Origin of the sequence: Rathayibacter sp. PhB179, from assembly GCF_004345345.1 — a bacterium.
GTDB lineage: Bacteria > Actinomycetota > Actinomycetes > Actinomycetales > Microbacteriaceae > Rathayibacter > Rathayibacter festucae.
The window spans coordinates 55,119-109,927 of record NZ_SLVD01000012.1; the positions used below are offsets into that span (position 1 = coordinate 55,119).

The window sequence follows — 54,809 nt, forward strand, 5'->3', positions numbered from 1 at the left end:
TCCGCGCCGCGACGGACCCGTCGTCCGCCGACCACGCGGAGGCGCTCGACGCCCTCGGGCTCGCCCCCGAGGCGACGTTCGACCCCGCGAGCGTCGACGTCGACGGCATCAACCGCTCGCTCGGCCTGCTCCGCGCGGCGGTCTGACCGGTCCGCGCCGCAGAACATCAGCCGAGAGGCCCCGTCATCGCCGATCGCGGCTGACGGGGCCTCTCGGCTGATGCTGTGTCGTCAGCGCCCGCTCACGGGGTGAGCAGCAGCTTGCCGATGTGCCCGGAGGCCGTCATCCGCTCGTGCGCCCGCTCGGCCTCGGCCAGCGGGATCACCTCGTCGACCACCGGCCGCACCGTCCCGTCCGCGACGAGCGGCCAGACGCTCTCGCGCACCGCGGCGACGATCGCGCGCCGCTCCTCCAGCGGCCGGGCGCGGAGCGTCGTGGCGTGCACCGCCGCACGCTTGCGCATCAGCGTCCCGATGTCGAGGGAGCCCTGCGCGCCGGACTGGTTGCCGATGAAGACGACGCGGCCGCCGAGCGCGAGCGCCTCGACGTCGCGGGCGAGGTAGTCGCCGCCGACCGGATCCAGGATCACGTCGACCCCGCCGTCCGTCTCGGCCGCGATCCGCTCCACGAAGTCCTGCTCGCGGTAGTCGATCAGGATGTCCGCGCCCAGCGCCCGGCAGGCGTCGAGCTTCCGCGGGCTGCCGGCCGTCACGGCCACCCGGGCGCCGATCGCGGAGGCGATCTGGATCGCGGTGGTGCCGATCCCGCTCCCGCCGCCGTGGATCAGCACGGTCTCGCCGGCGCGGAGCCCCGCGACCAGAACGAGGTTCGACCAGACGGTCGCGGTCGTCTCAGGCAGCGCGGCGGCCGAGATCAGGTCGACGCCCTCCGGCACCGGCAGCAGCAGCCCCGCGTCGACGACGACGTGCTCGGCGTAGCCGCCGCCGGAGAGCAGCGCGCAGACCTCGTCGCCCTGGGCGACCGTCGTGACGCCCTCGCCGAGGCCGACGACGGTCCCGGACACCTCCATGCCGAGGATCTCCGAGGCGCCGGCCGGCGGCGGGTACACGCCGGCACGCTGCCCGAGGTCGGCGCGGTTGACGCCCGCCGCGGTCACGCGGAGCAGCACCTCGCCGGGTCCGGGGGAGGGGGTGGCGGTCTCCTCGAGCACGAGGCGGGAGTCGGGGCCGGGGTTCTCGACGCGGATCGCAAGCATCCCGCGATGCTACGCCGCGCGCCTCCACGGGCGGTCCCGTCCGATCTGCAGGTGATCCGGCGCTCCGCCGGCGCCTCCGCGCGGACGAGAGCGCGCTCCCGCCGGGATCGCCTGCGGATCACACCCCGGCGTCAGGCGTGCTCCGCCAGGAACGCCAGCACCGCGTCCTTGAACGCCCGCGCCGGCACCGTGCTCGTGTGATCGCGGCCCGGGACGCTGATGAAGCGCGCGCCCGCCTCCTCCGCCAGCCTCGCCCCACCGGGCGCGATCGGGTCGGATCCGCCCGTCACCATCAGCGTCGGCAGCTTGGGATGGGCGCCGAGCTCCGGATGCGCCCCGCCGCGCACCCCGTCGGCCACGGCCACCAGGGCGGCCAGGTCGTTCCCAGCGACGCCCTCCGCCATGCCGATGAACGCGCGCGTGAAGCGGTCGTCGATCTCGCCGCCGTCCGCCACCCGCGCACGCGCCGCCGCCGCATCGAAGTGCCGCAGCGGCTCGCCCACCGTGAGCCCGCCGAGGCTGAGCGTCGCGAGCAGCTCCGGATGCTCCATCCCGAGCACCCAGCCCATCCGCGCGCCGAGCGAGTAGCCGAGGTAGTGCGGAGCGATCAGGTCGTAGGTCTCGATGACCCGCACGATGTCGGCGACCATCAGGTCGACCCCGTACGCGCCGGCGCGATGCGGCTTCTCGCTGGCGCCGTGCCCGCGCTGGTCGAGCGCGACCACCCGGTACCCGGCGCGGTTCAGCGTCCGCAGCCAGCCCGCAGTCTCCCAGTTCAGCACCGCGTTCGACGCGAACCCGTGCACGGCCAGCACGGTCGGCGCCCCCTCGTCGCCGAGCGCGTACGTCGCGATCCGCGTCCCGTCGTCGGCGACCACGGACACGGGCGGGGGGAAGGCGATCGGCGTCACCCGACAACCCTGCCATCCCGCGGACGCGTGCTCCTCCGCGCTCCGCGGTGTCCGGACCGGCGAGCCGGTGTCGGACCCTCGGACGGCGACGAGCCCGCGTCCTGCGCCATCCTCCCGCGAGCGCTGCCGACAGGCCTCGCCTCGACGGCCATGTGCGTATGGTGTGCAGATGACGGAGCCAGAGCACTCGAGTACCAGGCAGAACCGGGGGTCTCTGTACGGGGAGCACACCCCGTGGGGCTTCCTCGCGATCCTGTTCGTCGGAATGACCATCGGCGGCGCCGTCGCCCGGGCCGCCGGTGTGGCCGATCCGATGAACATCGCATCGATCTCCGTCTCCGTCGTGACCACCCTCCTGATCAGCCGGCTGGTGCTCTTCCTCCGGCACCGCCGGCGCTGAGCAGGACGACCGACGGAGGCTGCGGTCGACGTCGCGGAACGGGACCTCGGCTCGCGCTCAGCGCGCCGGTCGGGAGGAGCGGACGAACGGCACCGCGATGACGAGGCGGACGCTCCGGCCGCGTCCCGAGCGGATACCGAGCACGACGCAGAGCACGGAGGGGGCTCAGCTGCTGGCCCCGGCGACGACGCCGTTGCGATCGCTCCACCGGTTCGGGCGAGCGGACTCCGAGAGAGGCGTGATCGCGCGCCAACCTCGCGAAATCGGTCCTGAGGCCGGAGCCGTTGTCACCATTTCAGTATGGTTCTCAGATGGGTGAGGCAGAGCAGCTGAAAGACGAGCCGAAGCGAGCCCCGATATGGGGAACACGCACACCGTGGGGATTCTGCGTGATCGCCTTCGTCGGATCGTGGTGCGGCGGCGCCATCTCCCAAGCAATCGGAGCGATCGACCCGTGGACAGTGGTGATCAATACCGCTTCCATCGCGATCTCGTATTTCATCTGCCGTGCAGTGCTCACCCTCTGGCGCAGTCAGCGCCGATGACGAAATCCAGGAAGGTACTCGATGAAGAGCATTCGAATGACACTGACCGTGACGGCTGTCTGCGTGGCGACCCTCGGCGGAGCCCCCTTCGCCGCGGCAACCGCCGCGGTGGAAGCACCGGCGCAGGTGCAGTCCAGGGGACATGTCGAGCTGACGGTGAAGCGCACGACCGCCTCGACCATCACCTTCGACGTCGGCGGCGGAGCCAGACCGGTGACGTCGAAGGACGGCCGGGTCCGCATCACCGATGGAAGCGTCACCTCGGTGGCCCTGCCCACCAGGATCGGCGCCAACGGGCGGACCGTGAGCGGCAGCTGGACCGTCGACGACGCGGACACGATGACCTTCCACTTCAGGCCGTCAGAGGTTCAGCGAGCCCTTGCTGGAGGCGCGGTGGCTGGGACTCTCTCGAGCGACTGGACCTCGAAGGAGTGGGGTCACTGCGTGGCGAAATCGGGCGTCAATGCCGCCGTGCTCGGGGGCTTGGGTGGTGCGATCACCGGGGCGGGAGCGGTCGTCACGGCGACAGGAGGCTTGATCTTCGGAATCCTGGGCGGCGCGCTCACTTGCTGAAGCCCCTGCGGAGGGCGATGTTCGACGCGGTCAGCGCACCGGCCGGGAGGAGCGGACGAACGGCACCGCGATGACGAGGCGGACGCTGCGGCCCCGTCCCGAGCGGACGCCGAGCACGACGCAGAGCACGAGGTTCAGCACGAAGAGACCGAGGATCGCCGCGATGGTGAGGGTGGGCCAGCCACCGCCCCAGGTGTCGCGCACCGAGACGAGCGCGAGGTGCAGGGGCACGAGCATCAGCTGGAGCGCGAGGTAGGTCAGCTGCCAGTTCACGGCGACGACGCCGTTGCGATCGCTCAGGGTGCCGCCGCGACGCCGGGCACCCCAGGCCAGCACCGTCGCCGTGACCGAGATGAGCGGCGAGAGGATCACGAAGCCCGCGATCGCCGACAGTCCGGCGAGCCAGACCGCCCTGGCTCCGCGGCCGTCGCGGCGGCGGCGCAGCGTCTCGTCGTCGTCCATCCGCGGCCGCTCCCTCGCGATCGTCCCGGCGCGCCGCCGGTCGACCCAGTCTTGCACCGGCCCCCGGGAGTGAACGGGGGGTTCCCCCTCCCGCCCGGGGGTTAGCCGGATGGGGGAGGATCCGCGCCGTCCGTAGCGTGGAGGCATCGCCGGGCGCCCCCGGCACCGCACCCCGCAGAAGGAGCACCGACCATGTCGAACGCCGAGACCACCCCGTCCGCCACCACCCCGACCGCCGCCACCACGTCCACCCGCACCACCTCCGCCGACGAGCAGCCCACCGAGGTCTACGGCTCGACCGCCGTCCTCACCGACCCGGCCCCGGAGTCGCGGCAGCAGCAGTCCGAGCAGCAGGACCCGCCGTTCGAGCGGCCCGCCGCGCAGCACCCGGCCCCCTACGGCGTCCCGCCCGTCGCCGTCGCCCCGGCGCCGTCCACTCCGTTCTCGCTGACCAGCCTCATCCTCGGCGTCACCTCGGTCTTCTTCGGCCTCACCGTCATCGCGCCGGTCGCCGGCCTGATCTTCGGCATCCTGGGCCTCCGTCGCGAGCCGACCGGCCGCACGCTCGCGATCTGGGGCATCGTCCTCAACGCGGTGATGATCAGCCTCGTCGTGCTCTTCATCGTCGCCCTGCTCTTCCTCGGCCTGCTGGTGCCGTTCGTCGCGATCGCGACCGGCACCGACGTCAACTGACCAGCCGCTCGCGACTCAGGTCAGGAACGCCCGCAGCAGCGCCGCGGAGGCGTGCACGTGCTCGGTCATCAGCCGGGCCGCCTCCGCCGCCCGACCGGTGAGGATCGCCGTCACGAGCGCCCGGTGCTGCTCGTCCGCGTGGGCGATGTTCCGCGGCAGCAGCGGGATGTCGTCCAGCAGGGCGTTCACCCGCGTCCGGCTCTCGGCCACGAGCGGCAGCAGCGACGGGACGCCGGCCAGCTCGGCGATGGTCAGGTGCAGCCGCGAGTCGAGCCGCCGGTAGTCCTCGGGGCTCGCGTCCTCGACGTCGGCGAGAGCCCGGAACAGCTGCTCCCGATCGGCGGCCGTCAGGTCTGCGCCCGCCGCGAGCCGCGCGGCCCCCACCTCGAGGATCTCGCGCAGCGCCACCACGTCGTCGATCTCGGCCCGGTCGAAGCCGCGCCGGCCGATCGGCGCCGCCGGCAGCTCCTCCGCCACGAAGGCCCCGCCGTACCGGCCGCGCCGCACCACCAGGTATCCCGCGTCCGCGAGCGAGGCGATCGCCTCGCGCAGGGTGTCTCGCCCCACGCCGAGCTGCGCGGCGAGCTCGCGCTCGGAGGGCAGCCGCTCGCCGGGCCCCACGAGCCCGAGACTCACCGTCTGCATCAGCCGCTGCACCGTCTCCTCGAAGGCGTTGCTCCGGAGCAGCCGCCGCAGGATCGCCTCCCTGGCGCTCGCCGCGGGAGCCGGCGGGCGGCTCTCGGCGTCGTCGTCCGTCCCGCTCGTCCCGGTGTCCTCGCTCACGTCGTGCTCACGTCGTACTCACTCCGGGGTCACGTAGGCGGAGGAGATGCCGCCGTCCACGAGGAACGTCGACCCGGTGATGAAGGACGCGTCGTCGCTGGCGAGGAACGCGACCGCGGCGGCGAGCTCCTCCGGCTCCGCGAAGCGCCCCACAGGGATGTGCACGAGCCGGCGCTGAGCCCGCACCGGATCGGCCGCGAACAGCTCCTGCAGCAGCGGGGTGTTCACCGGACCCGGGCAGAGCGCGTTGACCCGGATGCCCTGGCGCGCGAACTGCACGCCCAGCTCGCGGCTCATCGCGAGCACGCCGCCCTTCGACGCGGTGTAGCTGATCTGCGACGTCGCCGAGCCGAGCACCGCCACGAACGAGGCCGTGTTGATGATGGATCCGCGGCCCTGCTTCGTCATGTGCCGGAGTGCCGCGCGGCAGCAGAGGTAGACCGACTTCAGGTTGACGTCCTGCACGCGCTCCCACGCCGGCAGCTCGGTCGTCTCGATGGAGTCGTCGTCGGGCGGCGAGATGCCCGCGTTGTTGAAGGCGATGTCGACCGAGCCGTAGGCGTCGACCGCGGCCTGGAAGAGCGCGTCGACCTCCGCCTCGCTGGTGACGTCGACCCGCACGAACATCCCGCCGAGCGCCTCCGCCACCTCGGTGCCGCGCGCGACGTCGACGTCGGCGATCACCACACGCGCTCCCTCGCGGGCGAAGCGCGTCGCGGTGGCGAGGCCGATCCCGCTGGCGCCGCCGGTGACGACGGCGACCTTGCCGGCGAGCCGCTGCGTGAGGTCGATCGGGGTGGTGTCCAGGGGAGGGAGAGCCATGGTGCGGCCTTTCACGGGAGGGTGCGGGGGGTGGAACGGGGCGCGTCAGTCGGCCGCGAAGAAGATGTTCTTGGTCTCGGTGAAGCCGAGTGCCGCGTCGGGTCCGAGCTCGCGGCCGAGCCCGGACTGCTTGAAGCCGCCGAACGGGGTCGAGTAGCGGACCGAGGAGTGCGAGTTGACCGACAGGTTGCCGCTCTCGACCGCCCGCGACATCCGCAGCGCGCGGCCGAGGTCGCGGGTCCAGATCGAGCCGGAGAGGCCGTAGTCGGTGTCGTTGGCGAGCCGGATCGCGTCGGCCTCGTCCTCGAAGGGGAGGACGGAGACGACCGGACCGAAGACCTCCTCGCGCCAGACCGGGTCGCCGCTCGAGGGCAGCAGCACGGTCGGCGGGAACCAGAAGCCGGGGCCGGCGGGCGCCGAGCCGCGGAACGCGACGGGCGCTCCGTCCGGGACGAAGGCGGCGACGCGCTCGTGGTGGGCGGCCGAGACCAGCGGACCCATCTCGGTCGCCTCGTCGCGCGGGTCGCCGACGACGACGCCCTGCACGGCCGGCTCGAGCAGCTCGAGGAAGCGGTCGAGGACGCGCCGCTCGACGAGGATCCGGCTGCGGGCGCAGCAGTCCTGGCCGGCGTTCTCGAAGACTCCGTAGGGGGCGGTGCTCGCGGCGCGCTCCAGGTCGGAGTCGGCGAAGACGATGTTCGCGCTCTTGCCGCCGAGCTCGAGGGTGACCCGCTTCACCTGGTCGGCGCAGCCCGCCATCACCCGCTTCCCGACGCGCGTCGAGCCGGTGAAGACGACCTTGCGGACCAGCGGATGGGTGACGAAGCGCTCGCCGACGACGTCGCCGCGGCCGGGCACCACCTGGAAGAGGCCCTCCGGCAGTCCGGACGCGAGGGCCAGCTCGGCGAGGCGGAGGCTCGTCAGCGGCGTCCACTCGGCCGGCTTCAGCACGACGGCGTTGCCCGCGGCGAGCGCCGGTGCGAAGCCCCAGGAGGCGATCGTCATCGGGAAGTTCCACGGCGTGATGATGCCGACGACGCCGAGCGGCTCGTGCACCGTGACGTCCAGCCCGCCGGCGACCGGGATCTGCGCGCCGAGCAGCCGCTCCGGAGCGGCGGAGGAGTACTCGAGGACGTCGCGGACGTGCCCCGCCTCCCAGCGCGACTGCGTGATCGGGTGACCGGAGTTCCGGGTCTCGAGCTGCGCCAGCTCCTCGATCGCGCCGTCGACGGCGGCGGCGAACCGGCGGAGGGCGCGGGCCCGGTCGAGCGGGGCCAGCGCCGCCCAGCCGCGCTGCGCTGCGGCCGCGCGCTCGATCGCGGCGTCGACGGTCGCGAGGTCGGCGAGGGCGACCTCGTCGAAGGCGGCGCCCGTCGAGGGGTCGACGAGGGTCTGCACGGTCGTCTGCGGAGTGGGCGTCGGCGGGGTCGTCGTCTGCGGGGTCATCGGAGTGCGTCCTTCGGGGTGCTGAGGGAGGAGCCTTCTGCCGCGCCGGTGCCCGCGCGGTGCGCGAGCGCGGCGGCCACCAGGCCGGTGAAGAGGCGGGTGTCGGCAGTGTCCTCCTCCGGGTGCCACTGCACGCCGAGCGCGAAACGGCGGCCCGGCAGCTCGAGCGCCTCGATGGTGCCGTCGGCGGTCCGCGCGGCGACCTCGAGGCCGTCGGCGACCCGGTCGACCGCCTGGTGGTGGTAGACCTGCGCGACCACGGCGTCCTCGCCGAGCAGCCCGCGCAGGCGCGACTCCGGCTCGACCGCGACGTCGACGTGCGAGAACACGCCGCCACCCGCCTGGTAGCGGCGGTCGCCGACCACATCGGGCAGGTGCTGGTGCAGGGTGCCGCCGAGTGAGACGTTGAGCAGCTGCGCGCCGCGGCAGATGCCGAGGAACGGCAGGTCGGCCTCGAGCGCGGCGGTCATCAGGTGGTCCTCCCACGCGTCGCGCTCGGGGCGGGGCGCGTCGGTCTCCGGGTGCGCCTCCTGACCGTAGCGGGCGGGGTCGATGTCCTTGCCGCCGCAGACGATCAGCCCGTCGAGGCGCTCGACGACGGCGCGCGCGGTCTCCGCCGAGGCGGGCTGCGGCGGCAGGAGCAGGGCGACGCCGCCGGCCCGGGTCACCGAGTCGATGTAGTTCGCGGGCAGGAAGGACGCCTCGACGTCCCAGACGCCGGAGACGGCGCGCTCGCGGTAGGTGGTGAGCCCGATGATCGGGCGCGGGGCGACGGGAGCGTGCTCGGAGCCTTCTCGGAGGTCAGAGTCGCTCAAAGCCGCGCACCCTCTCCCAGTCGGTGACGGCGGCGTCGTAGGCGGCGAGCTCCACCCGGGCGTTGTTCACGTAGTGGTCGACGACCTCGTCGCCGAAGGCGGCCCTCGCCAGCGCGGAGGACTCGAACAGGTCGGCGGCCTCGCGCAGCGTCGTCGGGACGCGCGGCGCTCCGGAGCCGTAGGCGTTCCCGGTGCAGACGTCCTCGAGCTCCAGCTCGTTCTCGATGCCGTGCAGCCCGGCGGCGACCAGCGCGGCGACGGCCAGGTACTGGTTGACGTCGCCGCCCGGCACGCGGTTCTCGACGCGCATCCCGGCGCCGTGGCCGACGACGCGCAGGGCGCAGGTGCGGTTGTCGAGGCCCCAGGCGACCGCGGTCGGCGCGAACGACCCGTCGACGTAGCGCTTGTAGGAGTTGATGTTCGGCGCGAAGAAGAGGGTGAACTCGCGCATCGCGGCGAGCTGGCCGGCCAGGTAGTGCCGGAACAGCGGCGACATCCCGTGCTCGCTCTCCGCGTCGGCGAAGACGGGCGTGCCGTCCGTGCCGCGGAGCGAGAGGTGGATGTGGCAGGAGTTGCCCTCGCGCTCGTTGAACTTGGCCATGAAGGTCAGGCTCTTGCCGTGCTTGTCGGCGATCTCCTTCGCCCCCGACTTGTAGATCGAGTGGTTGTCGCAGGTGACGAGGGCGGCGTCGTAGCGGAAGCCGATCTCCTGCTGGCCCAGGTTGCACTCGCCCTTGATGCCCTCGCAGTACAGGCCGGCGCCCTCCATCGACACCCGGATGTCCCGCATCAGCGGCTCCATCCGGGTCGAGGCGAGCAGCGCGTAGTCGATGTTGTAGTCGCTGGCGGGAGTGAGGCCGCGGTAGCCCTTCGCGAAGGCCTCGCGGTAGGAGTCGTCGAACACGATGAACTCGAGCTCGGTGGCCACGAACGCCTCGAGGCCGCGCTCGGCCAGGCGGTCCAGCTGCGCGCGGAGGATCTGCCGCGGCGCCTCGCCGACCGGAGCGTCGTCGAGCCAGGTGAGATCGGCCGTGACCAGCGCGGTCCCCGGCAGCCACGGCGCGAGACGCAGCGTCGACAGGTCCGGGATCATCTTCATGTCGCCGTAGCCGCGCTCCCAGCTCGAGATCGCGTAGCCCGCGACGGTGTTCATCTCGACGTCCACGGCGAGCAGGTAGTTGCAGCACTCGGCGCCGTGCGCGGCGACGTCGTCCTGGAACAGCCGCGCCGAGATGCGCTTGCCGACGAGCCGGCCCTGCATGTCGGTGAAGGCGACGATCACCGTGTCGATCTCGCCGGCCTCGATGAGGGTGTCGAGTCGCTCGAGGGTGAGCATGCCCCGCACCGGGGCGGGGTCGGCGGCACTGCGTCGATCGGCGGCACTGCTCTCGGCGCTGACAGGTGCCATGGGATGCCTCCGGGGTCACTCCGCCGGGTGGCCGGACGAGGCCGCATGGTCGGATCGGGGTCCATTGAAGCACAGCCGCTGTTCCCGAGGGAGTGATGCCGGCACCGACGGCGCGGGATGCGCGTCGATCCACCGGACCTTCGGATCGCGCCGTTCACACCGTCGTAACGCCATCGGTCTTCCCAGCGTCCATTGAGGTCCCTATGCTCGGACCACCCGAGCCGAGGAGACCCGATGGCAGAGCAGACGAAGCAGACTCCGACGAGCAAGGGTGCGCGGCGCCCGGCGGCGTCGGGACCCGACTCCGCGAACGTCACCAGCACCGCGGGGGTGACCTACCGCGAGGCCGAGGCCGGCTACTTCGAGAAGCGCACCCTGCGCCGCTCCGCGGGCGTTTGGGGCCTGTGGGGACTGGCGGTCGCCGCCGTCATCTCCGGTGACTTCTCGGGCTGGAACTTCGGCATCGACTTCGCCGGCTTCGGCGGCATGCTGATCGCCTTCGCCGTCCTCGTGGTGATGTACTACGGCCTCATCTTCTCGATCGGCGAGATGTCCGCCGCGATGCCGCACACCGGCGGCGCCTACTCCTTCGCCCGCTCGGCCATGGGGCCGTGGGGCGGCCTGGTCACGGGACTGGCCGAGACCATCGAGTACGTGGCCACCACCGCCGTGGTCGTCTTCTTCTCGGCGCAGTACGCGAACGGGGTGACGAGCGAGCTGCTCGGCTTCGACCTCTCCGGCGCGATGTGGATCTGGTGGCTGGTCCTCTACATCGTCTTCGTCGCGCTGAACTCGGCGGGCGCGGCGATCTCGTTCCGCTTCGCGATCGTCGTCTCGATCGTGTCCATCGCGATCCTCCTGGCCTTCTCCGTGATGGCCCTGCTCTCGCCGGCGCTGGACTGGTCGAGCCTGTGGAACATCGCGCCGGACGCCGGTCAGACCGAGTTCCTCCCGCACGGCGTCCTGCCGATCCTCTTCGCGCTGCCGTTCGCCATGTGGTTCTTCCTCGGCATCGAGGAGCTGCCGCTCGCGGCGGAGGAGGCGCACGACCCGGTCCGCGACATCCCCCGTGCCGGCTTCTGGGCCCGCGGCACCCTGATCGTGACCGGCCTGCTCGTCCTCTTCCTCAACACGGCGCTGATCGGCTCCGAGGACATGGGCGTCTCGACCGAGCCGCTGCTCGACGGCTTCCGCGCGATGGTCGGCGACGGCGCGGCCGCTGTGCTCGCGCTCTTCGCCCTGATCGGGCTGCTCGCGTCGCTGCAGGGCATCATGTTCGCCTACGGGCGCAACATGTACTCGCTCTCCCGGGCCGGCTACTACCCGCGGGTGTTCTCCCTGACGGGTAAGCGCCAGACTCCGTGGATCGCGCTGACCGTGGGGGCCGTGATCGGCTTCGTCGCGCTCGTCGTCGTCGACGTGCTCAGCCGGCTCGACCCGGACAACGCCGGCGCTGTCGCGGGCGCGATCGTGCTGAACATCGCGGTCTGGGGCGCGGTCGTCGCGTACTTCATGCAGATGGTGTCCTTCGTGCTGCTGCGCCGCCGGTTCCCGAACGCGAGCCGCCCGTACCGCAGCCCGTGGGGCCTTCCGGGGGCAGTGATCGCGGCGCTGATCAACGTGCTGATCTTCCTCGGCTTCCTCTTCAACGACGCGTTCCAGCCGGCGATCATTGCGATCGCCGTGGTCTACGTGATCATCCTGATCGGCTTCGCGGTCTGGGGTCGGAAGCGCCTCGTCCTCTCGCCCGAGGAGCGCTACGCGCTGAGCGGCGGACTGCAGGCGGCGCCGAGCATCCCGGAGCCGGACCGCGTCGACTGAGCGCGGGGTGGGCGGGGCGCCGCTGTCTCAGCCCCTGCCACCCCGGCTGTCGTAGGCGCGGTCGAACGCGACGGGGGAGTAGCCGTCGCGCCGGACCGCGAGTGCGAGCGGAACCGCGACGGCGGCGAGGAGAGCGAGGACGAGGAGCAGGGCGAGCATGGGGCATCCGATCTCGAGGTGATGCTCCGAGAGTGGCCCGGTCCACGCGTCCCTGGTGGCGAGAAGAAGGGCCACTCTGCGCGCCACGGACCTTCAGTGGCCGCTTCATCCGAGGTGGCCTGACCGACGGTGGATCCGTCCACCTGACCGGCGTCCGGCGATCCGTCGAGCAGGAGGCGAGCCGGAGCCTGCGCAGAACGCCGCCGATCCGCCCGGAGCGGAGCCCCGGCGTAGGCTGGCGGCGCAGTTCGCGGACCCCCTGCACCCTTCGGGGCCGCACGACGACAGCGACGGAGCTGACGTGACATCCGCCTCGACCACCCTCCCCGAGAGCACCGACCCTGCGAGCAACGACCCCGTGAGCAACGGCCCGCGGGGCACCGCCCTGCAGGCCCCGCCGGAAGGACCCCCCGTGGACGCCGACACCCGCACCGAGACCGACTCGCTCGGCTCGCTCGACATCCCGGCCGACGCCTACTGGGGCATCCACACCGCCCGGGCGCTCGACAACTTCCCGATCTCCAAGCGCCCGATCTCGATCTACCCCGATCTGGTCCGCGCCCTGGCGACCGTCAAGCTCGCCGCCGCCCGGGCGAACACCGAGATCGGCAGCCTCGCCCCGGCGAAGGCCGAGCTGATCGAGCAGGCCTGCCGCCGGATCATCGACGGCGAGTTCCACGACCAGTTCGTGGTCGGCGTGATCCAGGGCGGCGCGGGCACCTCGACCAACATGAACGCGAACGAGGTCGTCGCCAACGTCGCTCTCGAGATCGCCGGGCGCCCCAAGGGCGACTACGCCTTCCTGCACCCGCTCGACGACGTGAACCGCAGCCAGTCGACGAACGACGTCTACCCGACGTCGATCAAGATCGCGATGACCTGGTCGCTGCGCCGCCTGCTCGACGAGCTCGCCCTGCTCCAGGCCGCGTTCTCGCGGAAGGCCGTCGAGTTCGGCAGCGTCCTCAAGGTCGGCCGCACCCAGCTGCAGGACGCCGTCCCGATGACCCTCGGCCAGGAGTTCCACGGCTTCGCGACCACGCTGGGCGAGGACCACGCGCGCCTCTCCGAGACGATCTGGCTGCTCGCCGAGGTCAACATCGGCGCCACCGCGATCGGCACCGGCATCACCGCCGACCCGCGCTACGGCGCCGCCGCCGTCCGCCACCTCAACGAGCTCACCGACCTCGACCTCGAGATGGCGCAGGACCTCGTGGAGGCCACCAGCGACACCGGCGTCTTCATGTCGTTCTCGAGCGCGCTGAAGCGCTCGGCCATCAAGCTGTCGAAGATCTGCAACGACCTGCGCCTGCTCTCCTCCGGCCCGCAGGCCGGCTTCGGCGAGATCAACCTGCCGTCGCGCCAGGCGGGCTCGAGCATCATGCCCGGCAAGGTGAACCCGGTGATCCCCGAGGTGGTCAACCAGGTCGCCTACTCGGTGGCGGGCGCCGACGTCACCGTGACGATGGCGGCCGAGGCGGGTCAGCTGCAGCTGAACGCGTTCGAGCCCGTCATCGCGCACTCGCTCCTGCAGAGCATCACCTGGATGACCCAGGCCTGCCTCACCCTGCGGATCAACTGCATCGACGGCATCACCGCGAACGTCGACCGGCTCGAGGCGATGGTCGCCTCCTCCGTCGGCGTCGTGACCGCGCTGACCCCGAGCATCGGCTACACCGCGTCGGCCGCGATCGCGAAGGCGGCGCTCGCCACCGGCCGCAACGTCGCCGACCTCGTCGTCGAGGCCGGCCTGATGTCCCGCGAGGAGGTCCTGCGCCTCATCTCGCCCGCCCGCCTCTCCGGCATCGAGGCGATGACCGCGTCCCTCCCGATCATCGAGCCCCCCACGGAGTAGCCCGCCGTACTTCCTCCGCGAGATGCCACTTGTGCACGCTTTCCTCGGCGTGTCGCGCTTATAAGTGGCATCTCGCGGGGAGCGCCTGCGCGCAGCTGCCGAGGAGCATCACCCGGGCGGGTCGCACTCAGTGCTGGTGCGACGTGGCCCGCTTTCCGCGAGATGCCACTTGTGACCGCGTTTCGCGGCGTGTCGCGCTCATAAGTGGCATCTCGCGGCGAGGTGCAGGGCGGCGTAGCTGCGCCAGGGGGCCCAGGGGCGGGCGGCCGCGGTGAGGGCTCGGGGAGTCGAGGGGAGGCCGAGTGCGGCGGCGCCGCCGCGGACGGCGCGGTCGCGGGCCGGCAGGACGTCCGGGTCGCCGGTGATCCGCGCCGCGACGGAGGCGGCCGTCGCCGGCTCGATGCCGTCGACGGCGAGCAGGCGCTCCACCAGGTCCTCGCGGCGGAGGCCCGCGTCCAGGCGCAGAGTGCCGTCGGCCAGGAGGGCCGCGCTCCGCCGGACGGTCTCGACGCGGCGTTCGGAGCCGCGCAGCACGTCCGCTCCGTTCTCCGCGATCGCCGCGGGAGACGGGAACGCGTGGGTGACACCGCCGGCGGCGAGGCCGGCGGGCAGCGGCTCGCCGAGTGCCGAGACCAGCCGGGTCAGCGCCGTGCGCGCGACCGCGGCCGGCGCACCGACCCCGATCAGCGCGCGCAGCAGGGTCTCGGCCGGGTCGACGGAGCCCGCCAGGCGGATCCCGGGGGTCACCGCGACCAGCGGCGCCAGCACCGGATCGGCGCCGAGCGCCTCGTCGATCGCGGCGGAGTCGGCGTCGAGGTCGAGCAGCCGGCGCACCCGCGCGACCAGGGGGCCGACATCGGCCACCGAGACCAGGGTCGCGGTGCAGCGGAGGGCATCGCCGTCCGGCTCGAGCCGCACGATCGCCGGGCCGCCGGGCAGCGCGAGCGAGCGCGAGTACCGGCCCTGACCCGCCTCCTCGAGCCCCGGCACTGCGTCGGTGCCGAGGACGGCGAGCACGCCCGGATCGAACGGCGCCCGCACGGCGAGCCGCAGCTCGAGCGTCGTCGCGCCCGCGTGGACGGCCGCCTCCGACCGGCCTCCCCGGGCCGAGGCCCGCAGCGCGCTCGGGCTCCGCTCGTACACCTCCTGGATCGTCGCGTTGAACTGCCGGATGCTCGCGAACCCCGCGGCGAACGCCACCTCCGACACCGGCAGCTCCGTGCCGGTGAGCAGCAGCCGGGCGGTCTGCGCCCGCTGCGCCCGGGCGAGGGCGAGCGGCGGCGCGCCCAGCTCGACGCGCAGGATCCGTCCGAGCTGGCGGGCGCCGTAGCCCAGGCGCCCGGCCAGCCCCTCGACCCCCTCGCGATCGACCACACCGTCGCCGATCAGCCGCATCGCGCGCGCCGCGGTGTCGTCGCGCAGGTTCCACTCCGGCGAGCCGGGCACCGCGTCCGGGAGGCAGCGCTTGCAGGCGCGCAGCCCTGCCTCGTGCGCGGCCGCCGCGGTCGGGTAGAACCGGACGTTCGCGGGCCGGGGCGTCGTGGCGGGACAGCTCGGCCGGCAGTAGATGCCGGTCGAGTGCACCCCGGTGATGAACCGGCCGTCGAAGCGGGAGTCGCGCGAGGCGACCGCGCGGTAGCGCTCCTCGAACAGCGGATCCTCGACCATGCTCCGAGACTGGCACGCCCCGCGGCCGGAGGATCGCGGAAATCGGACACGGCCCCGCGAGCTGCGCCGCCTCCCACCCGCACACGGAGCCGCTTCGCGACTCGGTGGTGAGGGGAGGATGCGGCGGCGCCCCTCCGCACGGTGGTGGATCTCGATACGCCCGCGGCGCGGGCTAGTCGATCAGCAGGGCGGTCCCGCGGGGCGCCCCACCCGCACCCGCTGTCAAGCGCCGGGCCGCGCGTCCGCCGGTGCCCTACTCTCGGAGCCCATGAGCGCCTATCCGCCGCCGGCCCCCGCCCGCCCCTCGATCGTCCCGACGGTGCTGGGCGCGATCGGCGTCGCGCTGCTGGGGGTCCTGCTGCTGCTGGTCCTCGCCTACGTCGTCTCCGGGCTCGGCGCGACCGCGGCCGGGATCTGCGCGGTCGTCGCCCTGGTGCCGCTGCTGATCGTGCTGGCCGGCGTCCGCTGGGTCGACCGCTGGGAGCCCGAAGCGCCGCTCGGCCTCTGGTTCGCCTTCCTCTGGGGAGCGGCCGGCTCGGTGGCCATCTCGCTGCTGGTCGACCTCGGTGTGCAGATCGCGGTCTACGCCTCCGGTGCGCAGCCGAGCGAGTCGGACTTCGTCGGCGCCGTGATCCAGGCGCCGATCGTCGAGGAGTCGGCGAAGGGCCTCGGCGTCCTGCTGATCCTGCTGATCTGGCGCCGCAGCTTCGACGGACCGGTCGACGGCATCGTCTACGCGGCGGTCGTCGCCTCCGGCTTCGCCTTCGTCGAGAACATCCTGTACTTCGGCAGCGCGCTGGTGGAGGGCGGTCTCGGCTCGCTCGCCGTCACGTTCTTCCTCCGCGGCGTGCTCTCGCCCTTCGCGCACGTGCTCTTCACCTCCTGCACCGGCGCGGCGCTCGGGTTCGCGATGAGCCGCCCGCCGGCCGCGCGCCTGCCGATCGCGCTCCTGGGACTCGCGCTCGCGGCGTTCCTGCACGCGCTCTGGAACGGCTCGTCCTTCCTCGTCGCCGACTGGTTCGGCTTCTACGGCGTCGTGCAGGTGCCGCTGTTCGTGGTCGCGGTCGTCGTCGTCACGCTGCTGCGCAGGCAGGAGCGGCGGGTCACGCTCGAGCGTCTGGGCGACTATGCGGCCGCGGGCTGGCTCTCGCCGACCGAGGTGCGGATGATCGGCACCGCCGAGGGTCGTCGCACCGCCGCGCGCTGGGCCCGGGTGGCCGGGGGCGACCGGCCCCGGGCGATGCGCGGCTTCATCCGCTCCGCGACGAGGCTCGCGCACGTGCGCCAGCAGCAGCTCGCCGGCCGCGGCGGTCGAGCGGCCGCCGTCGACGAGCGCGTGCTGCTCGACGAGCTCGTCGCCCGCCGCGCGGCGCTCACCGGCGGCTGAGCGGTCCGGACCGGGGGATCAGCGGGCCGCGGGGTCCGCGAGAGGACAGGAGCAGGACATGGCGCCCACCATCCAGGTCGCGACCGGCGACGGCAGGACGCTCGTCGTCCACGACAGCGGCGACGAGGGGCGGCCGCTGCTCTGGCAGCACGGCTCCCCGCAGACCGGCGCCCTGCTCGTCCCGGTGCTCGAGGCCGCCCGCGCGCGCGGACTCCGTCTCCTCTCCTACGCCCGCCCCGGCTACGGCGGTTCGACCGCGCGGCCGGGCCGCGACGTCGCCTCCGCGGCGGAGGACGTCCGCGCCGTGCTCGACGCGCTGGGCCTCGACCGGATCCTCACCGCGGGCGCCTCGGGCGGCGGCCCGCACGCCCTGGCCTGCGCCGCACTGCTCGGCGACAGGGTCGACGGCGTCGCCGTCCTCGCCTCACCCGCCCCGGACGACGGCGACCCCGTCTGGTTCGACGGCATGGCCGCTCCGGGCGGCCTCGCGTCGGCGCGCGACGGCCGCGAGGCGCGCGCCCGCTTCGCCGAGACCGACGAGTTCGACCCCGAGTCGTTCGTGGCGGCCGACTACGCGGCCCTCGAGGAGGAGTGGGCGGCCCTCGGCGAGGACGTCGCGCGCTCGGAGCAGTGGGGTGACGGCGGCCTGATCGACGACGACGTCGCCTTCGCCGCGCCGTGGGGAGTCGACCTCGCGGCGATCCGCTGCCCGGTCGTCCTCGTCCAGGGCGGCCTCGACCGCGTGATCCCGGCGCACCACGCCCGACGGCTCCGGGCGCTGCTCCCGACCGCCCGGCTGATCGAGCACCCCGGCGACGGCCACGTCTCGGTGCTGCGCCGGCTGCCAGAGGCGCTCGGCCGCCTGATCGCCGTCCGCTGACGCCGCCCTCAGCTGACGCCGCTCTCCGCAGTCGAGCGCGCCGATCAGCGCGGCTGCACCGCCGCGACCTCCGCGACAGGCGCCGCCTCGACGCCGCGCCCCTCCGCGAGGCGACGCCGCAGATCGACGACGGCGACGACCCCCGAGGCGAGAGCGAGGACCGCCACGGCCGGCGCGACCAGGTCGATCGCCGCCTCCAGCCCGAGCGCCGTCGCCACGGCCCCGGCCGCGACGGCCGTGATCGCCTGGACCAGGTAGCTCAGGAGGTACACGGCCGAGATCATCGAGCCGCGGTGCTCGGCCGGAGCCGCCTGCCCGACCAGCGCGAGCCCGCCGGAGAAGCTGAGCGAGTAGCCGACGCCGCCGACGATCATGAAGGCGACGAACAGCACGAGCGAGCCGCTGGCCGCCGTCCACTCCATCAGCGCGAGCCCGGCGATCGCGACCACGGCGCCGACGATGATCGCGAGGTGCGCGTGCACGCGCTGGATCGCCAGGGCGGTGAGCCCGATCACGATCGACGACAGCGCGAGCACCGAGCCGATCACGAGCAGGTCGGTCGTGCCGGTCAGCTCCCGGGCCATCTGGGCGCCGAGGGAGAGCACGAGGGCGCCGACCGCGTAGGCGACCGAGACGGCGAGGGTCGCGCCGGCGTACGCCCGTCGGAGGCCGACCGGCACGGAGGGGAGATGCGGCCGCCAGCGGGCGCCCGCGACCGGGCGGTCGTCGCGGCCGAGCGCCAGCAGGACGAGGGTGACCGCCCCGACCAGCGCCAGGACCCAGTAGCTCAGCTGCAGCGGCAGCGGCGCGTACTGCGCGAGCGCGCCCGAGAGCAGCAGCGAGAGGGTGAGCCCCGCGGCGGTCGACACGGTCGTGAGCGAGGAGGGCAGGCGCGGGTTCGCGGACACGTTGTCGTCCACGAGGGAGGCGCTCGCCGCGCTGAGCGCCAGCGCGGTCCCGACGCCCTGCATCGCCCGGCCGACGTAGAGGAGCGCGACGCCGTCCGCGAGCGAGAACACGACCGCCGAGACCGCGATCAGCGCGATGCCCAGCAGCATCGTCCGCCGCCGCCCGATCACGTCGGACAGTCCGCCGACCAGGAGCAGCGCGAGCAGCAGCGCGACGGGGTAGGCGCCGACGACGGAGGTGATGACGACGGGGGAGAGGCCCCACTCCTGGGCGTAGCTCGGGTAGAGCACGGAGGGGGCGCCGCTGGACCAGAGGCAGAGCGCCAGCACGAGCGTCGAGACCCAGAAGGCACCTCGCCGCCCGAAGCGCACGGGAGGGCGGACGAGGGTGCTGGGAGTCGGCATGGAGGTCACGCTAGTGCCCTGGCTTGGAATGTCCAAGCGAGGTCGAGCCGGGTTAGTCTCGGTGAGTGCCCACCGCCCGCAGCCCCGTCGACGTCGACGACGACCGGGCCGAGCGCTGCTCGGTCGCCCGGTCGCTCGAGCTGCTCGGCGAGCGCTGGAGCCTCTTGATCGTCCGCGAGGCGCTGCGCGGGGCGAGCACCTACTCCGAGTTCCGCGAGCGGCTCGGGGTGCCGAGCGACGTGCTCTCGGCGCGGCTGCGGACCCTGACCGAGGCGGGCGTCTTCGAGAAGGTGCCCTACCGGCCGGAGGGCTCGCGGGAGCGCTCGCGCTACGAGCTGACCGAGCAGGGCCGTGCGCTCAAGCTCGTCCTCGTCGCGCTCGCCCAGTGGGGCGACGAGAACCGCCCGGCCCCGCACGGCGCGGCCTCGCTCGCCTCCGATGCGGACTCCGGCGAGCGGCTCGAGCTCGCCTTCGTCGACCCGGAGGGGCGTCGGTCGGCGATCGACCGCGTCCGCATCGTGCCGGGCCCGGCCGCGCGCACGACCTGGGAGAGTCTCTGAGCCGAGGCCGGCGGACCCGAGGCCGGCGCCTCCCGCGGGAGACGGCCGACCCTGAGCCCGAGCGGCCTCAGTCGGCGCGCAGCACCCGGCGCTCGCCGGCGGTCACCGCGACGCCGAGGCGGTTCTGCGCGGGCGGCAGCGGGCAGTTGTAGTGCGGCGAGAACCCGCACGGCGGGATGTAGGCGCGATTGAAGTCGAGCAGCACCGGGCCGGGCGTCCCGGCGTCGGCCGCTCCGCCCAGACGCTGCACCACGAGGAACCGGCCGACCGGGTAGCTCTTCAGCTCCGGGTCGTCACTGCGGTTGGTCGGGTCGCCGAACGGGACGAGCAGTGTGCCGCCGTCGTCGAACGCGGCGACCGTGTACTCGTGCGCCCGCCCGTCGTCGACGAGCGAGAAGGTGATGTCGCCGGGCACGACGAGATCGCGCGTCGCCCCGTTGTCGCGGAGGTGCTCGAACGGGATGGTGCGCGCGTCGTCGACCGGCTCGAACCAGGCCTCGAGCACCCAGGCGGCGTCGAAGGGGAAGGTCTCGATCGCGTCGAACGAGCGGATGCCCTCGGAGGCCGCGTCCCAGACGCGGTAGCCGTACTCCTCCTCGCCGGTGTCCAGGCTCGCGCGGCGCATGCGCGTGAGGGTCGCGGTCGGCCCGTAGCCGGCCAGCGCGGCCTCGTCGTCGACGCGCTCGCCCGGCTCGAGCCAGCGGGTCTCGACCAGGGCGAGGTCGCCGCGCGGGCCGGTGACCCGCTCGGCACGGCGCGCGAGCCACGACTCCCAGCCGGCGCGGGCCGACTCGGTGGTGTCGATCGAGGCGCGGGAGGGGGCGGTGACAGTGCTGCTCGTCGAAGGCATGCACCGTGCAACGCGGGGGCGGCCGCTTCTCTTCCTGAGCGGGTCCGACGAGATCGGCGCCGGAGAACGCCCGTTAAAGACCTCGACGCCCTGCGGCAGCGGCAGGGCCGGCTGCTCTGACGGGGCGTCGAGCTCTTCTTGGAGGACAGCATGCGCCACTCGGCGGCGGCCCGCAAGAGGGCGGCGCCGTTCGCCCACGGCGAGGCGCGAGAAGCCCCGTCGCGCCGGTCGGCGCCCGAGCGGTCGTTAGACTGGACCGCCTGTTTTCGACGGTCCCCGGAGCGCAACCGCCTCCCGCCCGAGACCGCGGAACCGGCACGGAAGGGCGCACGATGACGGACAGCGACACGATCCTCGAGTCCGAGCTCTCGCGTGAGCGCGCGTACGTGGCGGGGCTCTACGCCCGCCTCGACGAGCTGATCGCGCAGTCCAGGGAGGCGCTCGACTCCGTCCGGATCGAGAGCGTCGGCGGCAACCACCAGAGCCGGTCCGAGCGCGACGCGTTCGCGCGCCTCTACGAGGACCGCATCCGCTCGCTCTCGGGCGCCGACGACCGGCTCGCCTTCGGCCGGCTCACCCTCGCCGACGCCGAGACGGAGCACCGCTACATCGGCCGCATCGGCCTCCGCGACGACGAGCAGGACACCCTGCTGCTCGACTGGCGCGCTCCCCAGTCGGCCGCCTTCTACCAGGCCACCGCCGCCCGGCCGATGGGCACCCGCGCCCGCCGGCACCTGACCCTCCGCGGCCGTGAGGTGATCCGCTTCGAGGACGAGGTCTTCGACGAGGAGCTGCTCCGCGAGGGCACGGCGCTCCAGGGCGAGGGCGCGCTGATGGCGGCCCTCGGCGCCCAGCGCACGGGGCGGATGCACGACATCGTCGCGACCATCCAGAGCGAGCAGGACCGCATCATCCGCTCCGAGCTGCGGGGCGTGCTCGTCGTGCAGGGCGGCCCGGGCACCGGCAAGACCGCGGTGGCGCTGCACCGCGCCGCCTACCTCCTCTACTCGCACCGCGACCGCATCGCCTCCTCCGGGGTGCTCGTCGTCGGGCCGTCGCGCTCCTTCCTGCGCTACATCGAGGCGGTGCTGCCCTCGCTCGGCGAGACCGGCGTCGTGCTCTCCACCCTCGGCCAGCTCTACCCGGGCCTCGACCTGATCGAGGAGGACCGCCCGGCGGTCGCCCGGGTCAAGGGCTCCGCGCGGATGGCCGAGCTGCTCAAGCGCGCCGTCCGCTCGCGCCAGGCCGTGCCGGCCGAGACGCTGGTCCTCGACGTCAACGGCGAGAAGCTGCGGCTCGAGCCGCACGAGGTGGAGCGGGCGATCACCCGCGCCCGCGACTCCCGCAAGCCGCACAACGAGGCCCGCGTCACCTTCGTCAAGGCGATGATCACCCAGCTGACGCGGCAGCTCGCCGACCAGCTCCGCAGCCACGGCAACACGGTCGACGAGGCCGACGAGGCGGTCCTCCGCGAGGACGTCCGCACCGCGTACGACGTCCGCGTCGCTCTCAACACCGCGTGGATCCCGCTCACCCCGGAGAAGCTGCTGCAGGACCTCTACGCCCGGCCGAACTGGTTCGCCTCGCTCACCCCGCGCTGGACCCCGGACCAGCGCGCCCTGCTCCGCCGCGATCGCGACGCCGCCTTCACCGTCTCCGACGTGCCGCTGCTCGACGAGGCGGCAGAGCTCGTCGGCGCCTACGACGACCACGCCGACGCGCAGAAGAAGGCCGAGAAGGAGCAGCGCCGCCGCGACGTCGAGAACGCCGAGGCCGCGATCCGCAACATGGGCGTCGACGGGCTCGTCAACGCCAAGGACCTCGCGGCGGGCTTCGCCGAGCGCACCAGCGTCGGCACCACCGCCGAGCGCGCGGCGGCCGACCGCTCCTGGACCTACGGGCACGTCGTGGTCGACGAGGCGCAGGAGCTCTCGCCGATGCAGTGGCGGGTGCTGCTGCGCCGCTGCCCGATGCGCTCCTTCACCATCGTCGGCGACGTCGCCCAGGCGTCCGGCGCCTCGGCCGCCTCCAGCTGGGACGCCGCGCTCCGCGACACCTTCGGCCGCCAGGGCCGCGACGGCGAGGCCGCGCCGTGGCGCCTCGAGGAGCTGACGGTCAACTACCGCACGCCCGCGCAGATCGTCGCCTACGCCGAGCGCACCGCGCGCGAGAACGGACTCGAGATCACCCCGGGCGAGGCGGTGCGCTCCACGGAGTGGCCGGTCCGCACCGTGCGCGACCGCGGCGACGCCGCCCTCGCCGACCGGGTGCTCGCCGTCGTCCTGGAGGACCGCGCGATCGGGGACGGCACGCTCGCCGTGATCGCGCCCGACGACGAGCTCGACGCGATCACCGCGCGGCTGGAGCAGGAGCTCGGCCGCGAGGTCGGCCGCGGCTCCCGGGGACTCGACCGCCCGGTCGCCGTGCTCTCGACGGCCGACGCGAAGGGGCTCGAGTTCGACTCCGTCGTGATCGCCCGGCCGCGGCTGATCGCGGCGGAGGAGCGCGGCGCCGCCTCGCTGTACGTCGCGATGACCCGGCCGACCCAGCGCCTCACCCTGGTCGAGTGAGCCGGTCGGAGTGGCGGCCGGCGGGATCGAGCGTCCAGGGCGTCCCTCCTAGGATGGAGAGCATGAGCAGCGAGAACCTGACCAAGCCCGAGCTCGACGCCCCCGACGGCCCGGCCCCCGACACCCTCGTCGTCGAGGACCTCGTCATCGGCGACGGCGCCGAGGCCCAGCCCGGCTCCACCGTCGACGTGCACTACCTCGGCGTCGAGTACGACACCGGCGAGGAGTTCGACTCCTCCTGGAGCCGCAACCAGTCGATCAACTTCCCCCTCAACAACCTCATCCGCGCCTGGCAGCAGGGCATCCCCGGCATGAAGGTCGGCGGCCGCCGCAAGCTGATCTGCCCGCCCGCCCTCGCCTACGGCCCCGCCGGCGGAGGCCACCCCCTCTCCGGCAAGACCCTGATCTTCGTGATCGACCTCCTCGGCACCAAGTAAGCCGTACGTCGCCGCATACGGGTCGAGCAGCCCCGAAGGGGCGTCTCGATTCATGCTGGTCGAGTAGCTCGAAGGGGCGTCTCGATTCATGCTGGTCGAGTAGCCCCGAAGGGGCGTCTCGATTCATGCTGGTCGAGTAGCTCGAAGGGGCGTCTCGATTCATGCTGGTCGAGTAGCCCCGAAGGGGCGTATCGAGACCCACCCTCAAGCACTGAAGGCGCAGCCCCCGGATCACCGGGGTCTGCGCCTTCGTCGTTCCCCGCAGCCGCCCCTCAGCGCGGCTGCGCCCTCTTCACCCGGTCGACCAGCTCGCGCCAGGCCCCGTCGAGCTCCGTCTCACCGAGCCGCACCGTGTGCGTCTGCACCCGGATCTCGTAGACGAAGCGATCTGGCCGCCCGGCAGGAGTCGCCGCGGCGCGCGGCCGGTCGTCCCAGTCGAGCGAGCCGATCAGAGCGTGCCAGGCGCCCTCGTCCGGCTGCTGATCGACATCGATCCGCCAGACCCGGCGGAGCCCGGCGAAGCCGCCACTGCGCGACACGATCACATCCATGGCCGCGATCGTACGCGCCCGCCCCCACAGCATGCTGGTCGAGCAGCCCGCGCGGCGGGCGACCCTGCCACCCGCGTGGTCCGCGCAGCGGGCGCCCCTGCCACCCGCGTGGTCCGCGCAGTGTTCGCCTCATGCTGATCGAGTAGCCCGCGCAGCGGCCGTATCGAGCGGAGGGGGCGCCTTCGGCGCCAGCGCAGGGCGGGGAAGAGACTGACGTTCATGCGGGGGTGGGTCTCGATACGCCCCTGCGGGGCTACTCGACCAGCATGTCTGCGGGCGTCTCTTCCAAGTAGATCCACCACCGCCGAGAGGCGAGTCCACGGACCGGACTGCTGACGGTGGTGGGTCTCGATACGCCCCTGCGGGGCTCCTCGACCAGCAGGGGGAGGCCGCTACTCCGGCAGCGCGACCCCCACCGTCGTCCAGCCGGTGCGGACCGCCGCCTCGACCTCGGAGCCGGCGCCGAAGCGCTCGGCCGCCGCGGTCACGGTGAGCGCCGCGAAGCCCTCGAAGTCCGCCGTCGCCGTCAGCACGCCGCCGGTCAGCACGTCGTACCAGACCTGCCCCGCGCGCTCCCACGAGGGACCGCCGAGCTCGAGCGCCGCGACCGCGAAGGCGCGGTTGGGGATGCCGGAGTTGATGTGCACGCCGCCGTTGTCGTCCTCGGTGTCGACGTAGTCGGCCATCGAGCCGGGCTGCGGGTCCTTCCCGAGCACGTCGTCGTCGTAGGCGGTGCCCGGCGCGATCATCGAGCGCAGCGCGGTGCCCTGCACCTCGTCGGTGAAGAGGCCCTCGCCGATCAGCCAGCTCGCGTCCTCCGCGCTCTGGCCGGCGCCGAACTGCTCGAGCATCGCGCCGAACACGTCCGAGATCGACTCGTTGAGCGCCCCCGACTGCCCGCGGTAGACCAGGTTGGCGGTGTACTCGGTGATCCCGTGCGCCAACTCGTGCCCGATCACGCTCTGCGAGACCGTGAACCGGCGGAAGACCTGCCCGTCGCCGTCGCCGAAGACCATGCGCGAGCCGTCCCAGAAGGCGTTGTCGTAGTCCTCGCCGAAGTGCACCGTCGCGTCCAGCGGCAGCCAGGCGTCGTCGATCGAGTCGCGGCCGAAGGCCTGCTGCAGGAACTCGGACATCGCGCCGAGCCCGTCGTAGGCCTCGTCCGCCGCGGCGTCGCCGGTGGCGGGAGCGCCCTCAGTGCGCACGACGGTGCCGGGCAGGGTCTCGGTCGACTGCGCGTCCGAGATGGTCCGCTGGAGGGCGGCGACCCGCTCCGCGCGGGGGACCGGCGACGCGGTGGCGGTCGAGCGACCGGGGGAGGGCTCGCCCGGCCGGACGCGACGGAAGGGCACGTCCTGCTCGAGCGAGCGGCTGGCCGCCCGCGCGGCCCGGGCGAACGCCGGGTCGTCGAGTCGGGCGATGCGGACGAGGAGATACGGCGGCACGACTGTTCTGCTCATGGCCCGATCCTCGCACCCACCCCCGACACGGTCGTGGGCTCGCCGCTCGCGGCCCGATGCGGTAGCGGGGCGCCGCGCGCTAGCCTGGCGAGCGACGAGCGGCATCCACGGACCGGGGCGCACCCGAGGACTTGAGGCGGACATGGGCATCATCACGCGGGGCTTCTTCGGCAAGCGCGAGCAGAACCCGGACATCCCGCCGGGCCAGTACCTGGAGAAGGGCTTCCCCGTCCTCTCGATCGGGCCGACCCCGAACATCCACGAGTGGGCCTTCTCGATCGACGCCGGCCCCGCCGGGGCGCGCCGCTGGACGGCGGACGAGTTCGCCGCGCTGCCCCGCGAGGACATCCACACCGACCTCCACTGCGTCACGCGCTGGTCCAAGCTCGCGACGAACTGGCGCGGCGTCTCGGTCGACCTCCTGCTCGACGGCATCGAGAGCGACGCCGGCTTCGTGATGGCGCAGAGCTACGGCGGCTACACGACCAACCTGCCGCTCTCCGAGATCCGCGACGGCAAGGCCTGGATCGCGACCGAGTTCGAGGGCGCGCCGCTCGCGGCCGAGCACGGCGGCCCCGCGCGGCTGCTCGTGCCGCACCTCTACCTCTGGAAGAGCGCGAAGTGGGTCCGCAGCCTCCGCCTCATGCCCGGCGACGAACCCGGCTTCTGGGAGCAGAACGGCTACCACATGCACGGCGATCCCTGGAAGGAGGAGCGCTACTGGTGATCTGGACGGAGGCGGTGACCGAGTCGGTCCTGCCGCTCACTCCGACCTCGCGACTGATCGCGCTCCGCGTCCCCGGCTGGCCCGGGCACCTCGCCGGGCAGCACCTCGACGTGCGGCTCACCGCGCCCGACGGCTACCAGGCGAGCCGCTCCTACTCCATCGGCGCCCCCTCCGACGGCGAGCGCGTCGAGCTGGCCGTCGAGCGCCTCGACGACGGCGAGGTCTCGCCGTACCTTGTCGAGGGACTGGAGGCGGGTGACCGCCTCGAGGTGCGCGGTCCGATCGGCGGCTGGTTCGTCTGGCGTCCCGAGCAGACCGGGCCGGTGCAGCTGATCGCCGGCGGCAGCGGGCTGGTCCCGCTGATGGCGATGGCCCGCGAGCACGGCCGCGTCGGGAGCGCCGCACCGATGCGCCTGCTCTACTCCGTGCGCTCCAGCGTCTTCGCCTACTACCGCGACGACCTGCGCGCACTCGGCGAGCTGCCCGCCGACCGCGGCGGCGTCGAGACCGAGCTCGTGTACACCCGCGTCGCCCCGCCCGGCGCCGCTCGTCCCGCGGGCCGGCTCACCCCCGAGCTGCTGGCCACCACGGCGATCCCCGCCTCCGAGGAGCCGACGGTCTACGTCTGCGGCCCCACCGCCTTCGTCGAGGCCGTCGCCACTGCCCTGGTCGCCCAGGGCCACGACCCCGCCCGAGTCCGCACCGAGCGCTTCGGCGGCCCGTAGCCCCTGCACCTCCCGCGAGATGCCACTTGTGCACGCGACACGCCGTGAAATGCGTGCACAACTGGCATCTCGCGGAAAGCGTCCGCGGCGCTGTCCCCCTTCCGCGAGATGCCACTTATGAGCACGACACGCCGTGGAAAGCGTGCACAAGTGGCATCTCGCGGAGGGGAAGGAGCCGCGGCTACTCGAAGGAGACGGTGCGGTTCTCGCCGATGTCGGGCTGGCCGCCGGTGACGGCCGCCTTGGCGACCTTGAAGAGCACGACGGGGGCGGGGGAGTCGGTCACCCAGAGCTCGACGGTCTCGGCCGAGACGCGCAGCAGCGCGACGGTCGGGTCGTCCTTGCCGTCGGGGAACCAGGCCGAGATCGAGGGCGACCACAGCTCGTCCACCTTGGCGGGGTCGTGCACGACGGTCGCCGAGCCGGCCACCGAGAGGTAGCCCTTCTTCGACTCGAACGCGACGTTCACGCTCGGGTTGGCGCGGATGTCGTCGACCTTCGCCGACGGGTCCTGGGTGAAGAACCAGAGGTCGCCGTCGAAGTCGACGTCCTGCGCGGCGAGCGGCCGGCTGACGAGCTGCCCGGTCTCGTTGACGGTGGTGAGGAGTCCGATCTTCGCGCTCTTCACGATCTCGGTGATCTGAGCGCGGTCGTCGTCCGTGGCGGGGGTGATGGTGGTGTCGGTCATGCTGCCGACGCTACGCGGAAGCACGGCCGCCGCAAGGGGTGGCGAGCGCGCCGACGGCCTGGCTAGCGTCGAGGGATGGACACCACCACGTACACGGCCATGCTCGACAGCGGCGCGGAGCAGGAGAGCATCCGCCTCGAACTCATCGACGGCTCCCCTCAGCGCTCCCTCACCCGCGTCGCCGACATCGACGGCGAGGAGGTCGAGGTCGTCTGGGAGCTGGACGGCGAGATCGACGGCTTCCACGTCTACCGCCCCGTCCGCGTCGAGGGACGCGACGACGACAGCGGCGAGGTCTCCGACGACCTCACCGACGGCAACGCCGCCGGCGCCTACGCGGGCGAGTAGCCCCTCGACCGCGTCGCACGCCCGTCCAGCGGGGTGCGACGCGGTCGTCCCTCCCCGTGCCTCAGGCCACCGGGTGCAGCGCGTCGTAGCGCCGGAAGCCCGGGCTGAGCCGCAGCACCGCCGCCAGGATCAGGACGATCGCCAGTCCGCCGGCCAGCGGCGGCAGCCAGAGCAGTGCGAGCGAGGCGAGCAGCCCCGTGTAGAGGTCGCCGACCCGCGGTCCGCCCGTCACCACCACGATGAAGACGCCCTGCAGCCGCCCGCGCATGTTGTCGGGCACCGCGGTCTGCAGCATCGTCTGCCGGAAGATCGAGCTGACGTTGTCGGCCGCACCGGCTCCCGCGAGCGCGACCGACGCCGCCGCGATCAGGCCGAGGTTCGGCTCGGAGGCGTCGTGCGCCGTCAGCTCCGCGACCAGCAGCACCGCGCCGAAGCCGAGGATCAGCGCTCCGTAGGCCTGGATCGACCGGCTGATCGCGAGCCCCTGATGCCGCACCCCGATCAGCCGCCCCGAGAAGACGCTGCTCAGCAGCGCCCCGACCGCGTACGCCGCAGTGAGGAAGCCGACCGTCACCGCACCGCCGCCCAGCAGCAGTGCCGCCGCCGCCGGGAAGACGACCCGCGGCTGCCCGAACGTCATCGCCACGATGTCGACGAGGAAGGACAGCCGGATGTTCGGCGCCCCGCGGAGGAACCGCAGCCCGTAGCGCAGCGACTCCAGCCCCGGCCGCTGCCGCTCGCCCTCGGGCACCAGCGCGGGCAGCCCGGCGATGCCGAGGAACGCCGCGAGGAAGAGCACCACGTCGATCGTGTAGGTCACCGCGAAGCCGGAGGAGGCGACCAGCACGCCCGCGAGAGCCGGCCCGACCGTCACCTCCACGCCGCCCGCGATCCCGCCGAGCGCCGCCGCCGCCGGCACCAGCTCGAGCCGCAGCAGCCGCGGCGCCACCGTCATCCGGGTCGCGCCGATGATGGTCGTCGCCACGGCGTTGACCGCCGTCAGGGCGTAGAGCGTGAGCGGGGTCTCCGCGCCGAACCAGGCGAGCGCCGCGATCGCCGCGGTCGAACCCCAGGCGACGATCGCGGAGAGCAGCAGCACCAGCCGCCGGTCGAAGGCGTCGGCGAGCATGCCGCCGTACAAGCCGGCGATCACGGTCGGCACCAGCGCCACCACGCCGACCATCGCGACGGCGAGCGTCGATCCGGTCAGCTCGTAGATGTGCAGGCCGACGGCGACGATCGTCATCTGCCCGCCGATGCCGGAGATCACGTTGCCCGCCCAGAGGCGGGCGAAGGCGGGGGACTCGCGGAGGGGGGAGAGGTCGACGACATGGCTGCGCCGGGGCGCGGAGGGGGGCTGGCTCACCCGCTCCATTCTCGTGCCTGCCCGCAGGGTCCGCGCGGAGGCGACGGCGGCGGTGCTGCGCGGTGGTGCAGCGCGGCGATCGGGCGCACGGGGCCGTCAGGACGGAGCCCGTAGGGTGGGGAGCATGAGCACGTCATCCGACGGCGCGCCCCGACGCCCGCGCACCACCGCGTCGCGCGTCGCCGGCGCCGCCCCCGCGCGCCGCGCCGCCCCCGCTCCGCGCACCCGGACCCGCACCGCGAGCTCGAGCGCCGCGGCCTCGGGCGGCCGCTTCGCCGCGCTCCGCCGACGCTACGGGGCCGGGACGGCGTCGATCCTCCTCGCGATCGTCGTCGTCCCGATCGCGTTCTTCGTCTGGTACGCGATCATCTCGCTCGGCGCCTACCCGGGCGACCAGGCCGTCAGCGACCTGCTCGTCGGCGTTCTCTACACCGCGATCATCCACGCGCTCCTGCTCGCCGGCGTGCTGCTCGGCGTCTCCTCGATCCGCGCGCGACGCCGCGAGGGCCGTCCGGCGATCGCCGGCTGGATCGGCGTCGTGCTGAACGTGCTCGTCGTCCTCTTCTGGGAGCTGCTCGTCTCGCCGTGGCTCGTCGAGCTCTGGAACCGGGCCGTCGGCGCCTGACCCACCGGTCCCCACCGGCCCCCGCCGGCCGGCGACCGATCCGCTCGACCACCGGCCCCCGCGCTCTGGTAGGCTCCTCAGGTTGCCGTCCAACGGCCGCGGATCAAGAGAGCCCACGCATCAGGCGCAGGGCACCGCGCAACGAGAGAGAGGGGATCCCATTCATGGCACTCGAAGCAGACGTCAAGAAGGCGATCATCGAAGAGTACGCGACCCACCCCGGTGACACCGGATCCCCCGAGGTGCAGGTGGCCGTCCTGACCAAGCGGATCAAGGACCTCACCGAGCACCTCAAGGAGCACAAGCACGACCACCACTCGCGTCGTGGTCTGCTGCTGCTCGTGGGTCAGCGCCGTCGACTCCTCGGCTACCTGTCGGACGTGGACATCAGCCGCTACCGCTCGCTGATCGAGCGTCTCGGCCTGCGTCGATAGTCCCCTCCGCTCCTCCCCTCACCGGGTCGGGCGCGGGGTCTCGATGACACCGCGATCTTCTTCTGAACGGGCCGCTCTCCTCCGGGAGGGCGGCCCGTTCCGCGTTCCCGGCCACCGAGTTCCCCGGCATCGCGCGCCCCGGCGGCGTGCTCAGTCCAGGCGCTCCGGCCGGTCGACGCCGCCCCAGGAGAAGCCGGCCGACGCCGCGAACCAGTCGGCCGCCGACCGCGCGAGTGCGGCGTCCGCCTCGGGTCGTCCGGGCAGCGCCAGGGCCTCGGCGAGACCGGGCAGAGTCCACCGGTCGTCGAGGGCCTTCGCCTGCGCCCGCTGCCAGGCGTCCGAGCAGGCGGGCTCGCCGGCCGCCCGGGTGATCGACGCGGCGCCGGGGGCGGCGCCGTCCCGCACGAGCGCGAGCGCGCAGGTCAGCGCCGCCGTCCGGACCACGCTCCGCGGCGCTCGCGCCGGCTCGGTGGCCCGCACCTGATCCTGGGCCCCGACGATCGCCGTCAGCGCGAGGAACAGCCGGGTCGCCTCCTCGTCCGGTCGCGGCGCCAGCCGGCCCGGACCGGCCGAGATCGCGGCGGACGCTCCAGGAGGGAGCACCAGGCCGCGGCCGATCCGAGCGGAGTACGCGCTCAGCAGACCGGTGACTCCGGCGTCGCGGCGCGGGTCGCTCTGACCGACCACCCCGCGCACCCCGGGATCGCTCAGCACCCAGACGACGGGGGTGTCGTTGTGGATGGTCAGACTCCGGTGGTCGGCGTCGACGCAGGCCAGCAAGTGCCCGGCCAGTGCCTCGCCCTCGCGGTCGAGCACGGAGGAGGCGGCGAGCAGCTCGCGCGGCTCGTCGCACGGCCCGGTCGTCCCGCCGGCCGCGGAGGGCAGCCCGGCGAGGGGAGCGAGGGCGGCGAGGGCGAGCGCGAGCACCGCGATCGCGGCGGCGGAGGCGGCGGTCGCGCCGAGGAGCCGGCCGGGGGAGTCGCGGCGACGCACGGCGGCGACGGAGCGATCCGGCCGCACTCCACCCCGCCGCACCCGATCGAGCGCGGACGCCACCGTGCCTCGACGCACCATGCGGGACTCCCTCTGCTCGGAGGCTAGACCCGGAACCGGGCCCTGACCAGGCCCTGAGCGCGACCGGTGGGGAAGGGACGGGAATTCCTTCGAGAATTCTCCGGTCCGGTGCATCCGCGGAGGCCCCTCGGCCGGAAGTAGTGGTGAAGGCCCTTCTCGAGAACCCACCGACCCGCCCGCGGGTCCCGTCGTGAAAGAGGAACACCGTGACCACCTCCCGCCTCACCCACCGCCTGCTCGCCGGAGCCTGCCTCGGCACTCTCGCCGTCGCCGGTCTCGCCGCCGCCCCCGCGAGCGCGGCCGACGCCGACTCGGCCGACCTCTACGTGCTGCACGCGGTCCCCGACACCCCGGTCGACGTGTACGTCAACGGAGCACTGACGCTCGACGACTTCACGCCCGGCTCGCTGGCCGGCCCGCTCGACCTGCCCACCGGGACGTACACCGTCGCGATCACCGCCGCGGACGCCGCCGACGCGAGCGCTCCCGTCATCGGCCCGGTCGACCTCGCGCTCGAGGCCGGCAAGAGCTACACCGTCGCCGCGCACCTCACGCCCGACAACACCCCCACCGCGACGCTGTTCCCGAACGACATCTCCGCCACCGCGGCCGGAGAGGGACGCCTCACGGTCCGCCACATCGCCGCGGCGCCCGCCGTGGACATCCTCGCCGGCGGCTCGCCCGTGCTGACGAACGTGACCAACCCGAACGAGGGCGTCCTGAACCTCGCTCCGGCCACGATCTCGACAGTGGTCGCCGCGACCGGGACCACCGCTCCGGTCATCGGCCCGGCCGACGTCCAGGTCCAGGAGGGCGTCAACACGATCGTCTACGCCTGGGGCAGCCTGGAGAAGGGCGACCTCGCCCTCGCGACGCAGACCATCGGCGGTCTGCACTCCTCGCCGTCCGGTGTCCCCGCCGGTGAGGCCGGCCTCGCCGCCGACAACCGCACCGACGCGGCCGCGGGCTGGTGGGGCGCTGCCGCCCTCGCCTCGCTCGCGCTGATCGGCGCCGCGCTGATCGGTCGCCGCAAGGCCGCCGCCGGTCGCTGACCGACGCGGACGACCGCCGGTCCCCGACCGGCACCGAAGACCGCCGGTCCCCGACCGGCACCGAAGACCGCCGGCCCGGTGTGCCCCCGCACCCGGGCCGGCCGCCGACCACGACGAGAGGAGGACGTGATGAGCAGGATCCCCACCCGGCCGCGCGCTCTCCTCGTGGTCGGCGCGATCGCGGTCGGCCTCGGCCTCGGCGGCTGCTCGGCACAGGCGGTCGGGGTCGTGCCCGCCCCTGACGCGAGTGCGCCGCTCCCGACGTCGACGCCGGCCGCGATCCCCTCCAGCACTCCCGGCCCGTCCGCCGCCGCGGTGCCGGACGTCCCGGTCGCGGACGCCCGCCTCGGTGCGACTCCCGCGCCGGTGGTGCTCGCGCCGACGCGCCTGGTCGTCGACGGCCTGCCGATCGACATGCCGGTGCAGCCGGTCGGCGTCGCCGACGACGGCACGATGGAGCTGGTCCCCGACACCGACGTGGCCGGCTGGTACCGCTACGGCCGGGGGCTCGACGCCGCCGAGGGGACGACCGTGATCGCCGCCCACGTCGACTCCCTCACCTACGGGCTCGGCCCGTTCGCCGAGCTGAAGAAGGCGCAGCCCGGCCAGCACATCGGCCTGACGGGCGAGGACGGCGTCCAGCGCGTCTACACGGTGGACACCGTCGAGACCACGGAGAAGACCACGGTCGACCTCTCGAGCGTCTTCGTCCAGGACGGCGCCGCCCGCCTGGTCCTGATCACCTGCGGCGGCGACTTCGACTACGACACCCGCCACTACCTCAGCAACGTGGTCGTCACCGCGACCCCCTCGCCGTGACCGCCCGACGACGACCCCGACCGGCCGCTTCCGTGCTCCCGCTGTGAGCGAGCCGTAGCATGAGCCTCACCGCAGCGCCGCAGGCCGCCGAGCCACTCGCGACCGGGCCCCGCTGCCGCCCCCAGTCCAGGAGGACCCCCCTGAGCGACGCCCAGACCCGCGAGCCCGACGACGAGGCCGCCGATGAGCGCGCCCTCGTGCAGCGCCTCGGCCTCCGGTTCGCCGCGGGGGAGGAGTCGGCGCTCGCCGAGGCCTACTCCCGCTGGTCCCCGCTCGTCTTCACCCTCGCCCTGCGCTCGCTCGACGATCGCGGCGACGCCGAGGACGTGGTCCAGCGCGTCTTCGTCTCGGCCTGGACGGGACGCGGCAGCTTCGACCCCGGCCGAGCGGCGCTCGGCGCCTGGCTGGTCGGGATCTCGCGCAAGCGCATCGCGGACGCCCACGAGAACCGCTCGCGCGAGCGCCGGCTCACCGCCGCGCTGGTCGCGGTCGCCCCGGTGGACGAGGGCGAGCCGGCGGTCGACCTCGAGGAGCGGGTCCTGGTGGCCGACGAGCTCGCCCGCCTCGACCCTGTCCCGCGGCGGGTGATGAGCCTCGCCTTCTACGACGACCTGACCCACACCGAGATCGCCGAGCGGACAGGCCTGCCGCTCGGCACCGTCAAGAGCCACATCCGCCGCAGTCTCGACAGACTCCGCTCCCGATTGGAGGTGAGCAGCACATGACCCACCTCGATCCCGACGAGCTCGCCCTCCTCGCCCTCGGCGAGGACTCCTCCGCCGACGTCGCCGCCCACCTCGAGGCGTGCCCCGAGTGCGCTCAGCAGCTGGTCGAGCTCGGCCACGCCGCCGGTCTCGGCCGGCAGAGCCGCTCGCTGACCCTCGAGGCGCCGCCGGCGGAGGTCTGGGACCGGATCCGCGGCGAGCTCGCGCTGGGGACCGCGGATGCGCCGATCGCCCCGGTCACCGCGCTCCCGGTGGGCCGCCACACGCCCGCGCACCGCCGACCGCGCGCTCGCCGACTGCTCCCCGCGGCGCTCGCCGCCCTCGCGGCCCTGGCGATCGGCGTCGTCGGCGGCTTCTGGCTGCAGGCCTCGCAGGGCACCGACGCGGTCGTGGTCGCCCGCGCCGATCTCGCCGCCTTCCCCGACTGGCAGGGCGCGAGCGGCAGCGCCGAGCTCGAGGACGCCGACGGCGAGCGCCGGCTGGTCGTGCACCTCGACGCGGCCGGCGCGACCGACTCCTACCGCGAGGTCTGGCTGATCGCCGCCGACGCCACCGGACTGGTGGGGCTCGGGGTGCTGGACGGCACGGACGGCCGCTTCACGGTCCCCGCCGACATCGACCTCTCCGAGTACTCGCTCGTCGACATCTCCGAGGAGCCCGACGACGGCGACCCGCAGCACTCGGGCGACTCGATCGTCCGCGGGCCCCTTCGCGAGGGCTGAGCGCCCGCCGGGCCGGACCGGCCGAGGCGTCAGACCGCCCCGGTCCGCTCCGCCAGCAGCGCGGTGAGGGCCTGCACGGCCGCGGAGGGACGCTGCGCACTGCAGACCGAGACCTCCCAGACCAGCCCGGGCCAGTCGAGCTCGATCGCGGTCACCCCCTCCAGCGGCGCGATGCCCGATCGGGGCACCACCGCGGGTCCCAGACCGGCCTGCACGAAGAGCGGGATCGCGGGCAGGTCGGCGACCTCGGTCGCGACCCGTCGCGTCGCTCCCGCCGCGCGGAAGGCCCGGTCCACGCTGACGCGGTTGCCGAACCCGGACGGGGTGTCGATGAACGCCGCGCCCTCCAGGTCCGCGGGGGAGGGCCGCACCAGCCCCGCGAGCGGGTCCGCGCTGTCGACCAGCAGCACGTAGCGGTCGCGGACGACGGTCGTCACGGCGAGATCGTCCAGCTCGGCGACCGGCAGCGCGAGCAGCGCCACATCGAGGCGGCCACGGCGCAGGTCCTCCGCCAGCCCGGTCGATCCGCTCGGCGAGGTGCGCAGGAGCAGGTCGACCAGCGGATGCCGCCGCCGGAACGCGCCGAGGACACCCGGCAGGTCGAGGACGTCGAGCGCCGAGAAGGTGCCGACCCGGACCCGGCCGCGGAGCCCCGCCGCGTCCTCCGCCGCGAGCGAGCGCATCCGGTCGACGCTGTCGATCGCCGCGCGGGCCGAGGGCAGCAGCGCCTCGCCGACGGCCGTCAGCGCCACGCGCCGCGTCGAGCGGGTGAACAGCGGCGCCCCCAGGTCCTGCTCGAGCGCGCGGACGGTCGCCGACAGCGTCGACTGCACCACGTAGAGGCGGGCGGCCGCGCGGGTGAAGCTGAGCTCCTCCGCGACGGCGACGAAGGCGGCGAGCTGACGATCGTCCATCCGAGAATCATGCAGGATCGTCGATCAATGCGTCCATGATCCTCCGTTGGACGTGGACGATCGGGAGGAGCAGTCTGGGCGCATGCCGACCACCGGAACCCCCGCCGAGCGCACGACCGCCCGCACCGCCTCCTCCGCCTCACGCCGCCCCGAGCTCGGGCACCACCTCGGCTTCTGGGTGATCGCGGTCGCCTTCCTCTCCGTGATGGCCTTCTCGACCGTGCCGACCCCGCTCTACGCGATCTACCAGCAGCGCGACGGCTTCCCCGCCTTCGTCGTGACGGTGATCTTCGCGGCCTACGCCGTCGGAGTGGTGGCCAGCCTCTTCCTCGCCGGTCACGTCAGCGACTGGCTCGGCCGGCGCCGCATCCTGCTCGCCGCGATCCTCGTCGAGGTGCTCGCGAGCATCGTCTTCCTGCTCTGGCCGGACGTGCCGGGCCTGATCGTCGCCCGTCTGCTGACCGGCATCGGCGTCGGCGCGCTCACCGCGACCGCGACCGCCCACCTCTCCGAGCTCCGCGCGATCGCCCGGCCGGAGGAGGGACCCGGTGCCTCGCGCGCCGTCTCGACCCTCGTCAACGTCGGCGGCCTGGCCCTCGGCCCGCTGATCGGCGGCGTTCTCGCGGTGACCGTCGACCGCCCGCTCGTCGTGCCCTACGAGGTCTTCCTCGTGCTGCTCGTCGTGCTCGGCATCGCGGTCGCCCTCGTCCCCGAGACCGTCGAGCGCCGGGAGGAGCTGCCCGCCTACCGGCCGCAGCGGCTCGCCGTGCCCGCGGCCTCGCGCGGCACCTTCCTCTCGGCCGCCGTCGGCGCGTTCGCCGGCTTCGCCGTCTTCGGCCTCTTCACCTCGCTCGCGCCGACCTTCCTGGCCGGCCGCTTCGGCGAGACCTCGCACCTGCTGGCGGGCGTCGTCTCGTTCGGCGTCTTCGCGGCCGGCGCCGTCGCCCAGCTGACCGCCGCGCGGCTGCCCGTCCGCCGCGCGCTGCTCCTCTCCGCCACGGCCCTCACCGTCGGGCTCGTGCTCGTCGCCTGGGGCGCGGTCGCCGTGGTGCTGCCCGCCTTCATCGGCGGCGGCGTGATCGCCGGGGCCGGCGTCGGCCTGATCTTCCGCCTGGCGCTCGGGGTCGCCGGCTCGCTCGCCTCGGACGAGACCCGCGGCGAGGTCCTCGCCGGGATGTTCCTCGCCTCCTACGTCGGTCTCGCGGTCCCGGTCCTCCTGATCGGCGCGGCGCTCGCCGTCCTCCCCGCGGTCCCGGTGCTGGTCGGCTTCGTGGCGATCGTGCTCGCGCTCGTACTGGTGGCGATCGCGCGGATGCTGCGCTCGGCCGTCTGAGGACGCCCGCCGCGGGAGGCGGGCGCGGCCCGCGACAGAGGCGGTCCCGGCGCTCCATGATGGAGGCATGAAGCTCTTCTCCTTCGGCCGCTCCGACTCCGACCCCCTGCCCGCCGGCGACCGCGGCTCGGGCAAGCTCGACGACTACGACTACGAGCTGCGGCCCAAGTCCAAGCGCGGCGACACCCTCCTGGGCATCGCCGACTCGCTGCCGCACCAGGACGAGCTGGCCCGCGTGCACGCCCTCGGCGAGGAGGAGATCACGGCGGTCATCCCGCGCCGCACGATCGAGGAGGAGCGCACCGATGCGCCGATGCCGGTCCGGCTCTTCGCGAACCACCGGCCGACCGACCTCGTCGGCTACGTGCCCCGCGGGCTCGAGAACGTCGTCGAGGCCGCGCTGGCCCGGCTCACGGAGGCCGGCAAGCAGCCGCGCATCCCCGCCCGCATCGTGAAGGGCAAGGGCGGTCTCCGGGTCCAGCTGCTGATGCACGAGACCCGTGGCTGACGCGGAGGGCCCGGCCGGCGCCGACCGCTCGGCGGCCGGCTTCTGGGACGAGCCGGCCGCCGCGGGTCCGCCGGCCGGCTGGTACCCGGACCCGGCGCAGGTGAACACGCAGCGCTACTGGGACGGCCGCGCGTGGACCGGCGACCTCGCTCCGCTCGCACCGCCCGCGGCCCCGCTCGGCAACGCCGCTGCGACCGCGTCTCTCGTGCTCGGGATCCTGGGCGTGCTCCTGACCCCGATCCCGCTGTTCATCGGCCTGCTGCTCGGCGGCCCGCTCGACGTGCTCGCGGTCGTCTTCGGCGTCGTCGGCCTCGTCAAGGGCGGCGCGCGGCGGGGCGCGGGCGTGACCCGCGCGGTGGTCGGACTCGTCCTCGGCGCGCTGATGCTCGCGGCGATCACCGTCGGGGCCGGCACGATCTGGTAGCCGTGCGGCGGTGACCCCGGGGCGGAGCCGCGCGGCACTCGCGCGGTTCCTGGTCGATCGGGGCCCGCACTGATAGCATGAACCGGTTCCGAATCCGGAAGCGACCGCCGGTCGCCGTCGGGTTCGAACCACGGAGCAGGCCGGCAGGAAGCTGGTCCTCGGTGGTGGAGTCCCGGTTCGCGACATCACGCGCTGCTGCAGCGCAGTGGACGATGTCGGGCAGACCCGGAGCCCTTCTACTGGTGGCCAGCACGAACGCCCTCCACACGACGGCACGGCACGAAGCCCTGCCGTGGGATCGCGTGCGATTCCTGACCGTCATGCCGCTCCGACGAACGCCGGCGCCCAGAGGGGTGCCGCTGCAGACGTTAAGGAGACAGACCTCTTGGAAGGTCCTGAAATCACATTCGCCGAAGCCGTTCTCGACAACGGCTCGTACGGCACCCGCACCGTCCGCTTCGAGACCGGCCGCCTCGCGCAGCAGGCTCAGGGCGCGGTCGCCGCGTACCTCGACGAGGACACCATGCTCCTCTCCGCCACCTCGGCGTCGAAGAACCCGAAGGACAACTTCGACTTCTTCCCGCTGACCGTCGACGTCGAGGAGCGCTCCTACGCCGCCGGCAAGATCCCCGGCTCGTTCTTCCGCCGCGAGGGCCGCCCCTCCACCGAGGCGATCCTGGTCTGCCGTCTGATCGACCGGCCGCTGCGCCCCTCGTTCGTCGAGGGCCTGCGCAACGAGGTCCAGATCGTCATCACGGTCCTCAGCATCGCCCCGGACGAGTTCTACGACGCCCTCGCGATCAACGCCGCGAGCGCCTCGACCCAGATCTCCGGCCTGCCCTTCTCGGGCCCGGTCGCCGGTGTGCGCCTCGCGCTCATGTCCGACGGCTCCGGCAACGACCAGTGGGTCGCCTTCCCCAAGGCCTCGCAGCTCGAGAACGCCGTCTTCGACCTCACCGTCGCGGGCCGCGTCGTCACCAACGAGGACGGCTCCTCGGACGTCGCCATCATGATGGTCGAGGCCGAGGCCACCGACGTCTCGTGGAACCTCATCAAGGCGGGCGCCACCAAGCCCGACGAGGCCGTCGTCGCCCAGGGCCTCGAGGCCGCCAAGCCCTTCCTCCGTGCGCTCGTCGAGGCGCAGTCGAAGCTGGCCGCCGAGACCGCGAAGCCGGTCAAGGACTACCCGGTCTTCCTGCCCTACGCGCAGGAGACCTACGACAACGTCGCCGAGCTCAGCTACGACGAGCTCGTCCGCGTCTACCAGATCGCCGACAAGGTCGAGCGTCAGGACGCCGACGACGCCCTCAAGGCGAAGGTCAAGGAGCAGATCGCCGAGCGCATCGCCTCCGGCCGCCTCTCCGCCGAGGCCTTCGCGCAGGTCGGCGCCGCGTACAAGTCCGTCACGAAGGTGGTCGTCCGCGGCCGCATCCTCCGCGACGGCGTCCGCATCGACGGCCGCGGCCTGGCCGACATCCGACCGCTCGACGCCGAGGTGCAGGTCATCCCGCGCGTCCACGGCTCGGCGATCTTCCAGCGCGGCGAGACCCAGATCCTGGGCGTCACCACGCTGAACATGCTCAAGATGGAGCAGCAGATCGACTCGCTGTCGCCCGTCACGAAGAAGCGCTACCTGCACCACTACAACTTCCCGCCCTACTCGACCGGTGAGACCGGCCGCGTCGGGTCGCCGAAGCGTCGCGAGATCGGGCACGGCTTCCTCGCCGAGCGCGCCCTCGTGCCGGTGCTGCCGAGCCGCGAGGAGTTCCCCTACGCGATCCGCCAGGTGTCCGAGGCGCTCAGCTCCAACGGCTCCACCTCGATGGGCTCCGTCTGCGCGTCGACCCTGTCGCTCCTCAACGCCGGTGTGCCGCTGCGCGCCCCGGTCGCGGGCATCGCGATGGGCCTCGTCTCCGACGTGGTCGACGGTCACACCCGCTACGCGGCGCTGACCGACATCCTGGGCGCCGAGGACGCGCTCGGCGACATGGACTTCAAGGTCGCCGGCACCTCCGAGTACGTCACGGCCATCCAGCTCGACACGAAGCTCGACGGCATCCCGTCCTCGGTCCTCGACGCCGCGCTCAAGCAGGCCAAGGACGCCCGCACCACGATCCTCGCGGTGCTCACGGCGGCCATCGACCAGCCCGACGAGATGGCCCCGACCGCGCCCCGCGTGATCTCGGTCCAGATCCCCGTCGACAAGATCGGCGAGCTGATCGGCCCCAAGGGCAAGACGATCAACGCGATCCAGGACGAGACCGGCGCCGACATCTCCATCGAGGAGGACGGCACCGTCTACATCGGCGCCGTCGACGGACCGTCGGCCGAGGCCGCTCGCGCCCAGGTCAACGCCATCGCGAACCCGACCAACCCCGAGGTCGGCGAGCAGTTCCTCGGAACCGTCGTCAAGATCGCGACCTTCGGTGCGTTCGTCTCGCTCCTGCCCGGCAAGGACGGCCTGCTGCACATCAGCGAGGTCCGCAAGCTCGCCGGTGGCAAGCGCGTCGAGAACGTCGAGGACGTCCTCGGAGTCGGCCAGAAGCTGCTCGTCTCGATCACCAAGATCGACGACCGCGGCAAGCTGTCCCTCGCGCCCGTCGTGGCCGAGGACGCCGAGGCGCCCGTCGAGGTCCCCGCCGAGAGCTGATCCCTCCCGCACGACCGACGCCCGTCCCACTCGCGTGGGGCGGGCGTCCGTCGTTCCCGGGGTGGTGGCCGTCCCACTCCGGTGGGGCGGGCGTCCGTCGTTCCCAGGAGTGGTGGCCGTCCCACTCGTGCGGGGCGGGCGTCCGTCGTTCCCGGGGTGCGGCCGCACCCCGGTGGGCCGGCGGCCCGTCGTCCGTGGGGTACGGTGGCGGGACCGTGCCGTCGCACCGCCCCGACCGGAGGACCCCGTGACCGACTCGACGCCCCCGGCCCTCGCGCCGGAGACGCCCCTTCCGCCCCGCCTCCTCGGAGCCACCGGTCTGCCCGTGCACCCGGTCGCCCTCGACGGCTCCGTCTTCGGCTGGGCCGCGAGCATCGACGAGACCACCGAGGTCCTCGACGCGTTCGCCGAGCTCGGCGGGACGCTGATCTCGACCGCCGACCACTACGCCACCGGGCGCAGCGAGTACATGATCGGCCGCTGGCTCGAGCAGTCCACCCGGCGCGACGAGCTGCTCGTCGCCACCAAGGTCGGCCGCCACCCCGACGCCCCGGGCCTCGCGGCCGAGGACGTGCGGGTCGCGATCGAGGGCTGCCTGGAGCGGCTCGGCACCCGGATCGACCTGCTCTCCTTCGACAGCGAGGACCCGGAGGTCCCGATCGCCGAGAGCCTCGCCGCCGTCGCCCCGTTCATCGAGAACGGCTCGGTCGGCGCCCTGGGCGCGGCGCACTTCAGCGGCGCCGCCCTGGCCGAGGCGGAGGCGGCCGCCCGCGACCTCGGCCTGCCCGCCTTCACCGCGGTGATCGCCGAGTACAACCTGATGGAGCGCAAGCACTACGAGGCGGACGTCGCCCCCGAGGTGCTCCGCCAGGGTCTCGGCACCCTCGCCCGCCTGCCGCTCGCGAGCGGCTACCTGACGGGTCGGCTGCGCCACCGCTCCGACGAGCCGGAGTCGGTCATGTTCGAGGCCGCGCTCGACTACGTCGGCCGGCACGGCAACAAGGTGCTCGCGGCGCTCGACGAGGTCGCGGAGGCGCACGGCAGCAACCCCGGCACCGCCGCGCTCGCCTGGGTCCTCGCGCACCAGGAGGTCTCGGCCGTCATCGTGCGCGCCCGCGGCGCCGAGGAGGTGGCGTCGATCTTCGGAGCCGCCACGCTGCCGATCACCCGGAGCGAGATCGCCCAGCTCGACCGCGCCTCCGCCTGAGCGGCGCCCCCACGGGTCGGCCGGCAGCACAGGCCGGCCCGGCAGCGCCCCGTCGGAGCAGGGGCGCTGCCGGGCCGGCGGTCAGCGACGCAGGATGCGCGCCTCCCACGGCCCGAGCGTCGAGCCCGACGCGCCCGCGACGTTGCCCAGCACCGTCTCGGCTCCGGCCCACTCCTCGAGCAGCGCGACCTCGAGCGGCTCGCCGGAGACGTTGCCGACCACGAGCAGCTCGCTCGCCCCGGTGCGGGTGAACGCGAAGAGCGTCGGATGCTCGGCCTCGAGCAGGGCGAAGCGGCCCAGCTGCACCGTCTCGTCCTCGTGCCGCAGCGCGATCAGCGCGCGGTAGTACTCGAAGACGGAGCGCTCCGCCGCACGGTCGGCCGCGACGTTCACCTCGACGTGGTTCGGGTTGACCGGGATCCACGGCTCGCCCGTCGTGAAGCCGGCCTGCGGTCCGCCGTCCCACTGCACCGGCGTCCGCGCGTTGTCGCGGCTCTGCGCGCGCAGGCCCGCGAGCACCTGCTCCGGGTCCTCGCCGCGCTCCTCCACCGCCTCGGCGTAGTAGTTCAGCGACTCGACGTCGCGGAAGTCCTCGATGCCGGCGAACGGCACGTTGGTCATGCCGATCTCGTCGCCCTGGTAGATGTACGGCGTGCCGCGCTGCAGGTGCAGGAGCGTCGCCCAGAGCGTGGCCGACTCGTAGCGCCAGGCGGCGTCGTCGCCGAAGCGGGACACCAGCCGGGGCTGGTCGTGGTTGCCGAGGTAGAGGCTGTTCCAGCCGCGCTCGGCGAGCCCGTCCTGCCAGCGGGCGAGATTCGCCTTGAGGGCGACGAGATCGAGCGGGACCGGGTGGAACTTGTCGACGCCGTGGTCGATCCCGACGTGCTCGAACTGGAAGACCATGTCGAGCTCGCGCCGCTCCGGGTCGGTGACGAGCACCGCCTCCTCGAGGGTGACGCCCGGCATCTCGCCGACCGTCATCAGCGCGGCGTCGCGCCCGGCGAACACCGCCTCGTTCATCTCGCGGAGGTACTCGTGCAGCCGGGGGCCCACCCCGCCGACGATCCCGGAGCCGCCGCCAAGCCCGTCGATCTCCTCGACGTTCTTGGAGACCAGGTTGATGACGTCCATCCGGAAGCCGTCGACCCCGCGGTCGAGCCACCAGTTCATCATCGCGTGCACCGCGTGCCGGACCTCCGGGTTCTCCCAGTTGAGGTCGGGCTGCTGCACCGCGAAGAGGTGCAGGAAGTACTCGTCGGTCGCCGGATCGAGGGTCCAGGCCGGGCCGGAGAAGTAGGAGCGCCAGCCGTTGGGCTCGGCGACGTCGAGGCCCGCCTCCGCGGTCGCCTCGAGCTCGGCGTCCGGCGCGAGCACCGCCTCCCGAGCCGCGTTCTCGCGCCCCTGCCGCCACCAGTACCAGTCGCGCTTCGCGTCCTCCTGCGAGGAGCGCGACTGCACGAACCAGGCGTGCTCGTCGCTGGTGTGGTTCACCACGAGGTCCATCACCAGCTTGATGCCGCGCTCGTGCGCCTCGGCGAGGAGCAGGTCGAACTCCTCGAGCGAGCCGAACAGCGGGTCGATGTCCTGGTAGTCCGAGATGTCGTAGCCGTTGTCGTGCTGGGGCGACGGGTAGACCGGCGACAGCCAGACGACGTTCACGCCGAGGTCGGCGAGGTGGTCGAGATGCGCGCGGATGCCGCCGAGGTCGCCGAACCCGTCGCCGTTCGAGTCGGCGAACGAGCGGGGGTAGATCTGGTAGACGACCGCGCTCGTCCACCAGGGCGTCGCGGGGGTCGGGGTGAGGGGCTCCATGGCCCGAATCTAGCCGCCACCACCGACGCCGGCGGGGTCGCCGCACCGTCGCCGGGCACCCTCGCGAGACCGCCGGAGAACACCGTGTAACGATCGGATTAAGCGTTCCCGAGCGCCCCGCGAGGCGCCCGCCGCGCTCGGATACCCTCGGTCTCGGCGGACCCGACCGCCGCGGGGGAGTGGGCGAGTGGCGAGGGTGAAGGCCGGCTCCGGCGCTCGGACGATGCGCGGCACCGCGGCGCATCCGCCCCTCGCGGACAGCGGGCCCGTCGTGGCCCCCGCCGCCCTCCGGCGCTCTCTCGGCGACACGGCCGAGGTCCTCTTCCCGCTCGTCCTCGACGCCGCAGCGCTCGCGCGGCGCGAGGTCGGCGGCCCCGACCTGCTCGAGCGCTTCGCGGCCTGGGGCGGCGACGGCGTCGTCGTCGCGGACACGGTCGGAACCGCGACGGGGGAGGAGCGGGTCGGCGCCTGGCTCGCCGGGCACCGCGACCGCGATCGGTTCCGGCTGCTCGGCCGCTTCGGCGGCTCCCCGTCCGCCGTCGCCTCCCCGCGCGCCCTGGTGACCCGCGTCGAGGAGTCGCTCCGGCGGCTCGGAGCCGAGCGACTCGACGTCCTGGCGGTCCGCCCCGACGGTGCCGGACGGCTCGACCAGCTGCTCAGCGCCGTCGAGGTGCTGCTCGCCCGCGGGCTCGTCGGCACCGCCGTCGCCTCGGGGTTCGCCGCCGAGGAGCTCTTCGAGGCGCGCGTGCTCGCCGGCCACGGCCACCCGCGGTTCGCCGGCGTCGAGCTGCCCTACAGCCTGCTCGACAGCACCCGGGCGGACGGCGACCTCGGTCTGGTCGCGGCCGGCCAGGGTCTCTCGCTGCTCTGCACGGCGCCGCTCGCGCACGGCTTCCTCGACGGCGTCGAGCGCGGCCGCCGGCAGCTCGGCCGGCTCCCCGACGGCGTCCTCGCCGCCGCCCACGTCGGGCGGCGCGGGCGGCGCGTGCTGGTCGCCCTCGACGCCATCGGCGCCGAGCTCTCGGCCACCCCGGCCGCCGTCGCACTGGCCTGGCTGCTCTCCCGGCCGGGAGTGACCGCGGCTGCGGTCGCTCCGCGCTCTCCGGCCGACGTCGACGCCGTGGTGCGCGCCGTCTCGCTCGAGCTCGACGCCGGGCACCTGGCGGCCCTGGAGCGCGCCCGCCGCTGACGGGTCGCGCAGGGATCACCCGGTGCAGGTGGCCTAAGCTGTGCCGGATGAACCACGGCGTCGCACTCCCTCTCGAACAGCCGGAGACGACCATCGGGGCCGCCGGCGGCTCGCTCGTCCGCCGGACCGTCCTCTCGAGCGGTGTCCGCATCCTCAGCGAGGCGATGCCCGGGGCCCGCAGCGCGACGATCGGCTTCTGGGTCGCAGCCGGCTCCCGCGACGAGGCGCCCGCCCTGCCCGCGGTCGACGGCCGTCCCGCCGTGCCGTCCAACTTCGGCTCCACGCACTTCCTCGAGCACCTGCTCTTCAAGGGCACGGGCACCCGGTCGGCGCTCGACATCGCGGTCGCCTTCGACTCGGTCGGCGGCGAGCACAACGCGCTGACCGCCAAGGAGTACACGTGCTACTACGCCAAGGTGCAGGACCGCGATCTGCCGATGGCGGTCGAGGTCATCGGCGACATGGTCACGTCGAGCCTGCTCGACCCGGCCGAGTTCGAGACCGAGCGGGGCGTCATCCTCGAGGAGCTCGCGATGGCCGACGACGACCCGGCCGACGTCGCCAGCGAGCGGCTCTTCGAGGCCGTCTTCGGCGAGCACCCGCTCGGGCGCCCGATCGGCGGCACCCCCGCCATCATCGGCGAGGCCACCCGCGACGCCGTCTGGGCGCACTACCGCGCCGCCTACCGCCCGCGCGACCTCGTCGTCACGGTCGCGGGAGCGGTCGACCACGAGGTGCTCGTCGCGCAGCTCGAGCGCGTCCTCGCCGCCGACGGCTGGGACCTCAGCACGCCGGCCGCGCCGGTCGAGCGCCGCGTCGGCGGCTCGGCCGTCTTCACCCGCGGCACCGCCCTCTCGATCACCCACCGCCCGACCGAGCAGGCGAACCTGCTGATCGGCTTCCCCGGCCTGGCCGCCGCGGACGACCGGCGGATGACGATGGGCGTGCTGAACTCGATCCTCGGCGGCGGCATGTCCTCGCGCCTCTTCCAGGAGGTGCGCGAGAAGCGCGGCCTGGCCTACTCCGTCTACTCGTTCGCCCCGTCCTACTCCGACGCGGGGCTCTTCGGCCTCTACGCGGCCTGCACGCCGTCGAAGGCGGGTACCGTCGCCGAGCTGCTGCTGGCCGAGTTCACCCGCCTGGCCGAGCACGGCGTCACCGCCGAGGAGCTCGCCCGCGCCCGCGGCCAGCTGTCCGGCGCGGCAGCGCTCGCCCTGGAGGACTCGGACACCCGGATGTCGCGGCTCGGCCGCTCCGAGCTGACCTTCGGCGAGTTCGTCGACCTCGACGAGAGCCTGCGCCGACTCGCCCTCGTCGGCGCGGAGGACGTCCAGGCACTCGCGGCAGACTTGGCCCGGGGGCCGTCGTCGATCTCGGCCGTCGGAGCGGTCGACGAGTCGACCTTCGCCGGCATCGCCGAGATCGAGACCACTCCCGCGGCCTGACCCGCTCCGAGAACACCCGCTGACCGCGCACCGTCGCGCCGCACCAGGGAGGACCTCCGTGTCCCACTACATCTACCTCGTCCGCCACGGCGAGCAGCAGGACGCCGAGCACGGCATGCCCGACGGGCCGCTGTCGGCCCGCGGCGAGCGCCAGGCCCGGCTCATCGCCGAGCGGCTCGGCGGCGTCCCCTTCACCGGGGCGTGGCACTCGCCGCTGCGCCGGGCGGAGGAGACCGCCGCACGCTTCCAGGCGGTCCTGCCCGGGCTGTCGATCGAGCCGTCCTCGCTGCTGTTCGACTGCATCCCCTCCGGCCCGACCCCGGACATGCCGCGCGCCTTCGAGCCGTTCTTCGGCAGCGTCACCCCGGCCGAGATCGACGCCGGGCACGCGCAGATGCAGGACGCCGTGGCCGAGTTCCTCGCCCCGTCCCGCGAGGACCGCCACGACCTGCTCATCACGCACAACTTCGTCATCGGCTGGTTCGTCCGGCACGTGTTCGACGCCCCGGACTGGCGCTGGCTCGGCGTGAACCAGGCGAACTGCGGCCTGACGATCATCCGCGTCCGCTCCCGCAAGCCCCCGGTCCTCGTCGTCCACAACGACCTCGCCCACCTCCCCGTCGAGCTGCGCACCGGCCTCCCCGAGGCGCAGTCCTACTGACCCCCGCGACGGCGGCGAGGAAGCTGCGCTGCTCGCCCCCAAGGACGTCGGTCTCGATACGCCCCTCCGGGGCTACTCGACCAGCAGGGAAAGTGGCCCCTCCGGGACTGCTCGACCAGCAGGGGTCGCGCTGCATGCTGATCGAGTAGCTCGCGCAGCGGGCGTATCGAGATCCCGCTCCGCCCGCAGTCCCACCACGCCCGCGGTCGTTAGGCTGGCCGGGTGACCACCTCCGTCGCCGTCGTCGGTGCAACCGGCAAACTCGGCTCCCTCACCTGCTCGCTCCTCGAGGCCTCGGAGGAGTTCGACCTCGTCGCCCGGCTCGGCTCGCGCAGCGACCCGCGCGAGATGCTCGCGGCGGACGTCGTCGTGGACATGACGCTCCCGGCGGTCAGCCAGCAGATCGTCGACCTCGCCGTCGCGAACGGCAGGAAGGTGCTCGTCGGCACCTCCGGCTGGACCGGCGACCGCATCGCGGCGCTCCGCCGCAGCGTCGACGCGCAGCCCGGCGCCGGCGTGGTGATCATCCCCAACTTCTCGCTCGGCTCGGTCCTCGCCACCGCGCTGTCCACGGTCGCGGCGCGCTTCTTCGACGCGGTCGAGATCGTCGAGACCCACGGCGCCCGCAAGGTCGACTCGCCCTCCGGCACCGCCGTGCGCACCGCCGAGCTGCTGCTCCGCGCGCGCGCCGAGCTGGGCCCCGTCCAGGCGCCGCACACCGACCAGCGTGCCCGCGGCCAGCAGGTGGCGAGCATCCCGGTGCACAGCCTGCGCCTGCCCGGAGTCGAGGCGCGTCAGGAGGTGGTCTTCGGCGGCACCGGCGAGACGGTCACGATCCGCCACGACACCACGTCCTCCGCGTCCTACGAGGCCGGCATCCTCCGCGCCCTCGACGCCGTGCGCAGCACCACCGGCGTGGTCGTCGGCCTCGACGCGCTGATCGACCTCCGCGCCGCCTTCGACGCCGCACCCCTGGCCGAGCAGGTCCGCGACGAGCCGGCGATCAGCGACGACGTCCCCTCCGGCCAGGCCGCGGCCGCCACGAGCACCCCGTGAGGACCCGCATCGGCGTCGGCCTGATGGCCGTCCTCCTCGCGCTCTACCTCTTCGTCTGCCTGCAGTACTCGTACGTCGCCTTCGCCGCCGGGACGGTGCCGGGCATCGTGATGGGCGTCGGCCTGCTCGTCCTCGGCGGGGTCGGCGTCTGGGGGCTCGTGCGCGAGATCTCCTTCGGCGTCCGCGCCGAGAAGCTGGCCCGGCGCCTCGAGTCCGAGGACGCCCTGCCCTCCGAGGTCCTCGAATCCAGCGCGACCGGCCGACTCGACCGGACCGAGGCCGACGCGCTCTTCCCGCGCTACGCGGCCGACGTCGACGAGGACCCCGGCAGCTGGCGCGCCTGGTACCGGCTCGGCCTCGCCTACGACGCGAGCGGCGACCGCAAGCGCGCCCGCGGGGCGATCCGCCGCTCGATCGCCCTGGAGCGCGAGCGGCCCGCCTGATCGGCGGCGCTCAGTCCGCCAGCACCGCCTGCAGCGCCTCGGCCACCGTGCGGTGCCGGAAGACGAAGCCGTCGTCGAGCAGCCGCTGCGGCACCAGCCGCTGGCTCGAGAGCAGCAGCTCGTGCCCCGCGTCGCGCAGTGCGAGCTCGATGATCTTCTCCGGGACGGGCAGCTTGAACGGCCGGTGCAGCAGCTCGGCCAGGGTGCTCATGACCTCGTTCGCCGTCGCGGCCTCGGGCCCCGCGAGGTTGACCGGGCCGGACAGCGACGAGGTCAGCAGGTGCCGGATCGCGGCGGCCTCGTCGTAGTGGCTGATCCACGGCCAGTACTGCTGTCCGCCGCCCAGCGGGCCGCTCAGTCCCAGCTTCGTCAGCGGCAGCAGCGGCTTGAGTGCGCCGCCGTTCCCGAGCACGAGCCCGGTGCGCACCGTCACGACGCGCGCGGTCTCGGGAGCGAGCAGCGCCGCCTGCTCCCAGCGCTCGACGACGTCGGCGAGGAAGCCCTCGCCGCGGGGGGACTCCTCGGTCAGCTCCTCGCCCGGCCGGTCGCCGTAGTAGCCGACGGCAGAGGCGTTCAGCAGGATCGACGGGGGAGTGGACGCCATCCGCATCGCGTCGGTGATGGTCTGCGTGGCCTGCACCCGCGAATCGAGGATCTCGCGCTTGTACGAGGAGGTCCACGGGAGGCGGCTGATCGAGGCGCCCGAGAGGTTGACCACGGCGTCGACCCGGTCGAGCACGCTGAAGTCGAGCATGTGCGAGGCGGGCGCCCAGTGGAACTCGTCCGGGCTGGTCGGGGCGTGGCGGACAAGGCGGAAGATCTCGTGCCCGTCCGAGCGCAGCTGGCGCACGAGCTCCGAGCCGATCATGCCGCTCGCCCCGGAGATCAGGACCCGCAGCCGCTTCGGAGCCGCGGGCTCCTCCTGCGCGTGGGTCGCCGTGTCCGGCGCCTCGCCGGGCGGCACGGCCGGCCGCGGTGCCGCCGTGCGGGTGGAGCGCCGGGGGGAGTCGCCGGCGCTGCCGGTGCCGTCCTGGTCCGAGTGCCGTGCGGTCGATTCGCTCATGGTGCCTCCCGAGGCCCGTCGCGGGCCGCCCGCGAAGCGGGATTCAGCCTAGGGCGTCGCGATCGGCATCCGGTGTGCGCCGGCCGCGCGCGTGCACCCGCGCGGCCGACCCTGCGTCGCTCGGCCCCCGCGCCGAGGGTCTATCGTCGAAGCCGTGACCGACCAGAGCGCCTCCGACAGCACCCCGATCTTCCGCTCCGATGTGGTCGTCGAGCTCGTCCGCTCCAGCGCCCACGACTCCGATGTCCTCTTCGCCGCCCGCGTCTCGACGCAGGGCGAGAAGACCCTCGCCGGCGCCCTCGACGAGGAGTCGGCCGACAGCGAGCTGCAGGGCAAGCGCGACCGCGGCCTGATCAACTACCTGATGCGCGACCGCCACGGCTCGCCCTTCGAGCACAACTCGATGACCTTCTACGTGCAGGCGCCGATCTTCGTCTTCCGCGAGTTCATGCGGCACCGCATCGCCTCCTACAACGAGGAGTCGGGCCGCTACCGCGAGCTCCGCCCCGTCTTCTACGTGCCCGGCCCGCAGCGCAACCTCGTCCAGGTCGGCAAGCCCGGCGCCTACTCCTTCGAGCCCGGCACCCCCGAGCAGACCGAGCTCGTGGTCGCCGAGACGCGACGCGCCAGCACCCAGGCCTTCGAGGCGTACCAGCGGATGCTCCAGGAGGGCGTTGCCCGCGAGGTCGCCCGCATCGTCCTGCCGCTGAACATCTACTCCTCGATGTACGTGACGCTGAACGCCCGCTCGCTGATGAACTTCCTCTCCCTCCGCACCAAGCGCGAGGACTCGACGTTCCCCTCCTTCCCGCAGCGCGAGATCGAGATGGCCGCCGAGCAGATGGAGCAGCACTTCGAGCAGCTCATGCCCCTCACCGCCGCCGCCTTCACCGCGAACGGCCGCGTCGCCCCCTAGCAGCGTCCCTGCCCGCACCGCATCCGCTCTGCAGGTGCCCCGCCGTTGTGCAGGTGCCTGTCCGTTGTGCAGGCATCTGTCCGATCTGCAGGCGATCCGAGGACGAAGCCGCCTGGAGCCGCGCGAGTAGGCCCGGGCGGGCCGGGATCGCCTGCACACCGCACCACTCCCCGCGGAGGCATCCCCCTCCACAGGAGCCGTGGCGTCGGATTCTCCACCGATCGGAGCCCGCGCCCCCGCGCGCCCTTCCTGCGCGGCCACGCTCTCCCTGTGCGCGCGTCCTCCGGCTCCGTCCTCCGCGCCGGAGGCCTGGTGAAGACCGAGCAGTTCCTCCGCGAGGGCTCCTCCGCACGCGAGCTCCGCGAGGCGGTGAAGACCGGAGCGCTCCTTCGCGTCCGGAAGGGCTGGTACGCCCTTCCCGGAGTCGACACCGGAATCGAGCGCGCCTTCCGCGTCGGCGGGGTCCTCGCCTGCGCGAACGCCGCCGTCGCGCACGGGCTCTGGGTGCCGCGCTTCCGTGGCCTGCACATCGCCGTCCGCGCCCACGCCTCCCGACTCCGGGATCCCGACCGTCACGCCGTCCGGCTCTCCCACGATCCCGGCGTCGTCGTCCACTGGTCGAAGGAGGCACCGCGGCCCTCCGCTCTGGTCCAGGCGCTCGAGGACTGCGTCGTCGAGGCGGCGGCCTGCCAGGGCGCCGAGTTCGCCTTCGTCCTCCTGGAATCGGCGCTGCACAGGCGGCTCCTCGACTCTGCAGGTCGAGCGCGGCTCCTCGCGCGGCTGCCGGCTCCCCATCGGCGGCTCCTCCGCTGGGCCGGTTCGTCCTCCGAGAGCGGGCTGGAGTCGATGGTCGCCTTCCGGCTGCGGACTCTCGGGATCGCCTTCCGCCAGCAGGTGCGCATCGACCGCCGGCGCATCGACTTCCTGCTCGGCGAGGTGCTCGCCCTCGAGGTGGACGGTGCTGCGTTCCACGATGCCGAGCACGACAACCGGCGCGATGTCGAGCTCGGCCTGCTCGGCTACCGCGTCCGCCACTACCGCACCTCCCTCGTCCTCGACGACCGGCCCCTCGTCGAGGCCGACATCCTCGCCGCCCTCTCCCGCGGGGATCACGTCCGCACCTGACTCCCTCCGTCGGCGCACGGCGGGGATCCGTTCGATCTGCAGGTGTTCGAGCCCCGTCGAGGTCTCCGGCGCGGCTGAAAGCCCGTTCGGCTCGGCGAGTCCTGCAGATCAAACGAGAGCGTGCAGACCCGGCCGGCATCCGCGGATCAGAACGCCACGAGCCCGCGGCCACCGACCCGTTACCCTGGGCTCGTGTCAACTCCGGAGAATCCTTTCGGCCAGGTCCTGGTCGCCCTGGTCACCCCGTTCACCGCCGACGGCGAGGTCGACTGGCCCGGTGTCGAGAAGCACATCGACGACTGCATCGCGAAGGGCGCCGACGGCATCGTCGTCACCGGCACCACCGGCGAGACCAGCACCCTCACCGACCCGGAGAAGATCCGGCTCGTCGAGGTCGGCAAGTCCGTCGCCGCGGGACGCGCGAAGATCATCACCGGCGGCGGCTCGAACGAGACCGCGCACGCGATGCAGCTCGCCCGCCAGAGCGAGAAGGCCGGCGCCGACGGCAACATGATCGTCACGCCGTACTACAACAAGCCCACCCAGGCCGGCATCCTCACGCACTTCCGGATGATCGCCGACGCGACCGACCTCCCGGTCATCCTCTACGACATCCCCGGCCGCACCGGCGTGCCCATCCGCTACGAGACGATCCTCCGCGCGGCCAAGCACCCCAACATCCTCGCCGTGAAGGACGCCAAGGGCGATCTCTCCGAGGTCAGCCGCGTCCTCAACCAGACCGACCTGATGTACTTCTGCGGCGACGACGCCAACGTCCTGCCCGAGCTGGCCATCGGCGCCACCGGCCTGATCGGCGTCACCGCCAACATCGCCGCCTCGCCCTACCGCACCATCGTCGACGCCGTGAACTCCGGCGACCTCAGGGCCGCCACCCTCGCGCACCAGCAGCTCGAGCCGCTCGTGCGCGCGGTGATGACGCACGTGCCCGGCACCGTCGCGGCGAAGTACATCCTGCACGGCCTCGGCCGCATCTCCTCGCCCCGCGTGCGCCTGCCGCTGGTCGGCCCCGAGGAGTCGGAGGCCGCCCTGATCGAGGACGAGCTCGGCCTCGTCCGCGACATCCCCGGTGTCGACTTCCGCAACTTCCGGCCCGACCGCAACGCCGCCGCGGGCGGCGCGCTGCCGAAGGTCGCCGGCACCACACGCTGACGCCGCACGAGCGGCACGGACGACTCCCGACCGAGGAAGAGGAGGGCGCATGCCCAGTCCCGTGATCACTCCTGCCGCGCTCGAGGCGGGCACGCTGCGGATCATCCCGCTCGGCGGCCTCGGCGAGATCGGCCGCAACATGACGGTCTTCGAGATCGACGGCAAGATCCTCGTGGTCGACTGCGGCGTGCTCTTCCCGGAGGAGAACCAGCCGGGCGTGGACCTGATCCTGCCCGACTTCACCCCGATCAAGGACCGCCTCGAGGACATCGTCGGCGTCGTGCTGACCCACGGCCACGAGGACCACATCGGTGCTGTCCCCTACCTCCTCAAGCTCAAGCGGGACATCCCGCTGATCGGCTCGACCCTGACGCTCGCGCTGGTCGAGGCGAAGCTGAAGGAGCACCGGATCAAGCCCTACACGCTGACGGTGAAGGAGGGCGACGTCGAGAACCTCGGTCCCTTCGAGCTCGAGTTCGTGGCGGTCAACCACTCCATCCCGGACGCGCTCGCCGTCGCGATCATCACCGACGCGGGCTCCGTGCTGCACACCGGCGACTTCAAGATGGACCAGCTCCCGCTCGACGGGCGCATCACCGATCTCCGCGCCTTCGCCCGCCTCGGCGAGGAGGGCATCGACCTGTTCATGGTCGACTCGACCAACGCCGACGTGCCCGGCTTCACGCCGAACGAGCGCGACATCGGCCCGGTCATCGAGAGCGTGATCGCGAAGGCGACCCGCCGGGTCATCGTGGCGAGCTTCTCCAGCCACGTGCACCGGGTGCAGCAGGTGCTCGACGCTGCGCACGCGAACGGGCGCCGCGTGGCGCTGCTCGGCCGCTCGATGGTGCGCAACATGGGCATCGCGGCCACCCTGGGATACCTCAAGGTGCCGGAGGGTGTGCTGATCGACGTCAAGAAGGCGGGCGACATCCCGGAGGACAGGATCGTCTACATGTCCACCGGCTCGCAGGGCGAGCCGATGGCGGTGCTCAGCCGGATGGCGAACCTCGACCACCAGATCCAGCCCGGCGAGGGCGACACCGTCATCCTCGCGTCGAGCCTCATCCCCGGCAACGAGAACGCGGTCTACCGCGTGATCAACGGCCTGACCAGGCTCGGCGCCACCGTCGTGCACAAGGGCAACGCGAAGGTGCACGTCTCGGGTCACGCCGCCGCCGGCGAGCTCATCTACTGCTACAACATCCTCAAGCCGCTCAACGTCCTGCCGGTGCACGGCGAGTACCGCCACCTCGTCGCCAACGCGAAGCTCGCGCAGGCCACCGGCATCGCGGAGGAGAACACGATCATCGCCGAGGACGGCACGGTGCTCGATCTCCGCGCCGGCGTCGTGACCGTGGCCGGCCAGCTCGACCTCGGCTTCGTCTACGTCGACGGCTCGTCGGTCGGCGAGATCACCGACGCCGACCTCAAGGACCGCCGCATCCTCAGCGAGGAGGGCTTCATCTCGATCATCGTCGTCGTGGAGGCGGGCACCGGCCGGATCGTGGTCGGTCCCGAGATCCACGCCAAGGGCTTCGCGGAGGACGACAGCGTCTTCGACGACGTGAAGCCGCGCATCGCGAAGGCCCTCGAGGAGGCGGTGCAGAGCGGAGTCAGCGATCAGCACGCGCTCTCGCAGAGCATCCGCCGCGTCGTCGGCCGCTGGGTGAACACCACCTATCGCCGCCGCCCGATGATCGTCCCCCTGGTCATCGAGGCCTGACCCCGGACGGAGTGCCCCCGACGCTCCGGCCCGTTCCCGCACCGTCACCCGCCCCCGGGCACCCGTCCGCACCTCATGCCAGACCCGATCCCCCACGGAGACCGCGCATGGACCACTCGATCCGCCCCGCCCGCCGCGAGGACGCCCCCTTCCTCGCCGACATGCTCGTCGACGCGGCGAACTGGAACTGGACGGCGGCCCGCACCCGCATCGACGTCCTCGAGGAGGAGTCGACCCGCCGCTACGTCGCCGGCTGGCCCCGGCCCGGCGATCTCGGCTC

56 protein-coding genes (2 of these 56 cut by a window edge) are annotated in these 54,809 nt (G+C 73.3%); 36 read left to right on the top strand and 20 right to left on the bottom strand.

The window, feature by feature from the left end; all coding sequences use genetic code 11:
- Window positions 1-146: the end of a plasmid pRiA4b ORF-3 family protein gene (locus tag EDF43_RS19915; protein WP_132438272.1), read on the top strand. The gene continues 1,696 nt to the left of window position 1, outside the view; 146 of the gene's 1,842 nt are visible here — the last part of the coding sequence; the start codon falls outside the window, past its left edge; the stop codon is at window positions 144-146.
- A 95-nt stretch (window positions 147-241) separates the two neighbouring features.
- Here the strand turns inward: EDF43_RS19915 and EDF43_RS19920 are convergent, their stop codons facing one another.
- Both EDF43_RS19920 and EDF43_RS19925 read right to left on the bottom strand, forming a co-directional pair.
- Window positions 242-1,216, bottom strand: a complete 975-nt coding sequence (locus tag EDF43_RS19920) for an NAD(P)H-quinone oxidoreductase (RefSeq protein WP_123737229.1) — start codon at window positions 1,214-1,216, stop codon at window positions 242-244.
- Window positions 1,217-1,347: 131 nt separating this feature from the next.
- Window positions 1,348-2,127 (bottom strand): alpha/beta hydrolase, encoded by a 780-nt coding sequence (locus EDF43_RS19925; protein WP_243646382.1) that lies wholly within the window; start codon window positions 2,125-2,127, stop codon window positions 1,348-1,350.
- 169 nt (window positions 2,128-2,296) lie between these two features.
- Between EDF43_RS19925 and EDF43_RS22040 the strand changes: the two genes are divergently transcribed.
- The 3 genes from EDF43_RS22040 (at window position 2,297) to EDF43_RS19935 (ending at window position 3,645) form a co-directional block, all read left to right on the top strand.
- Window positions 2,297-2,527, top strand: a complete 231-nt coding sequence (locus EDF43_RS22040) for a hypothetical protein (protein ID WP_165909212.1) — start codon at window positions 2,297-2,299, stop codon at window positions 2,525-2,527.
- 311 nt (window positions 2,528-2,838) lie between these two features.
- Window positions 2,839-3,072, top strand: a complete 234-nt coding sequence (locus EDF43_RS19930) for a hypothetical protein (protein WP_132962537.1) — start codon at window positions 2,839-2,841, stop codon at window positions 3,070-3,072.
- 21 nt (window positions 3,073-3,093) lie between these two features.
- The gene (locus EDF43_RS19935) at window positions 3,094-3,645 is read left to right on the top strand and encodes a hypothetical protein (RefSeq protein WP_132438271.1); all 552 of its coding nucleotides are present in this window, start codon (window positions 3,094-3,096) and stop codon (window positions 3,643-3,645) included.
- A gap of 30 nt (window positions 3,646-3,675) precedes the next feature.
- Here the strand turns inward: EDF43_RS19935 and EDF43_RS19940 are convergent, their stop codons facing one another.
- Window positions 3,676-4,107 (bottom strand): DUF4870 domain-containing protein, encoded by a 432-nt coding sequence (locus tag EDF43_RS19940; RefSeq protein ID WP_165909216.1) that lies wholly within the window; start codon window positions 4,105-4,107, stop codon window positions 3,676-3,678.
- Window positions 4,108-4,299: 192 nt separating this feature from the next.
- On the opposite strand from EDF43_RS19940, the gene EDF43_RS22450 reads away from it, so the two are divergent.
- On the top strand, window positions 4,300-4,800 hold the full coding sequence (locus EDF43_RS22450; protein ID WP_243646381.1) for a DUF4190 domain-containing protein: 501 nt from the start codon (window positions 4,300-4,302) through the stop codon (window positions 4,798-4,800).
- A gap of 15 nt (window positions 4,801-4,815) precedes the next feature.
- Here the strand turns inward: EDF43_RS22450 and EDF43_RS19950 are convergent, their stop codons facing one another.
- Genes EDF43_RS19950 through EDF43_RS19970 form a run of 5 tightly spaced genes read right to left on the bottom strand, consistent with a single transcriptional unit; the run spans window position 4,816 to window position 10,002 of the window.
- Window positions 4,816-5,583 (bottom strand): FCD domain-containing protein, encoded by a 768-nt coding sequence (locus EDF43_RS19950; RefSeq protein ID WP_132438269.1) that lies wholly within the window; start codon window positions 5,581-5,583, stop codon window positions 4,816-4,818.
- Window positions 5,584-5,601: 18 nt separating this feature from the next.
- Complete coding sequence (locus EDF43_RS19955) at window positions 5,602-6,405, bottom strand: 3-oxoacyl-ACP reductase (protein ID WP_123447921.1); 804 nt, start codon at window positions 6,403-6,405, stop codon at window positions 5,602-5,604.
- A 45-nt stretch (window positions 6,406-6,450) separates the two neighbouring features.
- A complete protein-coding gene (locus tag EDF43_RS19960; protein ID WP_132438268.1) occupies window positions 6,451-7,851 on the bottom strand; it encodes an aldehyde dehydrogenase family protein in 1,401 nt (466 codons plus the stop codon).
- Window positions 7,848-8,666, bottom strand: a complete 819-nt coding sequence (locus EDF43_RS19965; RefSeq protein WP_123737221.1) for a gamma-glutamyl-gamma-aminobutyrate hydrolase family protein — start codon at window positions 8,664-8,666, stop codon at window positions 7,848-7,850. The genes EDF43_RS19960 and EDF43_RS19965 overlap by 4 nt, the downstream gene beginning before the upstream one ends.
- Entirely contained in the window at window positions 8,653-10,002 is a 1,350-nt protein-coding gene (locus tag EDF43_RS19970; protein ID WP_132438307.1) for a glutamine synthetase family protein, read from the bottom strand. Before EDF43_RS19970 ends, EDF43_RS19965 begins: the two co-directional genes overlap by 14 nt.
- A 306-nt stretch (window positions 10,003-10,308) precedes the next feature.
- On the opposite strand from EDF43_RS19970, the gene EDF43_RS19975 reads away from it, so the two are divergent.
- Window positions 10,309-11,895, top strand: coding sequence for an amino acid permease (locus EDF43_RS19975; protein ID WP_123447918.1), 1,587 nt, complete (start codon window positions 10,309-10,311; stop codon window positions 11,893-11,895).
- 27 nt (window positions 11,896-11,922) lie between these two features.
- Here EDF43_RS19975 and EDF43_RS22560 read toward each other — a convergent pair whose 3' ends face one another.
- Window positions 11,923-12,054 (bottom strand): hypothetical protein, encoded by a 132-nt coding sequence (locus EDF43_RS22560; protein ID WP_279389014.1) that lies wholly within the window; start codon window positions 12,052-12,054, stop codon window positions 11,923-11,925.
- Between the two features lie 385 nt (window positions 12,055-12,439).
- On the opposite strand from EDF43_RS22560, the gene EDF43_RS19980 reads away from it, so the two are divergent.
- Window positions 12,440-13,906 (top strand): aspartate ammonia-lyase, encoded by a 1,467-nt coding sequence (locus tag EDF43_RS19980; RefSeq protein ID WP_185020255.1) that lies wholly within the window; start codon window positions 12,440-12,442, stop codon window positions 13,904-13,906.
- 198 nt (window positions 13,907-14,104) lie between these two features.
- On the opposite strand, the gene EDF43_RS19985 is transcribed toward EDF43_RS19980, so the two are convergent.
- Entirely contained in the window at window positions 14,105-15,574 is a 1,470-nt protein-coding gene (locus EDF43_RS19985) for an Ada metal-binding domain-containing protein (protein ID WP_132438266.1), read from the bottom strand.
- A gap of 268 nt (window positions 15,575-15,842) precedes the next feature.
- Between EDF43_RS19985 and EDF43_RS19990 the strand changes: the two genes are divergently transcribed.
- Entirely contained in the window at window positions 15,843-16,961 is a 1,119-nt protein-coding gene (locus EDF43_RS19990; protein WP_123737219.1) for a PrsW family intramembrane metalloprotease, read from the top strand.
- 58 nt (window positions 16,962-17,019) lie between these two features.
- The gene (locus EDF43_RS19995) at window positions 17,020-17,841 is read left to right on the top strand and encodes an alpha/beta hydrolase (RefSeq protein ID WP_123737218.1); all 822 of its coding nucleotides are present in this window, start codon (window positions 17,020-17,022) and stop codon (window positions 17,839-17,841) included.
- Window positions 17,842-17,885: 44 nt separating this feature from the next.
- Here the strand turns inward: EDF43_RS19995 and EDF43_RS20000 are convergent, their stop codons facing one another.
- Complete coding sequence (locus EDF43_RS20000) at window positions 17,886-19,154, bottom strand: MFS transporter (protein ID WP_123737217.1); 1,269 nt, start codon at window positions 19,152-19,154, stop codon at window positions 17,886-17,888.
- A 65-nt stretch (window positions 19,155-19,219) separates the two neighbouring features.
- Between EDF43_RS20000 and EDF43_RS20005 the strand changes: the two genes are divergently transcribed.
- Window positions 19,220-19,714: a helix-turn-helix domain-containing protein gene (locus EDF43_RS20005; RefSeq protein WP_132438265.1), complete on the top strand. Its 495-nt coding sequence runs from the start codon at window positions 19,220-19,222 to the stop codon at window positions 19,712-19,714.
- A 67-nt stretch (window positions 19,715-19,781) separates the two neighbouring features.
- On the opposite strand, the gene EDF43_RS20010 is transcribed toward EDF43_RS20005, so the two are convergent.
- A complete protein-coding gene (locus EDF43_RS20010) occupies window positions 19,782-20,564 on the bottom strand; it encodes a DUF1684 domain-containing protein (protein ID WP_123737215.1) in 783 nt (260 codons plus the stop codon).
- Between the two features lie 332 nt (window positions 20,565-20,896).
- Here EDF43_RS20010 and EDF43_RS20015 point away from each other — a divergent pair, with 332 nt between their 5' ends.
- Complete coding sequence (locus EDF43_RS20015) at window positions 20,897-23,134, top strand: UvrD-helicase domain-containing protein (protein ID WP_132438264.1); 2,238 nt, start codon at window positions 20,897-20,899, stop codon at window positions 23,132-23,134.
- Window positions 23,135-23,196: 62 nt separating this feature from the next.
- Window positions 23,197-23,571, top strand: a complete 375-nt coding sequence (locus EDF43_RS20020) for an FKBP-type peptidyl-prolyl cis-trans isomerase (RefSeq protein ID WP_123447904.1) — start codon at window positions 23,197-23,199, stop codon at window positions 23,569-23,571.
- A 272-nt stretch (window positions 23,572-23,843) separates the two neighbouring features.
- On the opposite strand, the gene EDF43_RS20025 is transcribed toward EDF43_RS20020, so the two are convergent.
- The gene (locus EDF43_RS20025) at window positions 23,844-24,122 is read right to left on the bottom strand and encodes a protealysin inhibitor emfourin (protein ID WP_123447903.1); all 279 of its coding nucleotides are present in this window, start codon (window positions 24,120-24,122) and stop codon (window positions 23,844-23,846) included.
- A gap of 392 nt (window positions 24,123-24,514) precedes the next feature.
- The gene (locus EDF43_RS20030) at window positions 24,515-25,582 is read right to left on the bottom strand and encodes a M4 family metallopeptidase (protein WP_123737213.1); all 1,068 of its coding nucleotides are present in this window, start codon (window positions 25,580-25,582) and stop codon (window positions 24,515-24,517) included.
- A gap of 142 nt (window positions 25,583-25,724) precedes the next feature.
- Here EDF43_RS20030 and EDF43_RS20035 point away from each other — a divergent pair, with 142 nt between their 5' ends.
- Together EDF43_RS20035 and EDF43_RS20040 are read left to right on the top strand one after the other, a co-directional pair.
- The gene (locus EDF43_RS20035; protein WP_123704990.1) at window positions 25,725-26,309 is read left to right on the top strand and encodes a molybdopterin-dependent oxidoreductase; all 585 of its coding nucleotides are present in this window, start codon (window positions 25,725-25,727) and stop codon (window positions 26,307-26,309) included.
- Window positions 26,306-27,034 (top strand): ferredoxin reductase, encoded by a 729-nt coding sequence (locus tag EDF43_RS20040; protein ID WP_243646380.1) that lies wholly within the window; start codon window positions 26,306-26,308, stop codon window positions 27,032-27,034. Before EDF43_RS20035 ends, EDF43_RS20040 begins: the two co-directional genes overlap by 4 nt.
- Before the next feature lie 181 nt (window positions 27,035-27,215).
- Here EDF43_RS20040 and EDF43_RS20045 read toward each other — a convergent pair whose 3' ends face one another.
- Window positions 27,216-27,722, bottom strand: a complete 507-nt coding sequence (locus EDF43_RS20045; RefSeq protein WP_123737212.1) for a pyridoxamine 5'-phosphate oxidase family protein — start codon at window positions 27,720-27,722, stop codon at window positions 27,216-27,218.
- Window positions 27,723-27,797: 75 nt separating this feature from the next.
- Between EDF43_RS20045 and EDF43_RS20050 the strand changes: the two genes are divergently transcribed.
- Window positions 27,798-28,070 (top strand): hypothetical protein, encoded by a 273-nt coding sequence (locus tag EDF43_RS20050; protein ID WP_123704987.1) that lies wholly within the window; start codon window positions 27,798-27,800, stop codon window positions 28,068-28,070.
- 61 nt (window positions 28,071-28,131) lie between these two features.
- On the opposite strand, the gene EDF43_RS20055 is transcribed toward EDF43_RS20050, so the two are convergent.
- Window positions 28,132-29,436 carry an MFS transporter gene (locus EDF43_RS20055; RefSeq protein WP_243646379.1) on the bottom strand — a complete coding sequence of 435 codons (1,305 nt, stop codon included), beginning with the start codon at window positions 29,434-29,436 and terminating at the stop codon, window positions 28,132-28,134.
- A gap of 124 nt (window positions 29,437-29,560) precedes the next feature.
- On the opposite strand from EDF43_RS20055, the gene EDF43_RS20060 reads away from it, so the two are divergent.
- Window positions 29,561-30,061, top strand: a complete 501-nt coding sequence (locus EDF43_RS20060) for a hypothetical protein (RefSeq protein WP_123737210.1) — start codon at window positions 29,561-29,563, stop codon at window positions 30,059-30,061.
- 164 nt (window positions 30,062-30,225) lie between these two features.
- A complete protein-coding gene (gene rpsO, locus EDF43_RS20065) occupies window positions 30,226-30,495 on the top strand; it encodes a 30S ribosomal protein S15 (RefSeq protein ID WP_123447896.1) in 270 nt (89 codons plus the stop codon).
- Between the two features lie 150 nt (window positions 30,496-30,645).
- Here rpsO and EDF43_RS20070 read toward each other — a convergent pair whose 3' ends face one another.
- Window positions 30,646-31,569 carry a hypothetical protein gene (locus EDF43_RS20070; protein WP_132438263.1) on the bottom strand — a complete coding sequence of 308 codons (924 nt, stop codon included), beginning with the start codon at window positions 31,567-31,569 and terminating at the stop codon, window positions 30,646-30,648.
- A 206-nt stretch (window positions 31,570-31,775) separates the two neighbouring features.
- On the opposite strand from EDF43_RS20070, the gene EDF43_RS20075 reads away from it, so the two are divergent.
- From EDF43_RS20075 to EDF43_RS20090, 4 genes are all read left to right on the top strand, one after another.
- On the top strand, window positions 31,776-32,621 hold the full coding sequence (locus tag EDF43_RS20075; RefSeq protein ID WP_132438262.1) for a DUF4397 domain-containing protein: 846 nt from the start codon (window positions 31,776-31,778) through the stop codon (window positions 32,619-32,621).
- A 129-nt stretch (window positions 32,622-32,750) separates the two neighbouring features.
- A complete protein-coding gene (locus tag EDF43_RS22455) occupies window positions 32,751-33,440 on the top strand; it encodes a class F sortase (protein ID WP_132438261.1) in 690 nt (229 codons plus the stop codon).
- Between the two features lie 59 nt (window positions 33,441-33,499).
- A complete protein-coding gene (locus EDF43_RS20085; RefSeq protein WP_132438260.1) occupies window positions 33,500-34,165 on the top strand; it encodes a sigma-70 family RNA polymerase sigma factor in 666 nt (221 codons plus the stop codon).
- Window positions 34,162-34,887 carry an anti-sigma factor gene (locus EDF43_RS20090; protein WP_132438259.1) on the top strand — a complete coding sequence of 242 codons (726 nt, stop codon included), beginning with the start codon at window positions 34,162-34,164 and terminating at the stop codon, window positions 34,885-34,887. Before EDF43_RS20085 ends, EDF43_RS20090 begins: the two co-directional genes overlap by 4 nt.
- 29 nt (window positions 34,888-34,916) lie before the next feature.
- Here the strand turns inward: EDF43_RS20090 and EDF43_RS20095 are convergent, their stop codons facing one another.
- A complete protein-coding gene (locus tag EDF43_RS20095; protein WP_132438258.1) occupies window positions 34,917-35,801 on the bottom strand; it encodes a LysR family transcriptional regulator in 885 nt (294 codons plus the stop codon).
- Between the two features lie 82 nt (window positions 35,802-35,883).
- On the opposite strand from EDF43_RS20095, the gene EDF43_RS20100 reads away from it, so the two are divergent.
- The 5 genes from EDF43_RS20100 (at window position 35,884) to EDF43_RS20120 (ending at window position 41,923) form a co-directional block, all read left to right on the top strand.
- A complete protein-coding gene (locus EDF43_RS20100) occupies window positions 35,884-37,134 on the top strand; it encodes an MFS transporter (RefSeq protein WP_132438257.1) in 1,251 nt (416 codons plus the stop codon).
- A gap of 67 nt (window positions 37,135-37,201) precedes the next feature.
- Complete coding sequence (locus tag EDF43_RS20105; RefSeq protein ID WP_123447888.1) at window positions 37,202-37,642, top strand: hypothetical protein; 441 nt, start codon at window positions 37,202-37,204, stop codon at window positions 37,640-37,642.
- Window positions 37,635-38,066 carry a DUF2510 domain-containing protein gene (locus tag EDF43_RS22215; protein WP_123737202.1) on the top strand — a complete coding sequence of 144 codons (432 nt, stop codon included), beginning with the start codon at window positions 37,635-37,637 and terminating at the stop codon, window positions 38,064-38,066. Before EDF43_RS20105 ends, EDF43_RS22215 begins: the two co-directional genes overlap by 8 nt.
- Before the next feature lie 385 nt (window positions 38,067-38,451).
- Window positions 38,452-40,716, top strand: a complete 2,265-nt coding sequence (locus EDF43_RS20115) for a polyribonucleotide nucleotidyltransferase (protein ID WP_123447886.1) — start codon at window positions 38,452-38,454, stop codon at window positions 40,714-40,716.
- Between the two features lie 247 nt (window positions 40,717-40,963).
- A complete protein-coding gene (locus EDF43_RS20120; protein ID WP_165909215.1) occupies window positions 40,964-41,923 on the top strand; it encodes an aldo/keto reductase in 960 nt (319 codons plus the stop codon).
- Between the two features lie 81 nt (window positions 41,924-42,004).
- Here the strand turns inward: EDF43_RS20120 and EDF43_RS20125 are convergent, their stop codons facing one another.
- Entirely contained in the window at window positions 42,005-43,735 is a 1,731-nt protein-coding gene (locus tag EDF43_RS20125) for an alpha-glucosidase (protein WP_132438255.1), read from the bottom strand.
- A 187-nt stretch (window positions 43,736-43,922) separates the two neighbouring features.
- Here EDF43_RS20125 and EDF43_RS20130 point away from each other — a divergent pair, with 187 nt between their 5' ends.
- The 5 genes from EDF43_RS20130 (at window position 43,923) to EDF43_RS20150 (ending at window position 48,529) form a co-directional block, all read left to right on the top strand.
- Entirely contained in the window at window positions 43,923-44,924 is a 1,002-nt protein-coding gene (locus tag EDF43_RS20130) for an aldo/keto reductase (protein WP_132438254.1), read from the top strand.
- A gap of 47 nt (window positions 44,925-44,971) precedes the next feature.
- Window positions 44,972-46,369: a pitrilysin family protein gene (locus tag EDF43_RS20135; RefSeq protein WP_123737198.1), complete on the top strand. Its 1,398-nt coding sequence runs from the start codon at window positions 44,972-44,974 to the stop codon at window positions 46,367-46,369.
- A gap of 58 nt (window positions 46,370-46,427) precedes the next feature.
- The gene (locus EDF43_RS20140) at window positions 46,428-47,030 is read left to right on the top strand and encodes a histidine phosphatase family protein (RefSeq protein ID WP_123447881.1); all 603 of its coding nucleotides are present in this window, start codon (window positions 46,428-46,430) and stop codon (window positions 47,028-47,030) included.
- 222 nt (window positions 47,031-47,252) lie between these two features.
- A complete protein-coding gene (gene dapB, locus EDF43_RS20145) occupies window positions 47,253-48,086 on the top strand; it encodes a 4-hydroxy-tetrahydrodipicolinate reductase (RefSeq protein ID WP_132438253.1) in 834 nt (277 codons plus the stop codon).
- The gene (locus EDF43_RS20150; RefSeq protein ID WP_123737196.1) at window positions 48,083-48,529 is read left to right on the top strand and encodes a hypothetical protein; all 447 of its coding nucleotides are present in this window, start codon (window positions 48,083-48,085) and stop codon (window positions 48,527-48,529) included. The genes dapB and EDF43_RS20150 overlap by 4 nt, the downstream gene beginning before the upstream one ends.
- Before the next feature lie 10 nt (window positions 48,530-48,539).
- Here EDF43_RS20150 and EDF43_RS20155 read toward each other — a convergent pair whose 3' ends face one another.
- On the bottom strand, window positions 48,540-49,592 hold the full coding sequence (locus tag EDF43_RS20155) for a TIGR01777 family oxidoreductase (RefSeq protein ID WP_132438252.1): 1,053 nt from the start codon (window positions 49,590-49,592) through the stop codon (window positions 48,540-48,542).
- Window positions 49,593-49,746: 154 nt separating this feature from the next.
- Here EDF43_RS20155 and thyX point away from each other — a divergent pair, with 154 nt between their 5' ends.
- From thyX to EDF43_RS20180, 5 genes are all read left to right on the top strand, one after another.
- Window positions 49,747-50,508, top strand: coding sequence for an FAD-dependent thymidylate synthase (gene thyX, locus EDF43_RS20160; RefSeq protein ID WP_123737194.1), 762 nt, complete (start codon window positions 49,747-49,749; stop codon window positions 50,506-50,508).
- A gap of 270 nt (window positions 50,509-50,778) precedes the next feature.
- On the top strand, window positions 50,779-51,633 hold the full coding sequence (locus EDF43_RS20165) for a type IV toxin-antitoxin system AbiEi family antitoxin domain-containing protein (RefSeq protein WP_132438251.1): 855 nt from the start codon (window positions 50,779-50,781) through the stop codon (window positions 51,631-51,633).
- A 192-nt stretch (window positions 51,634-51,825) separates the two neighbouring features.
- Window positions 51,826-52,803 carry a 4-hydroxy-tetrahydrodipicolinate synthase gene (gene dapA / locus EDF43_RS20170; protein WP_123704963.1) on the top strand — a complete coding sequence of 326 codons (978 nt, stop codon included), beginning with the start codon at window positions 51,826-51,828 and terminating at the stop codon, window positions 52,801-52,803.
- A 49-nt stretch (window positions 52,804-52,852) separates the two neighbouring features.
- Window positions 52,853-54,529 carry a ribonuclease J gene (locus EDF43_RS20175; RefSeq protein ID WP_132438250.1) on the top strand — a complete coding sequence of 559 codons (1,677 nt, stop codon included), beginning with the start codon at window positions 52,853-52,855 and terminating at the stop codon, window positions 54,527-54,529.
- A 107-nt stretch (window positions 54,530-54,636) separates the two neighbouring features.
- A protein-coding gene (locus EDF43_RS20180; protein ID WP_123444536.1) for a GNAT family N-acetyltransferase crosses the window boundary here: on the top strand, window positions 54,637-54,809 show its beginning. Its footprint extends 316 nt past the window's final position; only the first 173 of its 489 coding nucleotides appear in the window; its start codon is at window positions 54,637-54,639; the stop codon falls past the right edge of the window.

Excerpts from the sequence above, each read along its gene's own strand:
- EDF43_RS20050 (WP_123704987.1), top strand. The coding sequence starts at position 27,798 with ATGGACACCACCACGTACACGGCCATGCTCGACAGCGGCGCGGAGCAG.
- EDF43_RS20015 (WP_132438264.1), top strand. The coding sequence starts at position 20,897 with ATGACGGACAGCGACACGATCCTCGAGTCCGAGCTCTCGCGTGAGCGC.
- EDF43_RS20175 (WP_132438250.1), top strand. The coding sequence starts at position 52,853 with ATGCCCAGTCCCGTGATCACTCCTGCCGCGCTCGAGGCGGGCACGCTG.
- EDF43_RS20155 (WP_132438252.1), bottom strand. The coding sequence starts at position 49,592 with ATGAGCGAATCGACCGCACGGCACTCGGACCAGGACGGCACCGGCAGC.
- EDF43_RS20100 (WP_132438257.1), top strand. The coding sequence starts at position 35,884 with ATGCCGACCACCGGAACCCCCGCCGAGCGCACGACCGCCCGCACCGCC.
- EDF43_RS20070 (WP_132438263.1), bottom strand. The coding sequence starts at position 31,569 with ATGGTGCGTCGAGGCACGGTGGCGTCCGCGCTCGATCGGGTGCGGCGG.
- EDF43_RS20030 (WP_123737213.1), bottom strand. The coding sequence starts at position 25,582 with ATGAGCAGAACAGTCGTGCCGCCGTATCTCCTCGTCCGCATCGCCCGA.
- EDF43_RS19990 (WP_123737219.1), top strand. The coding sequence starts at position 15,843 with ATGAGCGCCTATCCGCCGCCGGCCCCCGCCCGCCCCTCGATCGTCCCG.
- EDF43_RS19930 (WP_132962537.1), top strand. The coding sequence starts at position 2,839 with ATGGGTGAGGCAGAGCAGCTGAAAGACGAGCCGAAGCGAGCCCCGATA.
- EDF43_RS19995 (WP_123737218.1), top strand. The coding sequence starts at position 17,020 with ATGGCGCCCACCATCCAGGTCGCGACCGGCGACGGCAGGACGCTCGTC.
- EDF43_RS20105 (WP_123447888.1), top strand. The coding sequence starts at position 37,202 with ATGAAGCTCTTCTCCTTCGGCCGCTCCGACTCCGACCCCCTGCCCGCC.
- EDF43_RS19975 (WP_123447918.1), top strand. The coding sequence starts at position 10,309 with ATGGCAGAGCAGACGAAGCAGACTCCGACGAGCAAGGGTGCGCGGCGC.
- EDF43_RS20000 (WP_123737217.1), bottom strand. The coding sequence starts at position 19,154 with ATGCCGACTCCCAGCACCCTCGTCCGCCCTCCCGTGCGCTTCGGGCGG.
- EDF43_RS19955 (WP_123447921.1), bottom strand. The coding sequence starts at position 6,405 with ATGGCTCTCCCTCCCCTGGACACCACCCCGATCGACCTCACGCAGCGG.
- EDF43_RS22450 (WP_243646381.1), top strand. The coding sequence starts at position 4,300 with ATGTCGAACGCCGAGACCACCCCGTCCGCCACCACCCCGACCGCCGCC.
- rpsO (WP_123447896.1), top strand. The coding sequence starts at position 30,226 with ATGGCACTCGAAGCAGACGTCAAGAAGGCGATCATCGAAGAGTACGCG.
- EDF43_RS19970 (WP_132438307.1), bottom strand. The coding sequence starts at position 10,002 with ATGCTCACCCTCGAGCGACTCGACACCCTCATCGAGGCCGGCGAGATC.
- EDF43_RS20090 (WP_132438259.1), top strand. The coding sequence starts at position 34,162 with ATGACCCACCTCGATCCCGACGAGCTCGCCCTCCTCGCCCTCGGCGAG.
- EDF43_RS20045 (WP_123737212.1), bottom strand. The coding sequence starts at position 27,722 with ATGACCGACACCACCATCACCCCCGCCACGGACGACGACCGCGCTCAG.
- EDF43_RS20025 (WP_123447903.1), bottom strand. The coding sequence starts at position 24,122 with ATGGATGTGATCGTGTCGCGCAGTGGCGGCTTCGCCGGGCTCCGCCGG.
- EDF43_RS22040 (WP_165909212.1), top strand. The coding sequence starts at position 2,297 with ATGACGGAGCCAGAGCACTCGAGTACCAGGCAGAACCGGGGGTCTCTG.
- EDF43_RS20020 (WP_123447904.1), top strand. The coding sequence starts at position 23,197 with ATGAGCAGCGAGAACCTGACCAAGCCCGAGCTCGACGCCCCCGACGGC.
- EDF43_RS19940 (WP_165909216.1), bottom strand. The coding sequence starts at position 4,107 with ATGGACGACGACGAGACGCTGCGCCGCCGCCGCGACGGCCGCGGAGCC.
- EDF43_RS20035 (WP_123704990.1), top strand. The coding sequence starts at position 25,725 with ATGGGCATCATCACGCGGGGCTTCTTCGGCAAGCGCGAGCAGAACCCG.
- EDF43_RS20125 (WP_132438255.1), bottom strand. The coding sequence starts at position 43,735 with ATGGAGCCCCTCACCCCGACCCCCGCGACGCCCTGGTGGACGAGCGCG.
- EDF43_RS20010 (WP_123737215.1), bottom strand. The coding sequence starts at position 20,564 with ATGCCTTCGACGAGCAGCACTGTCACCGCCCCCTCCCGCGCCTCGATC.
- EDF43_RS19920 (WP_123737229.1), bottom strand. The coding sequence starts at position 1,216 with ATGCTTGCGATCCGCGTCGAGAACCCCGGCCCCGACTCCCGCCTCGTG.
- EDF43_RS22560 (WP_279389014.1), bottom strand. The coding sequence starts at position 12,054 with ATGCTCGCCCTGCTCCTCGTCCTCGCTCTCCTCGCCGCCGTCGCGGTT.
- EDF43_RS19985 (WP_132438266.1), bottom strand. The coding sequence starts at position 15,574 with ATGGTCGAGGATCCGCTGTTCGAGGAGCGCTACCGCGCGGTCGCCTCG.
- EDF43_RS20095 (WP_132438258.1), bottom strand. The coding sequence starts at position 35,801 with ATGGACGATCGTCAGCTCGCCGCCTTCGTCGCCGTCGCGGAGGAGCTC.
- EDF43_RS20060 (WP_123737210.1), top strand. The coding sequence starts at position 29,561 with ATGAGCACGTCATCCGACGGCGCGCCCCGACGCCCGCGCACCACCGCG.
- EDF43_RS19960 (WP_132438268.1), bottom strand. The coding sequence starts at position 7,851 with ATGACCCCGCAGACGACGACCCCGCCGACGCCCACTCCGCAGACGACC.
- EDF43_RS20135 (WP_123737198.1), top strand. The coding sequence starts at position 44,972 with ATGAACCACGGCGTCGCACTCCCTCTCGAACAGCCGGAGACGACCATC.
- EDF43_RS20085 (WP_132438260.1), top strand. The coding sequence starts at position 33,500 with ATGAGCCTCACCGCAGCGCCGCAGGCCGCCGAGCCACTCGCGACCGGG.
- EDF43_RS19935 (WP_132438271.1), top strand. The coding sequence starts at position 3,094 with ATGAAGAGCATTCGAATGACACTGACCGTGACGGCTGTCTGCGTGGCG.
- EDF43_RS22455 (WP_132438261.1), top strand. The coding sequence starts at position 32,751 with ATGAGCAGGATCCCCACCCGGCCGCGCGCTCTCCTCGTGGTCGGCGCG.